This is a genomic window from Bacillus sp. SD075 (genome assembly GCF_017355165.1).
In the GTDB taxonomy this organism is placed as follows: domain Bacteria; phylum Bacillota; class Bacilli; order Bacillales; family DSM-1321; genus Peribacillus.
In genome coordinates, this window is sequence record NZ_JADILK010000033.1 from 1 (window position 1) to 52,602 (window position 52,602).

The 52,602-nt window shown below is 41.7% G+C and carries 54 protein-coding genes and 1 pseudogene; 43 read left to right on the forward strand and 12 right to left on the reverse strand.

Translation table 11 applies throughout. The features are described 5' to 3' along the window. Window positions 1–111: 111 nt before the first annotated feature. Window positions 112–1,194, forward strand: coding sequence for a tartrate dehydrogenase (locus IOC57_RS18460; RefSeq protein ID WP_207440059.1), 1,083 nt, complete (start codon window positions 112–114; stop codon window positions 1,192–1,194). Window positions 1,195–1,258: 64 nt separating this feature from the next. Continuing rightward, the gene (locus IOC57_RS18465; protein WP_048682016.1) at window positions 1,259–1,444 is read left to right on the forward strand and encodes a sporulation protein Cse60; all 186 of its coding nucleotides are present in this window, start codon (window positions 1,259–1,261) and stop codon (window positions 1,442–1,444) included. Between the two features lie 115 nt (window positions 1,445–1,559). Here IOC57_RS18465 and IOC57_RS18470 read toward each other — a convergent pair whose 3' ends face one another. After that, window positions 1,560–2,489, reverse strand: a complete 930-nt coding sequence (locus IOC57_RS18470; protein WP_207440060.1) for an SDR family oxidoreductase — start codon at window positions 2,487–2,489, stop codon at window positions 1,560–1,562. A 147-nt stretch (window positions 2,490–2,636) separates the two neighbouring features. Between IOC57_RS18470 and IOC57_RS18475 the strand changes: the two genes are divergently transcribed. The 3 genes from IOC57_RS18475 to IOC57_RS18485 all read left to right on the forward strand — a co-directional run bounded on the left by IOC57_RS18475 (window position 2,637) and on the right by IOC57_RS18485 (window position 3,930). Further along, window positions 2,637–2,807, forward strand: a complete 171-nt coding sequence (locus IOC57_RS18475; protein ID WP_207440061.1) for a hypothetical protein — start codon at window positions 2,637–2,639, stop codon at window positions 2,805–2,807. A 228-nt stretch (window positions 2,808–3,035) separates the two neighbouring features. Further along, a complete protein-coding gene (locus IOC57_RS18480) occupies window positions 3,036–3,596 on the forward strand; it encodes an MEDS domain-containing protein (protein WP_207440062.1) in 561 nt (186 codons plus the stop codon). Between the two features lie 19 nt (window positions 3,597–3,615). Next, window positions 3,616–3,930, forward strand: a complete 315-nt coding sequence (locus tag IOC57_RS18485) for an MGMT family protein (protein ID WP_207440063.1) — start codon at window positions 3,616–3,618, stop codon at window positions 3,928–3,930. Window positions 3,931–4,127: 197 nt separating this feature from the next. Here the strand turns inward: IOC57_RS18485 and IOC57_RS18490 are convergent, their stop codons facing one another. Next, on the reverse strand, window positions 4,128–5,393 hold the full coding sequence (locus IOC57_RS18490; RefSeq protein ID WP_207440064.1) for a BaiN/RdsA family NAD(P)/FAD-dependent oxidoreductase: 1,266 nt from the start codon (window positions 5,391–5,393) through the stop codon (window positions 4,128–4,130). 206 nt (window positions 5,394–5,599) lie between these two features. Between IOC57_RS18490 and IOC57_RS18495 the strand changes: the two genes are divergently transcribed. Together IOC57_RS18495 and IOC57_RS18500 are read left to right on the forward strand one after the other, a co-directional pair. Then, entirely contained in the window at window positions 5,600–7,201 is a 1,602-nt protein-coding gene (locus tag IOC57_RS18495) for a putative polysaccharide biosynthesis protein (protein WP_207440065.1), read from the forward strand. A 121-nt stretch (window positions 7,202–7,322) separates the two neighbouring features. Then, window positions 7,323–8,045 (forward strand): pseudouridine synthase, encoded by a 723-nt coding sequence (locus IOC57_RS18500; RefSeq protein ID WP_207440066.1) that lies wholly within the window; start codon window positions 7,323–7,325, stop codon window positions 8,043–8,045. Window positions 8,046–8,129: 84 nt separating this feature from the next. Here IOC57_RS18500 and IOC57_RS18505 read toward each other — a convergent pair whose 3' ends face one another. Beyond that, on the reverse strand, window positions 8,130–8,351 hold the full coding sequence (locus IOC57_RS18505) for a DeoR family transcriptional regulator (protein ID WP_034309346.1): 222 nt from the start codon (window positions 8,349–8,351) through the stop codon (window positions 8,130–8,132). A gap of 537 nt (window positions 8,352–8,888) precedes the next feature. Between IOC57_RS18505 and IOC57_RS18510 the strand changes: the two genes are divergently transcribed. The 9 genes from IOC57_RS18510 (at window position 8,889) to IOC57_RS18550 (ending at window position 19,169) form a co-directional block, all read left to right on the forward strand. After that, a complete protein-coding gene (locus IOC57_RS18510) occupies window positions 8,889–9,239 on the forward strand; it encodes a hypothetical protein (protein ID WP_207440067.1) in 351 nt (116 codons plus the stop codon). Between the two features lie 454 nt (window positions 9,240–9,693). Continuing rightward, window positions 9,694–11,283 carry an AraC family transcriptional regulator gene (locus tag IOC57_RS18515; protein ID WP_207440068.1) on the forward strand — a complete coding sequence of 530 codons (1,590 nt, stop codon included), beginning with the start codon at window positions 9,694–9,696 and terminating at the stop codon, window positions 11,281–11,283. A gap of 443 nt (window positions 11,284–11,726) precedes the next feature. After that, window positions 11,727–11,981, forward strand: coding sequence for an ABC transporter substrate-binding protein (locus tag IOC57_RS18520; protein WP_207440069.1), 255 nt, complete (start codon window positions 11,727–11,729; stop codon window positions 11,979–11,981). A 211-nt stretch (window positions 11,982–12,192) separates the two neighbouring features. Beyond that, complete coding sequence (locus tag IOC57_RS18525) at window positions 12,193–13,245, forward strand: FecCD family ABC transporter permease (protein ID WP_207440070.1); 1,053 nt, start codon at window positions 12,193–12,195, stop codon at window positions 13,243–13,245. 72 nt (window positions 13,246–13,317) lie between these two features. Next, window positions 13,318–14,280, forward strand: coding sequence for a FecCD family ABC transporter permease (locus IOC57_RS18530; protein ID WP_396020859.1), 963 nt, complete (start codon window positions 13,318–13,320; stop codon window positions 14,278–14,280). Window positions 14,281–14,310: 30 nt separating this feature from the next. Further along, a complete protein-coding gene (locus IOC57_RS18535) occupies window positions 14,311–16,026 on the forward strand; it encodes an ABC transporter ATP-binding protein (RefSeq protein ID WP_207440072.1) in 1,716 nt (571 codons plus the stop codon). Between the two features lie 93 nt (window positions 16,027–16,119). Beyond that, complete coding sequence (locus IOC57_RS18540; protein WP_207440106.1) at window positions 16,120–16,902, forward strand: ABC transporter ATP-binding protein; 783 nt, start codon at window positions 16,120–16,122, stop codon at window positions 16,900–16,902. A gap of 135 nt (window positions 16,903–17,037) precedes the next feature. Continuing rightward, the gene (locus IOC57_RS18545) at window positions 17,038–17,982 is read left to right on the forward strand and encodes an ABC transporter substrate-binding protein (RefSeq protein WP_286185002.1); all 945 of its coding nucleotides are present in this window, start codon (window positions 17,038–17,040) and stop codon (window positions 17,980–17,982) included. Between the two features lie 131 nt (window positions 17,983–18,113). After that, window positions 18,114–19,169, forward strand: coding sequence for an NAD(P)/FAD-dependent oxidoreductase (locus IOC57_RS18550; RefSeq protein ID WP_207440073.1), 1,056 nt, complete (start codon window positions 18,114–18,116; stop codon window positions 19,167–19,169). 236 nt (window positions 19,170–19,405) lie between these two features. Here the strand turns inward: IOC57_RS18550 and IOC57_RS18555 are convergent, their stop codons facing one another. After that, a complete protein-coding gene (locus IOC57_RS18555) occupies window positions 19,406–20,164 on the reverse strand; it encodes a DeoR/GlpR family DNA-binding transcription regulator (protein ID WP_207440074.1) in 759 nt (252 codons plus the stop codon). Between the two features lie 228 nt (window positions 20,165–20,392). Between IOC57_RS18555 and IOC57_RS18560 the strand changes: the two genes are divergently transcribed. From IOC57_RS18560 to IOC57_RS18585, 6 genes are all read left to right on the forward strand, one after another. Continuing rightward, window positions 20,393–21,145 (forward strand): ABC transporter ATP-binding protein, encoded by a 753-nt coding sequence (locus tag IOC57_RS18560; protein WP_207440075.1) that lies wholly within the window; start codon window positions 20,393–20,395, stop codon window positions 21,143–21,145. Further along, entirely contained in the window at window positions 21,138–22,754 is a 1,617-nt protein-coding gene (locus IOC57_RS18565) for an ABC transporter permease subunit (protein ID WP_207440076.1), read from the forward strand. Before IOC57_RS18560 ends, IOC57_RS18565 begins: the two co-directional genes overlap by 8 nt. 13 nt (window positions 22,755–22,767) lie before the next feature. Further along, entirely contained in the window at window positions 22,768–23,760 is a 993-nt protein-coding gene (locus IOC57_RS18570; RefSeq protein ID WP_207440077.1) for an ABC transporter substrate-binding protein, read from the forward strand. 25 nt (window positions 23,761–23,785) lie between these two features. Then, window positions 23,786–24,880, forward strand: coding sequence for a 2-aminoethylphosphonate--pyruvate transaminase (gene phnW, locus IOC57_RS18575; RefSeq protein ID WP_207440078.1), 1,095 nt, complete (start codon window positions 23,786–23,788; stop codon window positions 24,878–24,880). After that, the gene (gene phnX, locus IOC57_RS18580; protein ID WP_207440079.1) at window positions 24,877–25,692 is read left to right on the forward strand and encodes a phosphonoacetaldehyde hydrolase; all 816 of its coding nucleotides are present in this window, start codon (window positions 24,877–24,879) and stop codon (window positions 25,690–25,692) included. The genes phnW and phnX overlap by 4 nt, the downstream gene beginning before the upstream one ends. 254 nt (window positions 25,693–25,946) lie before the next feature. Continuing rightward, window positions 25,947–27,011: an NAD(P)/FAD-dependent oxidoreductase gene (locus tag IOC57_RS18585; RefSeq protein ID WP_207440080.1), complete on the forward strand. Its 1,065-nt coding sequence runs from the start codon at window positions 25,947–25,949 to the stop codon at window positions 27,009–27,011. A 199-nt stretch (window positions 27,012–27,210) separates the two neighbouring features. Here IOC57_RS18585 and IOC57_RS18590 read toward each other — a convergent pair whose 3' ends face one another. From IOC57_RS18590 to IOC57_RS18605, 4 genes are all read right to left on the reverse strand, one after another. Continuing rightward, window positions 27,211–29,157: an FtsX-like permease family protein gene (locus tag IOC57_RS18590; protein WP_207440081.1), complete on the reverse strand. Its 1,947-nt coding sequence runs from the start codon at window positions 29,155–29,157 to the stop codon at window positions 27,211–27,213. Next, window positions 29,147–29,908, reverse strand: coding sequence for an ABC transporter ATP-binding protein (locus IOC57_RS18595; protein ID WP_207440082.1), 762 nt, complete (start codon window positions 29,906–29,908; stop codon window positions 29,147–29,149). Before IOC57_RS18595 ends, IOC57_RS18590 begins: the two co-directional genes overlap by 11 nt. Before the next feature lie 100 nt (window positions 29,909–30,008). Then, window positions 30,009–31,013, reverse strand: coding sequence for a sensor histidine kinase (locus IOC57_RS18600; protein WP_207440083.1), 1,005 nt, complete (start codon window positions 31,011–31,013; stop codon window positions 30,009–30,011). Then, on the reverse strand, window positions 31,010–31,699 hold the full coding sequence (locus IOC57_RS18605) for a response regulator transcription factor (RefSeq protein WP_207440108.1): 690 nt from the start codon (window positions 31,697–31,699) through the stop codon (window positions 31,010–31,012). The genes IOC57_RS18600 and IOC57_RS18605 overlap by 4 nt, the downstream gene beginning before the upstream one ends. 156 nt (window positions 31,700–31,855) lie before the next feature. On the opposite strand from IOC57_RS18605, the gene IOC57_RS18610 reads away from it, so the two are divergent. Then, entirely contained in the window at window positions 31,856–32,197 is a 342-nt protein-coding gene (locus IOC57_RS18610) for a zinc ribbon domain-containing protein YjdM (RefSeq protein WP_207440084.1), read from the forward strand. A gap of 51 nt (window positions 32,198–32,248) precedes the next feature. Here the strand turns inward: IOC57_RS18610 and guaC are convergent, their stop codons facing one another. Then, window positions 32,249–33,232 (reverse strand): GMP reductase, encoded by a 984-nt coding sequence (gene guaC / locus IOC57_RS18615; protein WP_207440085.1) that lies wholly within the window; start codon window positions 33,230–33,232, stop codon window positions 32,249–32,251. 666 nt (window positions 33,233–33,898) lie between these two features. On the opposite strand from guaC, the gene IOC57_RS18620 reads away from it, so the two are divergent. From IOC57_RS18620 to IOC57_RS18680, 13 genes are all read left to right on the forward strand, one after another. Next, window positions 33,899–34,756, forward strand: coding sequence for a PHP domain-containing protein (locus tag IOC57_RS18620; RefSeq protein ID WP_207440086.1), 858 nt, complete (start codon window positions 33,899–33,901; stop codon window positions 34,754–34,756). A 248-nt stretch (window positions 34,757–35,004) separates the two neighbouring features. Further along, window positions 35,005–35,706 carry a GntR family transcriptional regulator gene (locus IOC57_RS18625; protein WP_207440087.1) on the forward strand — a complete coding sequence of 234 codons (702 nt, stop codon included), beginning with the start codon at window positions 35,005–35,007 and terminating at the stop codon, window positions 35,704–35,706. Window positions 35,707–35,984: 278 nt separating this feature from the next. Continuing rightward, window positions 35,985–36,410: a phosphonate C-P lyase system protein PhnG gene (phnG, locus tag IOC57_RS18630; protein WP_207440088.1), complete on the forward strand. Its 426-nt coding sequence runs from the start codon at window positions 35,985–35,987 to the stop codon at window positions 36,408–36,410. Between the two features lie 14 nt (window positions 36,411–36,424). After that, complete coding sequence (gene phnH / locus IOC57_RS18635) at window positions 36,425–37,042, forward strand: phosphonate C-P lyase system protein PhnH (RefSeq protein ID WP_207440089.1); 618 nt, start codon at window positions 36,425–36,427, stop codon at window positions 37,040–37,042. After that, window positions 37,024–38,160, forward strand: coding sequence for a carbon-phosphorus lyase complex subunit PhnI (locus IOC57_RS18640; protein ID WP_207440090.1), 1,137 nt, complete (start codon window positions 37,024–37,026; stop codon window positions 38,158–38,160). The genes phnH and IOC57_RS18640 overlap by 19 nt, the downstream gene beginning before the upstream one ends. Next, a complete protein-coding gene (locus tag IOC57_RS18645; RefSeq protein WP_207440091.1) occupies window positions 38,153–39,007 on the forward strand; it encodes an alpha-D-ribose 1-methylphosphonate 5-phosphate C-P-lyase PhnJ in 855 nt (284 codons plus the stop codon). The genes IOC57_RS18640 and IOC57_RS18645 overlap by 8 nt, the downstream gene beginning before the upstream one ends. Beyond that, window positions 39,008–39,853: an ATP-binding cassette domain-containing protein gene (locus tag IOC57_RS18650; RefSeq protein ID WP_207440092.1), complete on the forward strand. Its 846-nt coding sequence runs from the start codon at window positions 39,008–39,010 to the stop codon at window positions 39,851–39,853. 31 nt (window positions 39,854–39,884) lie between these two features. Continuing rightward, the gene (phnM, locus tag IOC57_RS18655; RefSeq protein ID WP_207440093.1) at window positions 39,885–41,063 is read left to right on the forward strand and encodes a phosphonate metabolism protein PhnM; all 1,179 of its coding nucleotides are present in this window, start codon (window positions 39,885–39,887) and stop codon (window positions 41,061–41,063) included. Window positions 41,064–41,085: 22 nt separating this feature from the next. Beyond that, window positions 41,086–41,799 carry a phosphonate C-P lyase system protein PhnL gene (locus tag IOC57_RS18660; RefSeq protein WP_207440094.1) on the forward strand — a complete coding sequence of 238 codons (714 nt, stop codon included), beginning with the start codon at window positions 41,086–41,088 and terminating at the stop codon, window positions 41,797–41,799. A 128-nt stretch (window positions 41,800–41,927) separates the two neighbouring features. Continuing rightward, window positions 41,928–42,962 (forward strand): PhnD/SsuA/transferrin family substrate-binding protein, encoded by a 1,035-nt coding sequence (locus IOC57_RS18665; RefSeq protein ID WP_207440095.1) that lies wholly within the window; start codon window positions 41,928–41,930, stop codon window positions 42,960–42,962. A 27-nt stretch (window positions 42,963–42,989) separates the two neighbouring features. Beyond that, the gene (gene phnC / locus IOC57_RS18670; RefSeq protein WP_207440096.1) at window positions 42,990–43,778 is read left to right on the forward strand and encodes a phosphonate ABC transporter ATP-binding protein; all 789 of its coding nucleotides are present in this window, start codon (window positions 42,990–42,992) and stop codon (window positions 43,776–43,778) included. Continuing rightward, window positions 43,768–44,553: a PhnE/PtxC family ABC transporter permease gene (locus tag IOC57_RS18675; RefSeq protein ID WP_207440097.1), complete on the forward strand. Its 786-nt coding sequence runs from the start codon at window positions 43,768–43,770 to the stop codon at window positions 44,551–44,553. The genes phnC and IOC57_RS18675 overlap by 11 nt, the downstream gene beginning before the upstream one ends. After that, window positions 44,553–45,425, forward strand: coding sequence for a PhnE/PtxC family ABC transporter permease (locus IOC57_RS18680; protein ID WP_207440098.1), 873 nt, complete (start codon window positions 44,553–44,555; stop codon window positions 45,423–45,425). Before IOC57_RS18675 ends, IOC57_RS18680 begins: the two co-directional genes overlap by 1 nt. A 112-nt stretch (window positions 45,426–45,537) precedes the next feature. Here IOC57_RS18680 and IOC57_RS18685 read toward each other — a convergent pair whose 3' ends face one another. After that, window positions 45,538–46,041: a DinB family protein gene (locus IOC57_RS18685; RefSeq protein WP_207440099.1), complete on the reverse strand. Its 504-nt coding sequence runs from the start codon at window positions 46,039–46,041 to the stop codon at window positions 45,538–45,540. A gap of 1,031 nt (window positions 46,042–47,072) precedes the next feature. Here IOC57_RS18685 and IOC57_RS26035 point away from each other — a divergent pair. From IOC57_RS26035 to IOC57_RS18700, 3 genes are all read left to right on the forward strand, one after another. Continuing rightward, window positions 47,073–47,204: a YdeI/OmpD-associated family protein gene (locus IOC57_RS26035; RefSeq protein ID WP_286185003.1), complete on the forward strand. Its 132-nt coding sequence runs from the start codon at window positions 47,073–47,075 to the stop codon at window positions 47,202–47,204. Between the two features lie 187 nt (window positions 47,205–47,391). Next, window positions 47,392–48,402, forward strand: coding sequence for a permease (locus tag IOC57_RS18695; RefSeq protein ID WP_207440100.1), 1,011 nt, complete (start codon window positions 47,392–47,394; stop codon window positions 48,400–48,402). Next, on the forward strand, window positions 48,402–49,169 hold the full coding sequence (locus tag IOC57_RS18700) for a TIGR03943 family putative permease subunit (RefSeq protein ID WP_207440101.1): 768 nt from the start codon (window positions 48,402–48,404) through the stop codon (window positions 49,167–49,169). Before IOC57_RS18695 ends, IOC57_RS18700 begins: the two co-directional genes overlap by 1 nt. Here IOC57_RS18700 and IOC57_RS26560 read toward each other — a convergent pair. Further along, a pseudogene (locus tag IOC57_RS26560) lies at window positions 49,137–49,291 on the reverse strand (hypothetical protein); the annotation flags it as partial. The gene IOC57_RS18700 and the pseudogene IOC57_RS26560 overlap by 33 nt on opposite strands. Window positions 49,292–49,395: 104 nt before the next feature. Between IOC57_RS26560 and IOC57_RS18705 the strand changes: the two are divergent. Beyond that, window positions 49,396–49,821: a ferritin-like domain-containing protein gene (locus IOC57_RS18705; protein WP_207440109.1), complete on the forward strand. Its 426-nt coding sequence runs from the start codon at window positions 49,396–49,398 to the stop codon at window positions 49,819–49,821. A 56-nt stretch (window positions 49,822–49,877) separates the two neighbouring features. Here IOC57_RS18705 and IOC57_RS18710 read toward each other — a convergent pair whose 3' ends face one another. After that, on the reverse strand, window positions 49,878–50,774 hold the full coding sequence (locus IOC57_RS18710; protein WP_207440102.1) for an EamA family transporter: 897 nt from the start codon (window positions 50,772–50,774) through the stop codon (window positions 49,878–49,880). Between the two features lie 135 nt (window positions 50,775–50,909). On the opposite strand from IOC57_RS18710, the gene IOC57_RS18715 reads away from it, so the two are divergent. The 3 genes from IOC57_RS18715 to IOC57_RS18725 all read left to right on the forward strand — a co-directional run bounded on the left by IOC57_RS18715 (window position 50,910) and on the right by IOC57_RS18725 (window position 52,574). After that, window positions 50,910–51,365: an RrF2 family transcriptional regulator gene (locus IOC57_RS18715; RefSeq protein WP_207440103.1), complete on the forward strand. Its 456-nt coding sequence runs from the start codon at window positions 50,910–50,912 to the stop codon at window positions 51,363–51,365. Between the two features lie 74 nt (window positions 51,366–51,439). Continuing rightward, entirely contained in the window at window positions 51,440–52,150 is a 711-nt protein-coding gene (locus tag IOC57_RS18720; protein ID WP_207440104.1) for a DsbA family oxidoreductase, read from the forward strand. Between the two features lie 133 nt (window positions 52,151–52,283). Continuing rightward, window positions 52,284–52,574 carry a hypothetical protein gene (locus tag IOC57_RS18725; protein WP_207440105.1) on the forward strand — a complete coding sequence of 97 codons (291 nt, stop codon included), beginning with the start codon at window positions 52,284–52,286 and terminating at the stop codon, window positions 52,572–52,574. Window positions 52,575–52,602: the final 28 nt, after the last annotated feature.

A 52,602-nucleotide genomic window follows, 5' to 3' on the forward strand; every position in this document is an offset into this window, starting at 1 on the left:
TCATGAAAGGGCTCTTTTTTCTGTATGAACCTTTTCTAAGGGGAATGCAAACGTTATATGTTAAAATTAGGGTGTTATAATCTGAAAATATAGAAAAAGGAGAGTTGAAGCATGAATGTACATAAAATAGCGGTCATTGCTGGTGATGGGATAGGCCCTGAGGTGATTGATGAGGGTGTAAAGGTACTTAAACAAGTGGCTGAAATTGCTGGGGATTTTTCTTTTCAGTTCACATATTTTCCATGGGGCTGTGAATATTATCTTGAGCATGGCAAAATGCTGCCCGACGGCGGACTGGAACAACTGATGAAGTTTGACGCCGTGTATCTTGGGGCAGTCGGTTATCCTGGTGTCCCGGACCATATTTCATTACGAGAACTTCTGCTGAAAATCAGAAAGGGATTTGACCAATATGTGAATGTTCGACCTGTTAAATTACTTCAAGGTGCACCCTGTCCATTAAAGGACGTGACTCGTGACCAAATCGATATGGTTGTCATCCGTGAAAACAGTGAAGGGGAATATTCCGGTGCCGGTGATTGGCTTTTTAAAGGCAAGCCGGAAGAAGTCGTCCTGCAGACGGGGGTCTTTTCACGTAAAGGAACGGAAAGGATCATCCGTTATGCGTATGAACTTGCCCGTAAGACGGGAAGGACGTTAACGAGCATAAGCAAGGCGAACGCATTGAATTATTCCATGGTTTTTTGGGATCAGGTTTTTGAAGAAGTTGGACAGGAGTATCCGGAAGTAGAAACGAATTCCTACCTGGTCGATGCGGCGAGCATGTATTTTGTCAAACAGCCCGAACGATTTCAAATCGTTGTCACCTCCAATTTGTTTGGTGACATCATCACGGATTTAGGTGCTGCCATTGCAGGCGGGATGGGACTGGCGGCCGGTGCCAATTTAAACCCGGAACGGATTTACCCTTCGATGTTCGAACCGATTCATGGTTCAGCCCCGGATATAGCACATCAAGGCATCGCCAATCCACTTGCGGCCATATGGTCCGCCAGTCAGATTCTCGATTTCTTTGGGCACGAGGATTGGGGTGCAAAAGTGTTGGACGTAATCGAGCAGTTGATGGTTGATAAAAAGGCCCTGACTCCTGATATGGGCGGTGCTGCTTCTACAGAAGAAGTCGGGGATGAAGTGGTTGCAATATTATCCGCTTTACAAACAAATCAAGTATAATCCTCATGAAAAATGGGCATCCTGCACAATAACTATCATTATAGTAAAAGGGCGGGGAGAGCCGATGATACAAGTCAAATTATTTGATTATGAGCATGAAAAGGATCTAGAGGATGAAATGAACTTTTTCCTGGAAGACATTCGTGATAATCAAATCGTCGATATCAAATACAATGTCGCCACTACAGGTGAAGAGGAAGAGGAACAGATCTACTGTTTCAGTGCGATGATCATCTATAAAAAAAAATAAAGGCCGGTTGGCCTATAATCAATATGAGACTACCTATTGCTGCAACGCGGGCAACCCAAGGTAGTCTTTTTGTTTGTCTTGGTTTCCTGGGAAGAGGGCATATACGATGTGGAAATTAGGATGATGTCGCTTCCCCGCCGTTGACATGAAGTGTTTGTCCTGTCACAAAACGGGAATCATCAGAAGCGAGATAGACAAAGGTGGGAGCCAGTTCAAATGGCTGGCCTTGACGTTCCATCGGGTTATCGACTTGCGTCACTTCGTCTGCCGAGAAACTTGCCGGGATGAGGGGTGTCCAAAACCTTCCGGGCGCAACGGCGTTCACCCGGATGCCTTGATCGACAAGACTGTTTGCCAAGGCACGGGTAAAACCAATATTGGCCCCCTTAGTCGCCGTGTAATCAATTAATTGCTTATTCCCATTAAACGTCACGACAGAAGATGTATTAATGATGGAGGACCCAGCTTTCAAATGGGGAAGGGCAGCACGGGTCGTGTAGAAGTGGGAATAGATATTCACTTTAAAGGTATCATCGAATTGCTCATCCGTAATATCAAGCAAGCTTAATTGCTGAAATTGAATACCGACATGATTACAAAGAATATCGAGCTTTCCAAATGATTCGATGGTGTCCTCCACGATATGGATACATTGCTGCTTATCCCTTAAGTCACCAGGCAGCAGTAAGCAACGTTGTCCAAGCTCTTCAATTCTCGTTTTAGTCCGATTCGCATCTTCATGTTCATCCAGATAAGCGATGGAAACATCTGCGCCTTCTTTAGCAAAAGCGATGGCAGCCGCAGCGCCAATCCCGCTGTCTCCGCCAGTTATCAAGGCGACCTTTCCTGTTAATTTCCCGCTGCCCCTATAATTGGGATTTTCAATGATGGGCCGGGGCACCATTAATTTTTCTACACCAGGCTGGCGGAATTGTCGTTGCTCCGGAACTGTGATGGGAACGTCTTGATAACGAGTGATCTTTCCATAATTCGGATGCATGGGATAGCCTTTATCGGATGATTTCTTTTTCTTATCTTCAGCCATGAGGAGTCCTCCTAAAAAAGAGTTTTGTCGGATTACTTTATGATGATCAGGTATATGCCGTGCATTAAGAAGATGTACGGGGACTGGCTCGTTGCCGTGCAGACCGAATATGCTGAAGGGTAGAAAAAAGTTTTTGGAGGTTTCGAAATGCCCTATTATTATAGCGAAGAAGTGAAGTTATTATTGGTCGGACAATCGAATGAAAAAGTGGAGTTGTTATATGATTCCAACCCAAATACCTTTGAATTGCCGCTCATAGGACCGAGACCGCCCTATTATTATAACCCGCGTTATGTGCCGTATTATCCTGTGATTTAAGGGTGAACATAAAAAGGGAAAATGAATCTGCTGAATGGGGCTGCCTTGGTCTTTCAATGAGCGGGACTGAAAGCAGCCTCCATTCGACTCAATAAATTCCAGATCATAACAGATGACATTAGTAAAAACTGACTATATTCTTATATGAATTTTACAAACACGGAGATAATGGGTAAAGTTATACATAATACATTGAGCGGACTGGTGTATTTAAAGGGGAGATCCATTTTGGATAACAATATGAAACAACTAATAGAAAATATACAGCAATCGGATGGCGGCCATATTTTATACTGTTTTAATGAATTGGAAGCCTACATTGAAAATGAGGCAACTTTCATCATTACCGGTGTTGAACAGGGAGACCATATCCTGGTCGTCGAAAATGACCGTATCTTTCCCTTGGTGTACAAGAAGTTGCAGCTGCATTTAAATGAGGAGCAATTGGAGAAAGTGCATCTTATGAATAATTTTGATTTTTATTGTTTTCATGGAGACTTCCATCCTTCGACGATGGTTAATTATTTCTTGGAAAATATCAATACATACACGGAACGTAAACAGCATGTGCGGACATGGGGCCATGTTGAATGGGGCCATGACGATCAAGTCAGTTTAGCGATAGGCGAATATGAAAAGGGAATCGACAAACTTATCAAGGAAAGAGGATTGATTTCCGTTTGTGCATACGATGACTGCAGAGTGCCTGCTGAGATTAAAAAGAACTTGATCAAGCATCATGGAGTCCTGATAACCGATGATAAAATTAGGATAATAGCAAACGGATAGAAAAAAAGGGGCGAGTTATTTGGACAGTTTTAGTGAACGGGTGATTAATATCATACAACATATACCTTCCGGTAAGGTGATGACATATGGTCAAATCGGACAGCTCGCCGGGAGTCCTCGCGGTGCACGGCAGGTCGTAAGGATCCTTCATTCAAGCAGCAAAAAGCATGATCTTCCTTGGCACCGGGTAATCAATGCCAAGGGAGAAATCGGCATAAAAGCGGAGGGCGCCGCAGAACACCAGAAGGCGATGCTGGAGAGTGAAGGCATCACATTCATGGAACGGAATACCATCGACCTGGAAGCTTTTCGCTATCATCCGGAAATATTTTAAACGGAAAGCCGGATATAAAAGGCAGAGCGGTTGCGGCGGAAAAAACTGCCCCGGATGCCAAAGAGCATGATGAAAGCCGAAATAACGGTTCCTACGCAGGAATTGATGCCTAACAAACACCGAATGGATGTATGGGCGCTTACAAGAAATCGCATCTAAAAGAGGCTGACCCTAGCGGATCAGCCTCTTTTTAGGAATTATGAACGGGCATACATGGCAGCATTCATTCCGGCGAGTCTTCCGGTTACTAATGCCGATGTGATATTATAGCCGCCTGTGTATCCGTGTATATCCAGAATTTCACCGCAGAAATACAATCCGTCCATTAGTTTGGATGCCATTTCTTTTGGATGTATTTCTTTGACGGATACGCCTCCTCCCGTGACGAAGGCTTTTTCCAGCGGCTGGGTGCCATGTACTCCGAATTGGAAGTCCTTGCATAATTCTGCAAAGCGGCGGATTTTTTCATTTGATATCGTCGCTCCCTGTTCTTGAAGGTCGATGCCGCTTCGCTCAAGCAGGAAGTGAAGATATCTTTCAGGAACTAAACCTTTTAAGGTATTTTTAATGGCTTTTTTCGGTTCGGCTTTGATTTCCTTCATGATGTCTTGAAAAACCTCTTCCTTGTTCCGGTCCGGCAGGGCATCGAGTTTCATGGCCACTTCAGATAGGTTCCATTTTTTCATCGCTTTCACGACGAATTGGCTGCATCTTAGAACAGCAGGACCGGAAACGCCAAAATGGGTGAAGAGCATGTCCATTCGGTGTGTAATCAGGGCCTTGCCTTTTGGGTTAAGGACACTCAAAGAAACATCGCGAAGTGCGAGTCCTTGAAGTGTACGATCTTTAATGAATGATTCATGGCTGAGTACGGGAACTTCAGTTGGGAACAGTTCGGTAATCGTGTGCCCCGCTTTTTTAGCCCATGCGTAACCGTCTCCGGTTGAACCGGTGTGAGGAACGGATTTCCCGCCGACTGCAATCACGACTGCATCTGTGTCAATGGTCTGTCCATCTTTTAAGCGGACACCGCTTGTTTTTCCATGTTCATAGAGAACTTCCGCAACTGGGGAGTTCTTATAAATCGTTACTTTTAAATTCGACAGGCGTGTCAGAAGAGCATCCACGACACTTTGCGCTTTATCGTTGACAGGGAACATCCGGCCATGGTCCTCTTCCTTAAGAGCCACGCCCAATTTTTCAAAGAATTGAATGATGTCCTCATTATTGAACTCTGAGAATGCACTGTATAGAAATCGCCCGTTTCCAGGGATATGCTGAATGATTTCATCGATTGAGAGCCTGTTCGTCACGTTGCAGCGTCCGCCGCCCGAGATGGCAAGTTTCCTGCCGAGCTTCTCGCCTTTATCCACTAACAAGACATGGGCACCTTTTTCCCCGGCTGCAATTGCTGCCATTAATCCGGAAGGACCGCCGCCAATTACCACTACATCATATTTCAAATTAATTCACCACTTTATCATTTTCAGTCCCTTCATTATATAGCAAGAGCCCGTCAAATTGCGAATGTAGAAAAAAAGGAATTATTTGTTTGTGTATTACCTTCGAAAACGATAAACTTGAGTGTAGTTTTCTATAGAAAAAATACTTTAATATGATAAGATAAAGAGCGTGTGAAACGTAACTGACAGAGGCAGGAAGGGATTAGATGTCATCTAAGTTTTTAAAAGGGGCTTTTATATTAACGCTGGGAGCGATCATTTCCAAGGTTCTTGGTTTATTTTACGTCATCCCATTTGAACATATGGTTGGGAATAAAGGGGCCTCACTCTATTCATATGGGTATATCCCCTATACCATTTTCATTAGCTTTGCAACGGCAGGCATGCCGCTTGCAGTTTCTAAATTCATCTCGAAGTATAATGCGCTCGAGGAATACGCCGTCGGCGAGAAGTTATTTAAATCGAGCCTGAAATTAATGGTTATCACCGGTTTTCTCGCCTTTTTGATTCTCTATACGATGGCCCCGCTGTTTACTGAAGTCTTTGGGGTCAATAAGGAAGATGTCAGGGATGTCACGGCGGTCATACGGGCAGTCAGCTTCGCCTTGATTTTTGTACCGTTCATGAGCATCATCCGCGGTTTCTTTCAAGGTCATGAAGCGATGGAACCAACGGCCATATCTCAGGTTGTTGAACAAATCGTCCGCATCGCGTTCCTTTTGGCCGGTGTGTATGTTGTTTTGAATGTCCTGGATGGAGAGTTAGTGAGAGCCATCCAAATAGCTACCTTCGCGGCGACGGTCGGGGCTGTCGGCGGTTTAGTGGTGTTATTTTGGTATTGGAAAAAACAAAAACCCCATTTGGACAGCTTGATGAAAAAAGACCGGGGGACGATGGAAATCTCCCTGCCGCAGATCTATAAAGAAATATTTCTTTCGTCGATTCCTTTCATATTTGTCGGAATCGCGATGCCATTGTTTCAGTTTGCGGACTTACTGTCTTTCAATAAAGCGATGGCATCCATCGGGTTGCAGCATGTCGCTGAAGATGCCCTTGGGGTGTTGAATGTATATGCCCAGAAGCTTGTCGTGATTCCGATGACGCTTGCAACCGGGTTTTCGATGGCGCTTCTCCCTTCGGTGACGAAGGCATATGTAAGCGAGGATGCGGAAGAGTTCAATCGCCAGCTGAACCAAGCCTTCCAAATTTTGTTGTTCATTACGATTCCAGCGGTCATTGGCATGTCGGTGCTAGCCGATCCAATCTATAGCGCCTTTTACAGCCATGATCCACTTGGAATCAGTGTTCTGAAGGCTTATGCGCCGGTTTCGGTCTTATTTGCGCTTTTTTCCATTTCGGCGGCCGTTTTACAAGGCATCAATCAGCAAAAATATACGGTTCTCAGCCTGCTTGTTGGCTTTTTAATCAAATTGAGCTTGAATATCCCATTGATCAAGTTGTTTGAAACGGAAGGATCCGTTTATGCCACGGCGTTCGGCTACTTGGCTGCTGTGCTGCTGAATTTGTATGTCATTACCTACTTTACTGGATATCGTTACAGCCTTACCATCAGAAGAACTGTTTTGATCACTGTTTTTTCCATGATAATGGGACTGGCTGCGTGGGGGATGTACTGTTTATTATCGCTGTGGCTTACAACGGAAGGGCGCTTCCAGGCGATTTTGATCGTGGCCGTTTGTGCAATTTTTGGAGCGCTCATTTATGCGGCGCTTTCCTTGAAAAGCAAACTTGCCCATCGTTTATTCGGTGCCCGGATCGATCGGTTAAAAGCAAAATTAGGATTATAAGCCGGAAGTTTGATGCGTGAAAAAAGGGGTATTGAATGGTGAATCCCAGATTAAAATATATTGGCCTTGCCTGTAATAAAGTAGGCAAGGCTTTTTACTGAAAAGGCTTTAGGAGGAAACGATGAGAATAGATAAGATTTTATCGAATATTGGTTATGGCAGCAGGAAAGAAGTGAAAAAGCTCCTGAAATCCGGCGCCGTCAAGGTCAATGACAGGCTGCTGAAGGACCCGAAAGAACAAGTGGATCCTGATGCGGAAATCGTGACGGTTCATGGTGAACGTGTTGAATACAGGGAATTCATCTATTTAATGATGAATAAACCGCCAGGCGTATTGTCGGCAACGGAAGACAAACATCAAGAAACGGTCATCGACATCCTGGAGCCGGAAGATTCAGTTTTCGAGCCATTTCCTGTAGGCCGTCTTGATAAGGACACAGAAGGTCTATTGCTGATCACGAATGACGGAAAGCTTGCCCACCAACTGCTTTCCCCCAAGAAACATGTCCCTAAGACATATTTTGCGGTCATTGATGGCGAAGTAACGGAACGGGATATCGAGGCATTCCGCAATGGCGTGACCTTGGATGATGGATACGAAACAAAACCAGGTGAATTGAACATTTTAAAATCAGGTCTGACATCGGATATCGAGCTGACGATCATGGAAGGAAAGTTCCATCAGGTGAAGCGGATGTTTGAGGCCGTTGGCAAACGTGTCGTTTACCTAAAGCGTCTTTCCATGGGGAGTTTACAGCTTGATGAGGAACTTGAGCTTGGTGAATACCGTGAGTTGACGGCGGAGGAGCTTGAACAGTTAAAGGCGGGCCAACCGACTGAATGATAGCCGAACACAAAAAATGAGGCGGACAATATTGTCCGCCTCAAAGTATTTTACATATCGATCTTGTTCGGGTGGTCGTTCTTTTTACGATGACATCTTCACCTTTTTGCTTGTTGTCGTCCAAAGGCCTCGGCTTGGGCTTTGAACAAGGTCATTGTATGCTAAGACATTTAAATCGCGCTGCACAGTTCGAGGAGTGATGCCAAATTCTTCTACAAGCTCTTGAGTAGAAACCGTACCGTTATTACTAATGAACATATAAACGGATTTAATACGGGTTAACATGCGATTTGTTGAAGGTTTCAAAAAATCACTCCTTATTCTTTTCATTGTTATTCTGAACAAATGAAAACAACCGATATGTCGGACAGCATTTCAGCTGTCACTATGTACTTGCTATACCCACCCTATAACTCCTCGGAAACATTTAGAAAAAATAAGATGTCATTAGCTTCATTTTACCCCTTTGCAAAAGCAAATTCTAGGAAAAGATGCTAATTTACTAAATATTACATTTATTATATCAAATTTTAACAAATTTATTCTCTTTACATATACAAAAATTAATAAAGAGTTGATCCATTCGTTCACGAACTTATTTTTCCAATAAAGGATGCTTAATATGCATCCGTAGATGTCACACAACACGAACGTTGACTATAAGGCATATACATGTTATTTTACTTAAAATGATCATAAATCGTAATTGTTTCGTTTTGTATACTGGTGGAGGAATTGCTTGCTGGCTTGCGGTTACGATGTCATAATGAGGTATCGAGCAGTATAGACTTTTCATACATAACTAAAAGGATTTAAATATAAACCAATTCGAGGTAGAGCCCTATGAACGAAAGATTAATGGAGTTTTTATTGCGCGACGAAGTGACCAGACTTTCTGGCGTGAAAAAACAAGTGTATGAATTCATCGTGAACGAAGAAGATTATCTTGCTTCGAAGTCGGACACGGTCGATCAATTCATGAGATTGCTGGTAAAGCATTCTCCGCCGCGGCTCGCAGCCCGTCATTTCAATATGCCCTATGGGGAAATCATTCGTTTCATGAATGAAATAGAAGATGAACTGAATGAGAGATTAGAGGAAAGATGCAAGAAAGTTAAGTGGATGGACTACACGGAAAAGGATCAGCAGGCATTTGTGAAATATCATCGAAAGTTATATCTATTCGTAAATTAATTAAATAAATCTCCGTTTAATTTGAACTAATGCCTTTGGAAGGTGTTTCAAATTATCGGAATAAAGAGTCCATTTCCAAAAAGGAATGGACTCTTTATTTTGAAAAAAAGGGATGATGGAATTCGGTTTTATTGTATAAAGATTGCGATAATCCCAAAAAGGAGATAAAGTTTATTGATAATGATAATCAATTACGGTGGTGGACAGGTTAAAACAAAAGGTAAATAGTCGAATTTCTTGGTGGAATGTCATATAAATAGGGATCAAATCACTTTGTTCCGTAGCTAATAGTAGGTTAGAGGTTGGAGAATAAGATTTATTGATTATCAATATCAATTAAAAATTGTCTAAATGAATAATCATTATATGCTTCCATAAGGTGAATACATTTTTTCCTGCAAAAGCGGTAGTGTTGTGGTTGAAGCTGGAATGAGGCAGATGAAGGGAGTATGGGATGTTACTACAAAAAAGATTGTACTGTTTTAAAGAAGGAATACATATTTGTACCGATCAAAGGCAGAAAGCTGAATATCAAACAGAACTGATGGTTCTTTTCATTATTTTATCTGGAACGGCAGAGGTTCAATTCGGAAGTCAAAAGTTCGACCTTGAAAACGGTTCGGTGTTGTTAATTACAACTCAGGATAAGATTGAAGTTCGAAATACAGGGGGAACTGAACTTATTTATGATTTGTTGTTTTTTTCTAGTTTCAAGTTGATTGGAGCGACGGAGGAAGAACTACGTTACCAGCAATCATCGGATTTTTTCCCTCGGCAAGGCTTGTTTTATAGTCATGCTTCAATAGAAGTGAAAAGTTTAGCAGCACAGTTGATTAGTATGTCCACTAAAGAAGCCGAAAATTCAAATGGAGCCTATTTGTTAAATGAATTAATAGCGAAAGTCGAGGCGGAATTCCTATCATTTCAACAGCGTACATTAAACTCGCCGTTTCATTCCGTGCTGGAATATATTCATGTGCACTCTCATCTGGCCTTATCGAGGGATACAGTAGCACAATACTTTGGCTATCATCCAAACTACTTTTCAGGAAGATTTAAAAAGGAAACAGGTTGGAGTTTTTCTGCCTATTTAGCGCATATTCGTATGGATAAGGCTAAGGTCTTTTTACTTGAACATACTCTGACAATTGGAGAGGTTGCACGCAAAGTCGGTTATCAGGATGGCCTATATTTAAGCAGGAAATTCCGTCAGAAGACTGGAATGTCGCCAAGTGAGTTCAGGAAAGAAAGAAAATTCGAGCGAATCATTACCCTTCAGTTTACAGGTGCATTGCTGGCGACAGGGATAAAACCTGCCGCTGTCCTCCCATCGTATTTCAATGTCCCTGAGTTTTTGGAGGAGGAAGTGAGTTCATCAATCCAATTATCTCCTGACACATTGCCTACTAGTGAGCAATGGCGTAAATTAAAGCCGGATTTAATTATTGCCCCTACTTATTTATATCAGAATCAAAAGGTGATAGAGGAGATGGAGTCAATAGCGCCGGTTATGATGCTTGATTGGGATACACATGACCGTTTGGAAGAAGTACAGCTGATCGGAAGAATCGTTGGAAGAGAGGCCCAAACGAATGAGTGGATTCGGAAATTTAAGGAAAAAGCGGAAAGTGCCAGGAAAATGTTGAAAGAAGTAGTGGAAGAGGGGGAGACATTCGGACTTTATGAGTTAAGGTGGGAAGGGAATGTAGGGATATGGAAAGCATCTGCAAGGGGAGCCTTCAACCTTTATACAATGTTGAAGCTGACTCCGGCGAAACGGATTCAAAAGGAGGTATTGGAGCCTAATAAGCATCTTATAATTTCTGAAAATGAACTCCCTGCCTATGCAGCAGACCATATGTTTGTCGTTGTGCATTCCATGGAGCAAGCGAAAAGAATCTGTGACCTTGAGATTTGGCGTCAGTTACCTGCCGCAAAAAATAGACAAATCTATCTGTTGCGCCTTGAAGACTTTTGGGCTAGTGAAGGTATGGCTTTAGAGAAGCAAATGGAAATTCAAGTGAAATATTTATTGGATAGGTAGTGAATCTGATATTTGTCCATGTTGAATTAGTTATCATTGTCTATGTCTTTTAAAGATTACTATTGTTACAATTGAAAATGGTTATCATTATCAATTATAAGTCATTAATCATGATTGGGAGAGTGAAGGAAATTAAGTATATACATAATAAACTATACGCATTATTGACGTTATCTTGCTTGTCCTATTGACTGCTTGCAGCAGTAATGAGGTTAGCCAAAGTTCAGAGAAAAAGTCAGGAGATAATAAGGCTGCTGCTGAAGAAACACGGGTAGTCGAAATGGTTAATGGGGAAGTGACAATTCCAACCAATCCTTAAGCGGATTGTTGCACATACAGGATTTTTAGCTACGCTTTTAGCTTTGGATGTGGAGCCAGTCGGAGCTTCTGATTGGGATCTTAATAATCCGCATATTCAAGATTTAATAAAGAATGTGGAGAATATGGGTGAGGGAACAGAGTATGAAAAGATTCCGGAACTTACCCTGGTCATAATCATTACTCAAAATAATGATCCAAGCAATTATGGGAAGCTTTCACAAATTGCGCCAACTATTGTATATCCATACTTAACGTTTAAAAACGTTAAAGAAGAAATGTATGAAGTAGGGAAGTCCGATACGGAAAGTCCGATTTGGACTAATCTTGAAGCAGTGAAAAATAACCAGGTGATGTTTCCAGATCCTAATCGTTTTTGACGGTATGATCCTGTTTCAGTGCCAAACCAAGCTGAGGAATTTGCCGATATGTTGGAAGCACTTATCCAAGGAAACTCATTGTATCTTTAAGGGAGAAATCGTATGTAAAAAAGATCACTAGCATATGAAATATAGTGGAGTTCACATTTAATTGATAGTGAGAATCAATCTCGTGTGATCATGGGTATTTTAAAGTAAAGGTAGATGGATGATGGGAATGACTGCAGTGAAAATAGATGAGATTGAAGCGTCGGAACCAAAGCTCCGTTCACATCCGGTAGCCGCTACGATCATTATGACAGGAGGAATAGTCGCACTTATATTCAGTATTGCTCTTTCCATTTCTTTTGGAGCTGCGGATATTAACTTGTCGATTGTATGGGAAGCCATTTTTCATTTTAATCCTAATATCAATGATCATCAGGTTATCAGGGAATTGCGGCTGCCAAGAGTATTAGGGGCAGTGATAGTAGGGGCAAGCTTTGCTGTGGCAGGGGCCATAATGCAGGGAATGACAAGAAATCCGCTTGCAGATTCGGGTCTGCTCGGTTTGAATTCCGGGGCCGTACTGGCGATGGCGCTCTGCTTTGCTTTTTTTCCAGAGCTGCCGTACTTGTACTTAATCATGTTCTCTTTTATTGGGGCAGCTGGAGGAGCAGGACTTGTGTTTGGAGTGGGTTCCATGACAAAAGGCGGTTTGACACCGTTGCGTCTCGTACTCGCCGGGGCCGCTGCCAGTGCTTTATTCGGTGCTCTAAGTGAAGGAGTTGCTTTATATTTCCGGATTGGTCAGGATCTTGCCTTTTGGTATGCAGGTGGGGTAGCAGGGACGAAGTGGAACCAGTTGGAAATCATGATTCCATGTGTTGGAGTCGCTGTCCTTGCTGCGATTATGCTTTCCCGATCTATCACCCTGCTTAGTCTAGGTGAGGAAATAGCCTCTGGTTTAGGGCAAAAGACGAAAATGGTGAAGCTTGCGGGAACGATTCTTGTGCTGATATTAGCCGGATCCGCTGTTTCAGTTGTTGGGGCGGTTGGGTTCGTTGGGCTTATTATTCCGCATTTAACCAGATATTTAGTCGGGGTTGATTACCGCTATATTATTCCATGTTCAGCGGTGCTTGGAAGCTTATTGCTTCTATGGGCTGATTTTATCGCCAGAATGATCAATCCTCCTTATGAAACACCAATTGGTGCTTTAATCGCTTTGGTGGGTGTACCGTTCTTCCTCTACCTTGCTCGTAAAGAAAGGAGAGGATTATGAGTGGAACTATATGATCTTTCACCTGTCGAATCCAAGAGAAGAAAACGTAGCATAACGACATTGGCTGTTTTTATGGTTTTAATTATTGTTGCTTTTTTTATTAGTGTCAATACAGGACATATCCGTTTAACGCCAATAGAATTAACCCGAACTTTATTTGGATCGGGTACGGAAAGGCAAGAGTTGATTCTGTTTGATTTCAGGCTTCCGCGCATTATCATTTCTGTACTTGTGGGGGCTGCACTAGCCGTTTCTGGATGCGTCATGCAGGGGATTTCCCGTAACGCACTGGCAGATCCAGGAATCTTAGGAATCAATGCAGGGGCAGGGCTCGTTGTGATGTTGTACGTTGCTTTTTTTTCAACACAAACTGTTGGTTCTGTCATGCTTCTGCCGGTTTTAGCCTGGTTGGGAGCCGGTTTGACCGCTGCATTAATTTATACCCTATCGCTTAAAAAAGGCGAAGGATTGTCACCTACCCGGCTCTTATTGACAGGAATAGCTGTTGCTGCAGGTATCAGTGCCATTACGATTGTGCTGACTTTGCGCCTTTCACCAGAAAAATATCAGTTTGTGGCAATGTGGATGGCCAGAAGCATTTGGGGTTCAAATTGGAAATTTGTTGCATCACTGCTTCCGTTTATTGTGATTTTATTGCCGTATGTATGTTATAAAGCCCGTGTGCTAAATGTATTAAACCTAGGCGACCAGATATCTATGGGACTGGGTACTTCTGTGGAAAAAGAACGATTGATCCTACTGGCTGCAGCTGTAGGGTTAGCAGGATCTGCAGTATCTGTAAGTGGAGGGATCGGATTTGTCGGATTGATTGCCCCGCATCTTGTTCGCCGCCTGATTGGTCCGCAGCATCAATTTCTGCTTCCGGGGTCTTCTCTGGCAGGAGCCCTGCTCGTTCTGGTAGCTGATACAATCGGACGCAGTATTATACAGCCTTCCGAGATTCCCGCAGGCATTGTCGCTGCAGTTATAGGAGCTCCATATTTTTTATATCTGCTTGCACGTTCAAAGACTTGATTTTCCAAACGAAGGGAGACCCTACTTAATATGCTAAGACAATTTTTTTCATATTACCAGCCATATAGATGGTTATTTATTGCAGATTTTTCTTGTGCCATTTTAGCTGCCTTATTGGAGCTCGCTTTTCCTTTGGCAGTTAATAAAGTGATGGATAACTTACTGCCGACGGGCAACTGGAATTTAATATTAGTGGCTTGTGTCGGCTTGCTTGGAATTTATGTGTTGAGTTCATTCCTCCATTATGTCGTTACATATTGGGGACATATGCTTGGCATAAATATTGAAACAGATATGCGAAAAAGATTATTCGATCATGTCCAGAAGCTGTCTTTTCGATTTTTTGATAATAACAAAACAGGTCACCTCGTTTCACGAATGACCAATGATTTAATGGATATTGGCGAAATCGCCCATCATGGTCCAGAAGATTTGTTTATTGCTTTAATGACCTTATTTGGGGCTTTTGGCTTAATGCTGTCGATTAATTGGAAGCTTGCTGTCCTGACATTCATTATTATTCCATTCTTAATTTGTCTATCCATCTATTTCGGCAGGAAGATGTCTCGGGCATTCAGCCAAATGTTTGCCGATATTGCAGATTTTAATGCGAGAGTTGAAAATAATGTGAGCGGTATTCGTGTAGTAAAAGCTTTTGCTAACGAAAATCATGAAATCGGGCAATTTGCCGTGAATAATGGTCGGTTCCGTACAACAAAGCTTGTTACTTACAAGGTGATGGCTTGGAACTCATCAATCAGCCATTTACTGATGAAAGTTGTTTCGCTATTCGTACTAGGATGCGGTACTTGGTTTGTTATCGAAGGTGAAATGACTTTTGGAGAATTTATGGCTTTTGTGCTTCTTTCCAATATATTCCTTACACCGATTCATCAAATCAATTCGGTCATTGAAACTTATCCAAAAGGAGTGGCAGGTTTCCGCCGCTATTTGGATTTGCTTAACACGGAACCTGATGAAGAAGATGTACCTGATGCTATTGAGGTTAAACATCTAAACGGAGATATCGAGTACAAAAATGTTACGTTTGGTTATGAAGGAAAAGACAAAGTGTTGAATAGTATTAATTTTACTGTCAGCAGAGGGGAAACAGTAGCACTTGTTGGTCCATCGGGAGCTGGAAAGACGACAATCTGCAGTTTGCTTCCAAGGTTTTACAACATTGACTCAGGCAGCATCATGATTGATGGCATCGATATTAAAGAGATGGCACTGCAATCTTTACGCCAGCAAATTGGGATCGTACAGCAGGATGTGTTTCTCTTTGATGGGACGATTCGAGAAAATATTGCCTACGGAAAACTTGATGCGACTGAAGGGGACATATTGGATGCTGCAAGGCGAGCGCAAATGGAAGACATAATCCTCGGCCTGCCAGAAGGGTTGGATACATTCATTGGTGAAAGAGGGGTCAAGTTATCAGGAGGACAGAAGCAACGGCTTTCCATTGCTCGTATGTTCCTGAAAAATCCGCCGATCCTCATTCTTGATGAAGCGACATCTGCTTTGGATACTGAAACGGAGGCAGCAATCCAGAAAGCCTTAAATGAACTGTCTCAAGGCAGAACGACTCTCGTAATTGCCCATCGGCTCGCTACGATTAAAAATGCCGATCGAATACTAGTCATTACTGAAGAAGGGATTAAAGAGCAAGGAACACATAAAGAATTGCTTGAAACGGGAGGGGTATACAGCAGGTTGCATCATGCACAGTTCCATATGTAATTTATTCCATGGGTTCACAAAAAATATATTAGTAGATGATTACATTAGGAGGAAAAGAATATGGCAGATCGTTTATCAACAAAAGACTGAACCATTGGCTATGGGGAAGATATTATCGTCGATAAGCTGAATTTGACTGTGCCGAATGGAAAAATTACTGCTTTAGTGGGAGCGAATGGTTCAGGAAAGTCAACCATTTTGAAAACGATGGCACGCTTGATGAATCCTATCACTGGGGGCGTGATGCTTGATGGGCAAATGATTCATACGAAGTCAACCAAAGCAGTGGCTAAGGATTTAGCCATTTTGCCACAGAATCCCACTGCACCAGATGGATTAACCGTATATGAGCTGGTTGGCTATGGCCGCTACCCCCATCAAAAAGGGTTGGGGACAATGACCAAGGAAGACCGAAAAATCATTCATTGGGCAATTGATGTAACTGGAATGATGGATTTTTATGATCGGGCTGTTGACCAGTTATCAGGCGGGCAGCGCCAGCGAGCATGGATCGCCATGGCGCTTGCACAGCAGACAGCCATTTTGTTTCTTGATGAGCCGACGACTTTTCTTGATATGGCCCATCAGCTTGAAGTACTGAAATTGCTGCAAAGGCTGAATGAAGAAGAGAAAAGAACGATCATAATGGTCGTTCACGATTTAAATCACGCCACAAGATATGCACATCATATGGTCGCAATCAAATCAGGGACAGTTGTGAAAGCAGGCACACCTGATGTGTTGCGTGAGGTATTTGCGATTGAAGCGGTTATTATTACTGATCCGCGTACAGGCGGTCCGCTTTGCCTGCCGTATGAACTAGCAGACAGGTTAGAAAAGGAACAAGCCAACAAAAAAATATCAGTGGTTATTTAATAGTAAGGGGTTAGTGGGGAGTTACTTGGCAAGAAAAACGTAAGATCTTTATGTGAAACTTTGCCGCAAGTAAAAAAAGGAAAGGGATGGTTAAAGGGTACGAAACAGAATGTGAAGAGAGTAGGGCCGTGGCTATTGATTATATGCGTAATGTTCATTATTTCGGCTTGTTCGAGTGAAGGAGCCAGTCATAATGAAGGCAAAAGTGAAAAGGAAGTACAAAAGTCCACAGAAAAAGATACGAATGAGACACGTACCATTTCCACAGTAACTGGCGATGTGGAAGTACCTTCCCATCCTGAGCGTGTTATCGTCGATTGGGATCTTGGTCATTTACTAGCACTTGGGGTCGAACCTGTAGGCGCTTCCACAACGATCCTGGGTTATGGGCAATTTCTTAAGCCCTATGTAACAGATCGTACAAAAGATATTGGGCAGGATGGACAAGTGTCGGTAGAAAAAATGCTTGAATTGAATCCGGATTTAATTATCACTTGGGACCGTAAAAGCGTTGAACAATTTAGTAAAATTGCCCCGACGGTCGTGTTTGAAACAGGAAATTATAAAAATATTCATGAGCAAATTACGGAAATGGGTGAAATTTTGAATAAACACAAAGCAGCAGAGGAATGGCTTGTTTCCTTTGATCAACGAGTGGAGGCTGCCCAGGAAAAAATAAAATCAGTGATTCCTGAAGGTGCAACTTTCTCTATTATTGACGTAGGTACCACTAAGTCGGCTATTGTTGTCGGCCAAACGGGAGAACGAGGTGGAGATGCCCTTTATGAAATTTTGGGAGTTACGCCGCAGCCGTTGGTAAAAAGCGAAATCATTGATAAAGATGAGAGCAGACTTGATGTATCATGGGAAAAAGTGGAGGACTATGCAGGTGATTATATTTTTATGATTACACCAGGTGAAGATAGTAAAGTGGAATTGCCAAGCGTTTGGAATACTCTCGAAGCTGTGAAGAATAATCACGTATATGAACTGAATATTAAAAAATATTTTACCAGTGACCCATTATCAGCACTATTACAAGCTGAGGAAATGGCTGAAATCTTAACAGAGGAAAAGTAATGTCTTTCTACCTTGTTCCCGGTACCAAAGGGGATTGTTAAGACCTTTTGCCTAAGTTTTTCGGATGATTATTACAGGTTGCATCATGCTCAATATTGTGTCAAAAGTAAAAATAGTATAGGGGCATTGAGATGGCGGCGGAAGCAGAACTATATGACGTAACTATTGTTGGCGGAGGACCTGCAGGGTTGTATACAGCCTTTTATAGTGGAATGCGAGATTTGAAAACAAAAATTATTGAGTATGGACCCAAGCTAGGGGGGAGAGTGCTCATTTATCCAGAAAAAATGATTTGGGATATTGGTGGTGTCACGCCTATTCTAGGAGAACAATTAATTGCTCAGTTAGAAGAGCAAGCTAGAACCTTCGACCCGACGATTGTGTTGAATCAACAAGTCGTGGAATTAGAGAAATGGAAAGATGGAACATTTATTTTAACGACTGCTACAGGTGCGAAGCATTATTCAAAAACGGTTATCTTAGCGGTGGGGTACGGTGTATTAAAAATGCAAAAGCTAGAAATTGAAGGAGCAGACCGTTATGAGGTAACAAATTTACACTATACGGTACAAGAACGTGAGATATTTCTTAACAAGCATGTGCTGATTTCTGGTGGAGGAAATTCAGCGGTCGACTGGGCAAATGAATTGGAATCAATTGCTGCAAGTGTAACAGTCGTGCATAGACGCGATGACTTTGGCGGTCATGAGAAGAATGTCATTAAGATGAAAGAGTCTTCTGTGAATGTCCGTACACCGTATGAAGTCGTGCAGCTGCATGGAAATGGAGATACCATAGATCAGGTATCCATTTCTCATATGGAAACAGGCGAAGTTGAGAGAATGGATGTGGATGCAGTCATTGTCAATCATGGATTGAAATGTGATTACGGTTCATTAACTGAATGGGGATTGGAAATGAAAGATGATGTAGCGGTTGTGAATGCAGAAAGGGAAACAAATATCCCTGGGGTTTATGGCGCAGGAGACTTCATTGATCACGAGAGCAAGGTCAGGCTGATCGCTGGCGCATTCACAGATGGGGTGCTTGCCTTGAATAGTGCTAAGTTACATATCGAGCCGGATGCACCGAAAGTGGCGTACGTTTCTTCCCATAATATACGGTTTAAGGAAAAAAACAAAAAGCTTGGGTTAGATGATGAAAATTATAGGGAGGTGAGTGGCTAATAAGAATGGAAACGGAAGTAGATAATATCTCCTATTCTCGCAAAGGTGGTCCTTGCTATTTAAGCTGGCAGTTGGACCAAAAAGGCATATATATCAATACGGCAGTATGTGGTCGGCATGGATGGGTTTCTGGAGAAAAGAATCACACTCTATGAACGACATCCAATGTAAGCAGTTACATGACAAAAAAGACGGAAATGATACTAAAGGTATGATTTCCGTCTTTTTTTATGCTCTTAAGCAAGAATCAAATTTGTTTTTGTTTCGTTATACATATGGATGAAATCCTTGTGTAAAAGGTGGTCTGTGATAATGCAATCAATTTTTTCAAGTGGTGCAATCCCGATGGTCACGTCTTTCCCGAACTTTGTGCTGTCAGCGGCAACATAGACTTTTTGGGATAATTCAATGATTTTTTTTCGTGTGTTCGCTTCTTCCAAATTATAGTCGGATATGCCTTTTTCTATGGTTATGCCACTCGCACAAATGAATGCTTTCGTAATATTCAATTCACTAAGCTTGAATAAGTAATCAAATGCAACAATGGATTGTTCATTTCTCCTTACTTTCCCCCCAATGATCAATATCTCGATATCGCTTTGAATGAGCTCATTTATAACAGGGATTGAACTGGTTATCACGGTCAGTTTCTTTTTCTGTTTTATGTATTTAGCGATTTGATAGGTTGTCGAACCACTATCGATATAAATGCAATCACCATCGGCGATAAACTCACTGCATTTTTGGGCGATGGTTTCCTTTTCTTCTAATTGACTGAACATCCGTTCATCTATCGTCGATTCTCCAAAATTCGATTGAACCAGCTTAACGCCACCATAGATCTTTTCTATTTTTCCTTGCCTTGAAAGCAGGTTAATATCCCTCCTGATGGTTTCGATGGAAACCCGCAGTTCTTCAGTGAGCTCGGGAATCTTCATAACTTTTCTAATCGTTAATAACTCGATGATCTTCTTTTGCCTTTCAAGTGGAAACATGGTTTCACCCGCCTATTCTTCGATCTCTTTCTTCCGGAAATTCAGTTTAAGTGTACTGTGTACCGCGAATATATTCAACAAGTAGATGATAAATATATCGGTAATTAGTCAAAAGTTAGTAATGAGTTAGTAATGAAATGTTCAATATTTACAGAGTATTTACAAAAATCTCAACTTCGTTTTACAAATGGCTTTTATACTAAGGGTGTATTAAAGGAGGTGAACGGTTTGCTAAAATTACAAAACATTAGCAAGCAATTCGATGGAAAATCAGTTTTGGATAATATAAATCTTGAAATTAAAACGGGGGAGATCGTTTCACTATTAGGACCAAGTGGAAGCGGAAAAACTACTTTATTACATATAATTTTGGGATTGACGGGTATCAATCATGGAAAAATCAGTTTCAATGATGCCGATTTGAGAAACGTGTCCATGAAAGACCGGGGATTTAATATCGTTTTTCAGGATTACGCTCTTTTCCCTCATTTAAATGCCTATGAAAATATCGTTTATGGATTGAGGAACAGGAAGGGATCCGTTTCCAAGGAAGAGCTGCAGGAATACATCGATTTCCTGGAACTAGCACCGCATTTGAAAAAAAGGATCAGCGAATTATCCGGGGGTCAGAAACAAAGGGTCTCGATCGCAAGGACTCTTGTAATGAAACCGAAGATCCTCTTGCTTGATGAGCCACTGAGTGCCTTGGATGGTGTAATCAAGGAATCGATAAAGGAACGCATCAAATCCATTGCCCGAGAATATAAGCTGACGACAATCATAGTGACACATGATCCGGAAGAGGCCTTGACGATGTCCGATAAAATTTTGATCATTAATCAAGGAAATATTTCTCAATTTGGATCACCTCAAGAAATCATCAATCAGCCAGCCAATGATTTTGTTAAGGCATTCATTCTTAAACAACTGGAGATCAAGCGAGAAAATATTTATAACTTATTCGGTGAAAGGTATGCCTGATGTAAAACCGGCAATGAGAGTCATTTATATACCTATCTTACTGCTGTTTGCCGCTTTTCTTTTCTTGCCGCTTGGCATATTGTTCGTCCGTTCTTTTGAAACGGCTGATGGAATTAACCTCTCGAATTATCTAACGGTCCTTTCCAATGCAGAGCTGATGCATTCATTTGGAAACAGCGTGAAAATCTCAGGGCTCACAGCCGTCATTACAACCGTTTTGGCCTTTTTCCTGGCCTATTCCATCCATTGCACCCGATTATACAGGCCGTTAAAAGGTGTAATTAAAACAGGGATCCTTATTCCGATGCTGCTTCCGACAATCACTTTCGGGTTTGCGATCATCTACTCTTTCGGCAATCAGGGTATCATCACCAAGATTTTTGGAAGGAATCTATTCGATATATACGGATTTAATGGATTATTGGTAGGTTATGTGATTTATACATTGCCATCAGCTTTTCTTCTCATCAATAATTCCTTCAAGTACATGGATAAAAAGTTCATCATCGTTTCGAAATTAATGGGGGACGGAATGATAAGAAGTTTCATGAATACGATCATACGGCCATTGTCGGGAACTTTGGGAGGAGCCTTTATACTTTCCTTCATCTTGAGCTTCACCGATTTTGGGATACCGGCTTCAGTCGGCGGGACCTATTCCGTTGTTGCGACGCAACTGTATCAAGTCATGCTGGGTTCAATCCCTGATTTCAATAATGGTGCAGTGATTGCCATTCTCATGCTCATTCCGGTAGTATTCAGTGTTTTCCTATTAAACTATCTGGAGAAACTTAACTTTCATTATGAGAAGTTCAGCGATATCGAAATGGCTCAGCACAAAGGGAGGGATATATGTTTTGGGGGTATCTCGATGCTGGTCTTAATGGGGATGTTTTCTGTATTTGCGGTCATGTTCATTGCACCATTTTTAACTAGTTTCCCATATGATCTCTCGTTCACCTTTAAGTACTTTATCGACACATTCCAATCGAGCGATTTAACGGCAGTCTATAAAAACTCCTTATTTGTTGCCTTAATGACGGCTGTACTTGGAACGCTCATTGCCTTTAGCGCAGCAGTTTTGAATGTCCGAACGCCCCTTAGGGGGAAATCGTCAATGGATATCATTTCGATGTTGACGAATACAGTACCGGGAATGGTGTTGGGTTTATCGTATTTGCTGCTTTTCAACGGCAGCAGCTGGAAAGGGTCCTTTGCCATCATCATTTTATGTAACATGGTCCACTTCTTTACGACACCCTATTTAATGGCGAAAAACTCTTTATCCAAAATGAACCCGGCATGGGAAACCACCGGAAATCTATTGGGGGATAGCTGGATCAGGACAATCTATCGGGTCATCCTGCCTAACTCGGCATCTACGGTGATCGAGATGTTCAGTTATTATTTCATCAATAGTATGGTGACGATCAGCGGTATCATCTTTTTGGTCACGGCCCAAACCACATTGGTGGCAAGTAAAATAAAAGAGCTTCAGCATTTTGCCAAATTCAATGAAATATTCATCCTGTCTTTACTTATCTTTTTTACAAATCTAGTCGTGAAGCTGCTTTGTGATCATTATCAAAAAAGGCAATTCAAACATTAATGAGGGGGATATTATGTTTAAGACGATGAAGTTAGCCTTACTGTCTCTAGTTGCTTTAAGTGTGGTATTTGTATTGGTGGGCCGTAACAGCGGCAAAGCGGATGAAGAAAAGGTGGTCATTTATACGAATGGCGATGAAGAAGCCACAGCAGCAATGGAGACTTCCCTGAAAGATGCCGGATACGAAGGGAAATATATCCTCCAATCATTAGGCACGTCTGAATTAGGGGGGAAACTGCTGGCAGAAGGCGGTGAAATTGAGGCTGGTGTCGTGACGATGAGTTCCTATTTCATCGGAAGTGCACAGGATCGGCACTCGATGTTCAAGGACCTGACATTCAGTACAAACGGATTGGAACAACACCCAGCCTATTATACGCCGATTTTGGCAAATACCGGTGCCGTTTTTGTGAATACGGAAGTGCTCAAACAAAAAGGACTGCCGATGCCGGCCTCGATTAAGGACTTAACAAAGCCGGAATTTAAAGGGTTCGTTTCAATTCCTAATATTCTGGACTCTTCAACAGGGTGGCTGTTAGTTCAAGCGATTATCAGTCAATACGGTGACGCGGAAGGGAAAAAGGTTCTCCATGATTTAATAGCAAATAGCGGTCCGCACCTTGAGAGCTCAGGTTCAGGTCCAATCAATAAAGTGCAAGCAGGGGAAGTGGCTGCCGGTTTTGGTTTACGCTATCAAGCCGTGATGGCTAAAGAGTCGGGCTTACCGATAAAGTTTGTCGATCCGACTGAAGGGAATTTCTCCTACACGGAATCTGTCGCTGTCGTGAAAAAAGATAATGAAGCTAAAACAAGTTTAGCGATGAAAATGGCAGAAGTGATCAGTAAAGATGCTAGAGAAGAACTGTTGGAACATTATCCGGTCGCACTTTATGAAGGTGAAAAGGTAAAGGAAAAGAACAAACCGGCCCACCCTATGAAATTCAAGCAGCCATTAACGGTCGAATTATTAAAACAGCATCAAGAGTTCTTTAAATCAGCACAATGATAAATACAGTGAGGAGTGAAGGAAAATGAATACCTATAAACTTTTAACGCCAGGACCGCTGACCACTACAAGTACGGTGAAACAGGAAATGCTTGTCGACCGCTGTACGTGGGAAAATGATTATAAGGAAATCACCCAGAAAATCAGATCCCAGCTACTTGAATTGGCATATGCTGCAAACGGTGAGTATACAGCTGTACTTATGCAGGGAAGCGGTTCGTTTGTTGTAGAATCTGTGCTGACGACAGCACTTTCAAAATCCGATAAAGTGCTGATCATAACGAATGGCGCATATGGGAAACGGATTGTGAAAATGGCGGAGTGCATCGGATTGAGTCATGTGGAATATGGCGTTGAGTACAATGAAATTCCACAGGAAGCTGAAATCCGGAATATTTTACTGGATGATAGTGACATCACACATATTGCAATGGTTCATTGTGAAACGACGACAGGGATTTTAAATCCGATAGAAATAGTTTCGAAGATATCAAAGGAACAAGGGAAAACCTTGATCATTGATGCGATGAGCAGCTTTGGCGGAGTTGAAATGAATGTGCCTGAACTCGGAATCGATTATTTGATCAGCAGTGCAAATAAATGCATTCAAGGAATCCCTGGTTTTGGTTTTGTTCTTGCAAAGATTGAGAAATTATTGGCTTGTGAAGGCAATGCCCGCAGTTTGTCACTGGATTTATATGATCAGTGGAAAGAGATGGACAAGGATGGGAAATGGCGATTCACATCTCCAACACATGTAGTGGCCGCGTTTGCTAAAGCGTTGGAAGAATTAACGGAAGAAGGCGGCATTCCAGCCAGATCCGCCCGCTATAAAAATAATAATGATAGGCTGAGGGAGCTGATGGGTAAATTGGGCATTCGTACATATATCTCACCTGATAAACAATCGCCTATCATTACTACATTCCTTTTTCCTACTGAAACCTTTGATTTTGTGGAATTCTACAATTTTATCAAAGAGAGGGGTTACGTCATATACCCCGGAAAGCTTACAGACATAGATACATTCCGTATCGGAAATATTGGCGAAATCCATGAAGAGGATATCGAGGAACTTGGTAAGATCGCAGAAAAATATATGAAAGTGGTGACAGTATGAATAAGGTAGAGGGAATCATTTTGGATTGGGCTGGAACGGCTGTGGATTTTGGATGTTTTGCGCCAGTGAATGTTTTTGTGGATATTTTTAAGAATGCTGGAGTGGAAGTGACGATGGAAGAAGCCAGGGCTCCGATGGGCATGCTGAAAATCGACCATATTCGTGCGATGCTGACCATGCCAAGGATATCTTCAATATGGGAAGAACAATACGGAAGGCCATTCAATGAGGGAGACGTTGAAAAACTATATGCTGAATTCGAACCGGCACTAATGATGTCATTGGCGGATTATACAGATCCCATTCCAGGGGTTATCGAGACGGTGAAAGCATTAAGAAATCGCGGCCTGAAGATTGGGTCGACAACGGGATATACGGATACAATGATGGGGGTCGTCGTGGCAAATGCTTTGAAAAAAGGGTATCGGCCGGATTTCCATGTAACCCCGGATGCAACCAACTCGTTTGGAAGACCTTATCCATACATGATATATCGGAATATGGAAGAATTGAAGTTGACCGCAGCATGGAAGGTAGTGAAGGTAGGAGATACCATTTCCGATATGCAAGAGGGAGTGAATGCTGGGGTATGGTCGGTCGGAATCATTGTCGGAAGCTCCGAGATGGGATTGAGTTTGGATGAGTATACAAGTTTACCAGAACGAGATAAACAAAATCTCATCACTAAAACGGCAGAAACCTTTATGGAAAACGGAGCAGACTTTACCATCAGAACGATGGAGGATTTACCTGAACTCATAGACCGCATCAACCTTCTTATAGCAGAAGGGAAAAGACCTCGTTCAAGCTAACATTCAGTGTGAAAAAAAGTGCAGCAACTTTTGTCCTTGAGTGGGGATGAAGGATTGCTGCACTTTTTTCGTTTGCCACTTCTCTGAACAACCTTACATTCGCTTTTCCAACTCATTCATACTGCATAATAAATCGTATTTTTTGAAAAAAACTGAGTTATTTAACGGCTGCTTATTGTAAAAAATGAAAAAAGAGTGTACCATTAAATGAGAATGATAATCAATCACACTTGATTACCGGGGAGTGGACGTAAATGGAGCAGCAAGATTTATTTGATGTAACGGTTATTGGGGGAGGGCCAGCAGGCCTTTACTCCACTTTTTATAGCGGACTTAGAGAAATGAAAGTGAAACTGATTGAATACCAGCCACGGCTAGGCGGGAAAATTCATGTCTATCCAGAGAAAATGATTTGGGATGTAGGAGGGCTGACACCCACTACCGGGGAAAAATTAATTGAGCAGCTAGTGGAGCAAGGTTTAACATTCAATCCAACAGTCGTCCTGAATGAAAAAGTGGAATCAATCACACGTAATGAAGAAGGTATCTTCGTTTTACATACCGCTTCAGGGCAAATGCACTTTTCCAAAACGATCATTGTCGCGGTTGGCGGCGGAATTCTGAATCCGCAAAAGTTGGAAATTGACGGGGCTGAAAGGTTTGAAGTCTCCAATTTAAACTATACTGTTAAGTCTTTCAATCGTTTCAAGGATAAGACGGTGATCATTTCAGGCGGCGGGAATTCTGCCATAGACTGGGCAAATGAATTGGAGCCCATCGCCAAAAAGGTGTATCTGACTTACAGGAAAGATAGTTTGGCAGGTCATGAATCACAAGCAAGGCAATTGATGGAAAGCTCTGCTGTTTGTTTCTTGAATACGACGATTACAAAACTGATCGCCTGCGCTGATCATGAATCAATCGAACATGTTGAACTGACGAATCATGCAACGGGAGAGGTTTCGTACTTGCCGATCGATGAAGTCATCATCAATCATGGTTATGAGCGTGATACTTCGCTGCTTCGAAATAGTAAAGTGGATATTGCCATAGCCGACAATTATTATATTGAAGGTACTCCTTCAAGTGAATCCTCGATGGATGGAATATACGCTGCCGGCGATATCTTAAAGCATGAAGGTAAATTGAACCTGATAGCAGGTACTTTTCAAGATGCAGCAAATGCCGTAAACAAGGCAAAGCAATATATCCAGCCTGACGCTCACGGAGTCGGAATGGTTTCTTCCCATAATGAAATCTTTAAAAAGCGCAACAGGGAATTGATCAAGGAAATGATGAAACCGGCTGGGGTACTTTAATGGAAACGGAAAGCAGGTTCGAAATGTCTCACCCTGAACCATGTTGAATCCCATTGGATTAAAGAAATTTGCGACGATTCTGCCGTCTTAATCAACTGGAATGTTTTTTAGAAAAAACGCTAGGCAAACTGACTCTTCTCAGGATTTTGCTACATTGTAAAAGCTCCAGGTCCTCATGGGCCCTGGAGCTTTTAGCAATTTATAGAGATTCTTTAATGACCTTCTTGTAATGGAATACGGAGAGGATTCCGAAGATCGAATACAATGCCGTGTATAATGCCATAACGATGATCATCGGGGTCCAAACTTCGGTCCCGAATAAGAACCATCCCGATTGGACTGCGAAATAACTGTGAAGCAGCCCGACGACTAAAGGGATGCCGAAATTGAAAACTTGTTTTGCTTGGATCCCTCTTAGTAAGTCACCGCGCGTGAATCCCAGTTTTCTTAAGATGGTATAATTGGGTTTTTCACTTTCACTTTCATCCATTTGTTTGAAATACAGGATACAACCGGATGTGATGAGGAAGGTTAATCCCAAGAATCCTACGATGAACATGATAAGACCCATATTCTTCTTCTGGGTGTTGAACATTTCAAATTGGGAATCATTCACATGTTCTTCTTTAAAACTCATTTTATTGAATAGATCATTCGCTTTTTCTAGTTCAGCTTCCTCCTTCACATCAATGCCGATATTTACAGATGAAACTTTCTGGATTTTCGGGTCGACATCCTTTTTCAGACGGTCGAATATCGTTTGGTCTACAATGGCAACGGGCAGTCCGCCATTCGTGAAGTAATAGGACAAGATGCTATCATCATTCAATCCCATGAAAGTTTGCGGAATCACTTCATGTTTGCCCTTCAGTTCAATATTTCCGGTATCCTTCAAGGACATGACCTTCTCCATCATATTACTGTATCCGCTGAAAAGGGTCTCATCTTCAGCGAGGTTGATTCCATTAACGGATTCATCACTGATGACGGGAACGGTCATGATGTCCGGGTCGAAGTTCACTCCTTCCAGGCTTGTTTCCATTATTTCCTTTACATTAATATCTGCTTGAATGACATCGATCACCTTTTCGTCATAATCGATTTTACTGTCTGATAAAGCTTCTTTGAATGCATCTGCATCTTCCATATCTGTCATGGAAAAATCGGTAGGGATATAGCTTTGTGCCATTTTCTCCGCTGAGTAGTAGGAGATATAGCTTAATGATAATAATCCGATCGCCAGAGCGGAAACGGTCGTGATGATCGTCAATAATATCGCATTCGATTTCATCCGGAACATGATGGATGAAAGGGACAATACTTCATTGATGTTCAAATATCCATTTTTCTTTTTACGGATGATATTAAAGATGAAGCTTACGGATCCTTTATAGAATAGGTAGGTACCGATGATGACGGATGCCAAAATGAAGATCATGGCCATAAAAAGCTCGGTCATCTCTGAAAAAGCTCCATCGAATAATTTGGATGAGATGACATAGCCGGCAATGATCAGGATGATTCCGAATATCCCGATGATCATTTCGAACATCGAAACCTTTTTCACTTTTCCCTCCGTCATTGAAGTCACTCTAAATAATGATAAGATGGTCTGCCTTTTAATGAAGGCATAATTCATCAACATGATGAAAAGATAAATGGCGCTAAAAACGAGAATGGTTTGAACAAGCGGCTGAAAAGAAAATGTAAGGGTCGCAATCGCCTGGACACCCATTATTTTAAATAGTATCATGATGATCAATTTTGAAGCGGCAAACCCTACAAAGATTCCCAGGAATACGGAACAGAAATACAGGATCAGGTTTTCCACACTCAGGATACGGAATATCCTGTTCTTGGTCATGCCTATCAATTGGAATAAGCCAATCTCTTTACTACGTCTTTTAATGAAAATGCTGTTGGCATATAAAAGGAATATGGAGACAATCGCAACAAGCAGGATCGATGCAGCCTTGATGGATGCGGCTCCTTTCACCGTACCCTCCGCTTCATCCAGCGATGGGTCATATTGCAAGGTGACAAAGGCAAAGTAAAGGGAAGCGCTAAAGACAAGGGCAAAAACATAGAGATAATAGTTCTTCAGATTCTTCTTCAGATTTCGAAAAATGAGTTGATTAATGCTCATTTTGAACCCCTCCCAATACACCTTGTGTTTTCATGATGTCCTTGAAGAAGGTTTGTCTGGATTCTTCACCTTTATTCAATTGCGTATATATTTGTCCATCTTTAATGAAAATGACTCGGCTGCAATAACTGGCCGCAACTGGATCATGGGTTACCATGATGATGGTCGCTTTGCGCTTTTGATTCATTTCACTCAGTTTGTTCAGTAAATCGGAAGCTGATTTGGAGTCTAGCGCCCCAGTCGGTTCATCCGCAAAAATGATACTTGGATCATGGATGAAAGCCCGTGCTGCAGACGTACGCTGTTTTTGGCCACCGGAAATTTCATTGGGGTATTTATCCTTCACTTCATATATGCCCAGTTCTTTCGCCACGGTATCAAACTTTTGTGCCGCTTCAATATTGGGCGTTTTGGTAATGGATAAGGGCAGAAGGATATTTTCTTTGACAGTCAATGTATCCAATAAGTTATATTCCTGGAAGATGAATCCCAGATGGTTCTTCCGAAATTCGGCCAACTTCTTTTCCTTCATCCCTGAAATCACCTTTCCATCAATCGTAATGGTGCCGTTGCTGATTTTATCGATCGAGGAAAGGACATTAAGCAAAGTCGTTTTTCCTGAACCGGATGCACCCATGATACTTACGAATTCACCTTCTTGTATGCTTATATCGAGACCCTTTAATACTTCTTGTTTATTGAATTTATTACCATAGATTTTATGGATTTTTTTCGCTTCTAATATATTCACTTGGATACACTCCTTTTTTTCTATATCCTTATTATAAAAGGCCATGTATTTCTTTTCCTTCGTTTGGACGAACAAAGAATAAAAGCATGTGACACTTTTGTCACATGCTTGTGATATTCACGAAATCATTTCTTTTTGGGAAGGTCAAGGTAACGGTCGTTCCGATTCCAAGCTCTGATTTCACGTCTATGGAGATGAATAGCGACTCGGCTGCATTCTTGGTTAAATATAAACCCATGCCAGTTGCCGCATTGTCACGATGATTCGTCGTGGAAGTAAATCCTTTATCAAATACCCGGGATAAATCTTTTGGGTCGATGCCCCGTCCGGAATCCTTCACTTCAAGAACCGTTTGTTCAGCTTGTTCATGGCTATATATCGTGATATCCGAGTTTTCACTGTATTTAATGGAGTTGGTCAAGAGCTGCCTCATGATGAAGGACAGCCATTTGGCATCAGTGAGCACTTCGGTTACATCCAATTGTAAGTCGAAGCCGATTCCTTTTTGAATGCACCATGATTGCAGCGTTTTAATCTCATCAAAGATTATTGTTTCCAAATCGGTTTTCTCTATATACAAATCATTTTCGATGAAAGGCATGCGCCTTTGATGGAGCTGCTGATCAAGAAGCAGGTGAATGCGCAGCCACTCATAAGTCAAATGGGATTTCAGCAATTCATTATCCAAGCGATCAATCATTAAATGCATCGTCGTCAAGGGTGTCTTCACTTCATGAATCCAAGATAATAATTCATCCTTTTCCTGCTCTAAAGTCATTTGACCAATTGCTGCGGATTGCTTCAATATTTCGGTTTGGTTAATGATGCTGTTTTCTATGATTTTTTCGAAAGGGCTTTCCGGTTCGGCTATCTTCGTAATATCCAGGTTGTCTTCCCGCGCTTCTAAACTTTTATAAAAATATGTTTCTTTTTTATAGCGGAATATCAAAAACATACTGAATATGAGCAATGATAAAAAAACAATATACAGTATGGGCTTTAACGGAATAGCCGAATCAAGATAAGCGACAAAGATAATGAATAGATGAAGTAGTATATAGAAAATGATCCAGCTGAACCTTTCCATGAGATATTTTCTGATCATGCATTTGCCTCTTCCACGGCGATGTAGCCCTGTCCAACCTTCGTTTCGATAAAATGCCCTAACCCCAGTTCATCCAACCTCTTTCGTAAACGGTTCACATTCACTGTAAGGGTGTTATCACTTATGAAACGTTTGTCATCCCATAAGCTGTTGATCAATTCTTCGCGGCTTACGATCTTGTTTTTCCGTTCAATGAGCTTTTTCAAGATGAAAATTTCATTCTTCGTCAATTCGATTGTGCCAGTCTCGGCCGATACCGTGTTCTTCTCGTAATCCACAGTTGCACCGCACCAGGTTTTCAATTCCACCTTTTCGGTATTGTAATTATAGACACGGCGAAGGGTGGCCTGTATCTTTGCGATGAGTACATCAAAATGAAAAGGCTTTTGGATAAAATCATCAGCTCCCAGCTGCATGGACATCACCATGTCGGTAGGATGATCACGTGAAGATAAAAAGATGATGGGAACATTGGAATGGGTCCGGATCATTCTGCACCAATGAAACCCATCAAACTTCGGTAATTGTATATCAATGATGACCAAATCAGGTTTGATGTCCGTGAATTCCTGAATCACTTTACTAAAATCGCCGATTCCGTAAATATCATATGACCATTGCGCCAATCTATCTTTAATTTCATTGGATAATGTCGTATCATCTTCTATCAATAGTATTTTAAACAATGGGTTCACCGCACTTTCCAGCTTTTCTTAAAAGTATATAGTAAATCCTTTATAGGTTCTAGAAGAAGGGAGGAACTAGAGCTGTAATCGTCTACCGGTTGTATGTAAACCAATATTATATTAAAATTGAGGATAACGAATGGAGGAAGTGAATTTATGTCTGATTTTCCAAATTGCCCAGCATGTGATTCAGAATATACATACGAAGACGGGAGTCTTTTTGTTTGCCCGGAATGCGCCCATGAGTGGCCGGTGGAAGCGGAAACGGAAAATGATGATCAAAAGAAGACGATCAAAGATGCTAATGGAAATGCCTTGAACGATGGTGATACTGTTACGGTAATCAAGGATCTTAAGGTGAAAGGAAGCTCATCCGTCTTAAAAATGGGCACTAAAGTCAAAAGTATCCGTCTAGTCGATGGTGATCATGATATTGATTGCAAGATTGATGGTTTTGGGGCAATGAAATTAAAATCCCAATTTGTTAAAAAGGTATAATTAAAAAAACGGCCTAATCCATGGATTAGGCCGTTTTTTTTGCGTTAAGGATTAATAAACTTTGTCACCGTTAAAGATTGAATTCTTGACGACAACATAATCCACATTACGGATGGCTTCCAACTTGGTTCCACCGGCATATGAAATGGAAGACTGAAGATCTTGTTCCATTTCCTTTAACGTATCATCCAAAGATCCTTTGTGCTCGACAAACATCTTTTTGCCTTCAACGTTTTTCTTTTCACCTTTTTGGAATTCAGAAGCTGAACCAAAGTATTCTTTAAAGGCCTTTCCATCTTTCTCGATCGTTTGACCTGGAGATTCCTCATGTCCGGCAAATAATGAACCGATCATGACCATCGAAGCGCCAAATCTAACTGATTTAGCAATATCCCCGTTCGTGCGAATGCCGCCGTCAGCTATGATTGGCTTGCTTGCCGCTTTTGCACACCAGCGAAGTGCAGCTAGCTGCCAGCCGCCCGTTCCAAATCCAGTCTTGATTTTAGTGATGCATACTTTCCCAGGTCCAATACCCACCTTTGTAGCATCAGCACCGGCATGTTCCAATTCCCGTACCGCTTCAGGAGTACCGACATTTCCAGCAATGACAAAACTTTCAGGTAAATGCTTTTTAATATGCTGTATCATCTTTATCACGGCATTGGAATGGCCGTGTGCAATATCTATCGTAATGTATTCAGGGACAATGTTGTCTTCCGATAATTGCTCAATGAATCCGTATTCTTCTTCTTTTACGCCTACACTGATGGATGCGATCAATTCTCTTGAATGCATGTCCTTAATGAAAGTCAGTCGTTTCTCTGGCTCAAAACGATGCATTACATAAAAGTAACCGTTTTCAGCCAAGTAAATGGCAATCTTTTCATCAATGATCGTTTGCATATTGGCAGGTACTACAGGTAACTTGAATGTATGTTTACCTAAAGTAACGGATGTATCACACTCAGAACGGCTATTTACTACACATTTTGCAGGAATTAATTGAATATCTTCATAATCAAACACGTTTTCCATGTTACGCACCTCTATATACGAATATTTTTGTCTTTATACATAAAAATTGTTCGCCCACTAGGTAATGTACATCATTTTTGACAGTAAGTCAAAATTTTTAATGATTTTATTTTGATTTTATTTCAGCAGATGGGAAATCCGTAACAGGGTAATAGGCTGAAAAGGCGAACGAACATGAATTTCCTCTCCCTGGACGCACTTTTCCCATAGGAGTCTCCGACACCCGATCCAATCAACTTTTATTTTACATTTTATCGACAGAAGTAGGTTCGGAATGACCTCATTCCGAAGCATGATTTTAAACCCCTTCATGTATTTTTCCTGTAATCCTTAATGGATTAAAGAAACTTGAGAGACTCCTGCCGAATACCTGACTAGCCAAGACCCCTGATGCGCTTGCTTTGATGGGGCTTGGCAGACAGTTGGCGGAAAGGGAGCGGATTACTGAAATCAACTGGAATGTTCTTTTTAGATAAAACGGCAGGCTGGTCATCCTGAACCATATTCCTTAACGTTTTTATTTATCTACAGCCTAAAATACTTAAGTATTTTCACCAAACTATATGACTTTTACACATTTACGTTTTTTTACATCATCTTAACGTTGATCGACATGACACTAAGTTAAAATGAAAATGGTTAACGAATAAGAATGGGGGGATTGGCATGAAGGTTGAATTGCATTGTCATACGAACATTTCAGATGGTTCCAGTTCTTTTGAAGAACTATTGGAGGTTGCAAAAAGGGAAAGCATTGGCCATTTAGCGATTACGAATCATGATACAACGATGAGATTGAAAGAGATGGTGGAAAGGGGAAAGGAAATAGGAATTGAAATCATCCCTGGTATAGAAGTTTCTGGTTATGATTTTGCAAGGGGCAGGCGTGTACATATTTTGGGATATTTTATTGATCCTGGTCATAAGGCACTCGAGGACCTATGTAATCCATTGATTGAAAAGAGGAATGAAGCTTCTGAAAAAATGGTGGAGCGGCTAATTGAGGCAGGATATCGAATAACTTGGGAACAAGTTTCTAAATTCAGGGGAGGAACCGGTGTTTATAAACAGCATATTATGCTAGCGCTGCGGGAATCTGGTTATACGGATTCTATCTATGGAGATTTGTATAAGAAAATCTTCAGTCGCGGCCAAAATGGAGAAGAGCCAGGCATTGCCTTTATTCCTATAGAGTATGTGGATGCTATTCTGGCTGTGAAGGCGATTCGTGCAGCCGGAGGCGTTCCGGTCCTTGCTCATCCTGGACAATACGGAAGTTTCGAAATGATTCCTGATCTTGTTGAAGCAGGGCTTGAAGGGATAGAAGTTCTTCACCCGCATCATGGGCATGCAGAAGAGGAAAGAGCGATTTCATATGCAGATCGATTTAATCTCATTAAGACAGGAGGTTCGGATTTTCATGGGGATTATGTGGAGAAGCCGATTCGTCTTGGCAGTATGAGCCCAGGAAAGGAATGTGTGAATGCTTTGAAATTAAGGAAAAAAAGCATGGCCATTAAATGATGAAAAATATCGATTCGAAAACAGGATTTTGCTGTAAAAGCGACCTGCCCATATGTTGGATGAGCCATTTGAAAGACTGAACCATGCAGGATGGCGTTTTGAAAAGATTGATAAAATATGTATTTCCTTCGTCCTGGTATTTGACCAGGACTTTTTTTTACAAGAAAGTCATGGTAGCTTCATATTTTCTCATTACACTGACTTTAAAATAGGTATGGGCAGACCGAATATTTAAAGGGGGATTTCTGTTGGGGGAAAAGAACTTTTTAGTGGATCATTTGATATCGGAAATTAAGAGCGGGACCTTTCAATTGGATAAAAAGTTACCTTCAGAGCATATACTCGCTGACCAATTTAATGTTCCAAGAATGGTTGTCAGGAAGGCATATGAGCAGCTTCAAGATTTAGGATTTATCTATTCAAAACAAGGTAAGGGAAGTTATGTCCAGGAAACCAAGAAGCAAATTCCGTTAATACTATCCGGAGATGTTAGTTTCACCGAGAAAATGAAAGAATTCCAGTTTTCCTTTCAAACGAGTACTATTGTTTGCGAAGAAATTCCTTATGATCAAAAGGTTTTTCAAAGCCTCGAGGCGGAAAGCGATGACAAGGTCTTTAAAATTGGCAGGCTTAGGTTAATGGACGGTTTCCCGATTGCCCTTCATACATCTTTTGTAGCAAAATCAACATTTCCTGAAATAGAAAAGGACGGTCCTGATATTACCTCTATGTTTCAATATTATAGGCAGCATGGTTATGTAGAGTTCGGATCCAGCAGCAGTACGCTGAATGTGATTTTTCCCACTTTATTCGAACGGGATATTTTGCAGTGTTCAAGTTTGATTCCACTGTTGCAAGTGGAATCATTATGCCGGGATAAGCGGAGCAATCAAGTACTTGAGCACACGGTCATAATCTACCGAAGTGATTGTTTTACATATGTTATATAAAAACTTCCATTCCAGATATCGCTCGAACTCACTCGTGAATGCTCCGAATTCACGAGTGAAAGTACGAAACTCACGAGTGAATGCTCCGAATCCACGAGAAAAAGTACGAAACTCACGAGTGAAGCTCCGAATACACACATAAAGCATGCAATTTGAATTATGTGGCTGGCTTTAACAAATTTCATACAAAGATTTACTCTTTCTTAACGGACGTACACTTGGCAACAAGATACATTGAAGATGTTAGCTTGAAACTAAAACATTTGGAGGCCAATGGAATGAGAAGAAGGGAAAGAACCGAGATTTTGATTCAAGGCTCTGAGGGCATTGCGAAGGAATTTGCCAAGGAAATAGCAATGAAATATAAAGTTACCGTCATTCAAAAGCCAGAGAGTGCCCTTGTGCAGCTAAAGACAAGGGAAACGGCAAAAAAGAGCTTGTTTTATCTAGGGGAAATGCTGGTGACTGAATGCACGGTCCAAATCCAGGATTCAATCGGGATTGGTATCGTTAAGGGACATCGGGAAGAGCTGGCACAAAGTTTAGCTATCATTGATGCTGCTTATCAGGCTGATCTTGGTGAAACAAGACTATGGTCACATGTTTTAGAAAATGAGAAGAAGAATATACAGAAAAATCTTCAAGAGCTGAATCGATCTATCTTAAGGACCAAGGTGAACTTTGAAACGATGGATGTTCAATAAGAGGGGGGAAAGCAATGAATTTGGATGTAGTTCATGATATACAAACCGTATATAGAAAGCTTGTAACGGCGACTTCAAGACCTGGAACTTTAATGGTTTTGGAGAGGGAAGCAAAGACTTTGGATGTTCAAATGGAATGCTTATCTTCTACTATCCTGCTTGCACTTACTGTACTTGACCCTGAAGTGACTTTTAAGGTCATTGCAAAGGAGGAGGAGGCGGTGTCAATGATGATTAATCAGCTTACTTATTCAAAGCCTGTCGATTTGCCGGAAGCGGATTTTATCTTTATTTTACATGATGCCTCCGTCGAGCAAATGAAAGAAGCCTTGAATAAAGCAAAGGTAGGAAATCTGTTGAACCCTCATGAATCGGCAATGGTCATTCTGGAAGTACCGGATGTAACGAAAGGGGACTCCATGATCCTTTCAGGACCAGGAATTCAACAGCCATCATTCATAAGCCTTCCGAATGTATCAGCCTGGCTGGGTGCAAGGAACGAAAAAAACATAGAATTCCCGTTAGGAATCGATATGTATTTTGTGGATCAACAGGATCGTTTAATCGCTTTACCGAGAACGACTCAAATCAAAGAAAATGGTGGTGAGATTATATGGGATATGTTGCAGTAAAGGGCGGAACAAAGGCGATTGAGGAATCCATCAAACGCTTAAAGTATGAACGGGTCAAAAATGGGACGGCTATAGAGCTGCATAAGATAGAAGCTGGGATGAGGGGGTTGATTGATCAGGTTATGTCAGAAAGCAGTTTGTATGATCAATCACTGGCTGCACTTGCCATCAAACAGGCTGAAGGCAATCCGGAAGAAGCTGTTTTCCTCTTGAGAGCCTATCGATCCACTTTGCCGCGAAAACATGTTTCACGAGTGATCAGTTCTGAAAATATGAAAGTGGAACGGCGGATTTCAGCTAGTTTTAAGGATGTACCGGGCGGACAGATTTTAGGTGCTACGACTGATTATACACATCGGTTACTAGATTCGGAGTTGGAAAATGAATCGGATATAAGCCTTCAAGATTGGTTACGTGCTTTTCAAGAAGAAAATCGTTCAACAGAATATCAGAGCCATATGTCTGATTTAAACTCTCTACCTAAAGTTTTGGATTACTTAAGAAGTGAAGGCTTATTAGCAAGCTGTGAAAATAATGATTTGCAGCCTGGGGATGTCACAAGGAAAAGCCTGGAGTTTCCTTCAATGCGGAGTGAACGCCTGCAAATTTTAACAAGAGGCCAAACCGGTGCAGTGACTTCACTTGCTTATGCAGTCATTCGTGGATATGGTGCACTGCACCCGACAGTAGGAGAGCTACGCGTAGGTCAGCTGCCCGTCCATCTCGATCACCCGCTGCTGGACGAAGGGCAAGAGGAAGATAGCTATTATATGGGGGACTTCACAGCGACGGAGGTAGAGATGCTCATTCCGCTTACGGTAGAGAAAGAACAAGGCAATAAAGAAATAGAGTTTGAAGTTGGTTTTGGCATGTGCATGGGACAAAATGAAACAAAGGCAATCGCAATGGGCATCTTGGATAATTGCCTGGAAAAACCCAACAAGGAGTTTCCAAGTCACGACGAGGAATTCGTTCTTTATCATATAGATTCAGTGGAATCAACGGGTTTCATCTCCCATTTGAAGATGCCTCATTATGTTACGTTCCAATCCAAGCTTGATAGCATTCGGAAGTCGAAAGATAAGAACACAGAGCAGGAGGTTGGGTTGCATGAATAAAACCTATAATTTTGCATTCTTTGATGAAGGGTCGAAACGGGAAATTAGAAGGGCAACACTGAAGGCAATTGCCATTCCCGGTTATCAAGTCCCATTCGCTTCAAGGGAAATGCCGATTGGGCGCGGTTGGGGTACAGGCGGCCTGCAGTTGACATTGTCATTGATCGGAAAGGATGACGTCCTTAAGGTGATCGACCAAGGTTCGGATGAATCCGTTAATGCCGTTAACATAAAAAAACTCGTATCTGACACCACTGGGGTAAGGATAACGGATAGCACAAAAGATGCCTCTTTAATCCAGTCAAGACACAGGGTGCCTGAAGTGCCGTTACAACGAGACCAGATTTTAATCCTTCAAGTTCCATTACCGGAACCTTTAAGGAATTTTGAGCCGAGCGAACATGAAACGAAAAAGCTTCATGCTGAGAGAGAGTATGGCGGAGCATGGCTAATGTTATTTGAACAAATAATGAAGTACGGAATAATGGCGACGGATGCAGATCACCCGGTAATGGTTCACGACAGGTATGTCATGGCACCAAGTCCCATACCAAGATTCGATAATGCCAAGCTGGACGATAGTGAGGCGCTCATTTTGTTAGGTGCAGGTAGGGAGAAAAAGGTATATGCAGTGCCTCCATATACAAATGTATCATCTTTGGCATTTGATGATTATGAATTTGAAATCGAGTCCTTTACAAATCATGCTTGCATTCTCTGCGGTTCCAATGATGTGTTTTTGGACGAACTTGTCGATGAGGAATCAGGGGAAACATATTTCCAATGCAATGATACAAGCAATTGCCTTGAAATGGTCAATCAAAAACAACCATTGGGAGTGAAATAAATGTCTGTGCATGAGGTACCAGTATTATCAGTTAAACAAATGAACAAACAGTATGGTAACGGATGTTCGACATGCAAACATATGAAATTAGGAAAAGTGACGAAAAACTTTTGTCACGAATGCGGGACGGTATATGCCTGTAGAGATGTGACATTCGATTTGTATCACGGTGAAGTTCTCGGAATTGTAGGGGAAAGCGGCAGCGGCAAGTCCACTTTAATGAAAAGTTTATATTTTGACGAAGAAGTAACCGATGGAGAACTGTATGTGGCTGGCTTTGAGGATGGAAAAAAGAATTTATTCATGGAGTCTGCCCAGAAAAAAAGATTCGTTCGAAACCACCTGATGGGGAAGGTTTATCAAAACCCGATTCTAGGGTTGAAAATGGATTTCTCCTCGATAGGCAATATTGCTGAGAAGTTAATTTCAGCTGGGAACAGACATGTTGGCAGCATGGAAACAAGAGGGGCCGAGCTCCTTAAAGCAGTCAATATTCCCATTCATCGAATGAAGGAAGAACCAAGGAATTTCTCAGGCGGAATGCAGCAAAGGGTCCAGATAGCCAAAGCATTGTCCAACAATCCCCCCATACTGCTTTTGGATGAGGTCACCACAGGTTTAGATTTATCAGTTCAAGCAAGTGTATTGGATTTAATTAAAGGTCTTCAAAGAGATTTGAATATTAGCATAGTATTGGTATCCCATGATTTGGGCGTAATCCGAATGCTTGCGGACCGTACGCTCGTTATGCTGGAGGGGAAACTGATTGAGCAGGGTTTGACAGATCAAATACTCGAAGATCCACAGCATCCTTATACCCAGCAATTAGTACACTCGCTGCTGTAAAAGAAACTAAAGGAAAATGGGGGAAGAGACATTGCTGCTGATTAAAAATGGGAAAATAATAACGGAAGACTCGATCCTGATGGACCATGATCTCTTAATCAAGGATGATAGAATTTGCCGCATTGCACCTGTGGGAGAAATCGAATCGATTCCTGAGATGGAAGTGCTGGACGCTTTAGGTGGATATGTTTCACCTGGTTTTATTGATCTCCATTCGGATTATATTGAACATATGACTGCGCCGCGTCCGACTTCTTTAATGAATTTTCATTTGAGCTTAAGAGAAACGGAAAAGGAACTGATTACGCACGGGATTACGACCATGTTTCACTCCCTATCACTCTATAAATCCACTGAATACGCATATAAGCCAATTCGGGAGCCTGAGAATGTAAGGAAGCTTATTGACTTAATTGATCAAACACATAAGATGAAGCACCTGGTACGCCATCGGTTTCATGCCCGTTATGAAATCGATAATTTGGAGGATATCGATCGTTTAAAAGAATATGTTTCGGAAAAGAAAGTGCATCTGGTCTCATTCATGGACCACACTCCAGGACAAGGGCAGTATCGGCATTTAGAGATCTATCGAAACACTTTAAGGGGGTATAACGATTATAGCGATGAAGCCATTGATGTGATGATCCGGACTCATCAAGTGAAAGAAAAGCTGACGATTGAAAGAATGAAGGAAATTGCACTGCTAGCAAGAGAAAATAATATTGCCGTAGCCTCGCATGATGATGATTCAATAGAGAAGCTTGAATTGGTTGACAGCTTTGGAACGAGTATAAGTGAATTTCCTATCACCCTCGAGATTGCCCGTAAGGCCCATGATATGGGGATGTATACCATAGCGGGTGCACCAAATGTGCTTTTGGGAGGTTCCCACAGCGGGAACTTAAGTGCCTCTGAAGCCATTCAGGATGGAAGCATAGACATATTATGCAGTGATTATTACCCTGCAGCTCTTCTGCATTCCATGTTTGAATTAGTCGAGACCCATGGAATGGATCTTATCGATATGTTTAAGCTGGTTACGATTAATCCCGCAAAGGCAGTCAAGATGGAGGAAGAAATTGGATCGATTCACGAAGGGAAAAAGGCAGACATCCTTATTATTGAAAAAATTTCTGGTGATTTCCCTGTCATAACGACTGTGATTGTTGATGGAAAGTTGATTCAAAAAACGAATTACAGGATATGAATTTTAGAGAGCAGGTGGCAAAATGGGGAACTTATTGAAAATCAATGATTTATCCAAGTCTTTTATTTTACATAATCAACGCAAGAATATCCATGCGGTCAGCAACATTACGATCTCAGTGAAAGAAGGTGAATTTATTGGCATTACAGGCAAGAGCGGCAGCGGAAAATCAACGATCCTAAAATCGATTTATGGTACCTATCGGATTCAAGAAGGAGACATCTGGTATGAGTCTTCCCACTATGGTGCGATTAATCTAGCGAAAGCTACAGAAAGGGAAATGATTTACTTACGTAAGCATGAGATAGGCTATGTATCCCAATTTTTAAATGTCATGCCAAGAACTACAGCAAGGCAGCTCGTAACCGGGGCCATTCTTGAAATGGGACAAACCAAGGAAATGGCCAATATCGAAACAGAAAAAATCCTCGACCACTTTGAGATAGGAAAAGAGCTATGGGATAGTTACCCTGTTACTTTTTCAGGAGGAGAGAAGCTAAGGTTAAATATAGCAAGAGCAATGGTGAAAAGGCCGCGGCTCCTCCTTTTGGATGAACCGACAGCAAGTTTGGATCACCAATCTAAAGTGAAGGTGAAGACCCTGCTTGAACAGCTTATGAACGAGGGAACGACAATGCTGGGCATTTTTCATGACTTGGATTTCATGAATCGGTTAGTAAATAAAGAATATAGCATTCAGAATGGGTGTTTTACTCAAGCTATTCAAAAAATTTAACAATGGATTCACATGAATTTCACTGAATATTCAGCTTCCTTAACGGCAGGTTAGTATTGGACCGGTATTGTTATAGGGAAAGTGACTGAAATGAGAAAGACCTTTTAAATCGGAGGGGAGATTAAAACGTGAAAAAATCGCTGCTGTCCATATTGATGTTAGTTATTTTGCTGGTGTTTACAGGTTGTTCTTCTAATAGTTCAACAGGTGCAAATGAAGATGATACATTAACCATAGCATGGCTGCCAAATGAATCCGGGGAAGATTTAGGGGAAGCACGCGATGAAATCGGGAAAATCATAGGGGATGCCACAGGAAAGGAAGTCGAACATAAGACAACTACGGATTATAACATTGCAATCGAGGCAATGGCTAATGGAAACGCAGATTTAGCATTCCTGGGGGCACAAGGGTATATTGAAGCAAACAACAAAAACGATAGTGTTCAACCTCTGGTTGTTCCTAGCGGTGAATCAGGTACGTTGGATGATGCAGTCTATAATAGCTGGCTGGCTGTTCAAAATGCAGATGACTATAAAATTAACGGCGAATATAAGATAGACGGTATCCAAGGGAAAAAGTTCTCTTTCGTATCAAATAGCTCTACATCTGGCTTCAAAGTTCCTTCCACAGGAATCGTTGACTATTTTTCGCAGCAAGATAAGTATAAGGAATTAAAGGCAGATGATCTATTGGAAGGCGGGAAAGGCAAATTCTTCAGTGAAGTGCTTTACGGAGGCTCACACCAGGGATCCGCTGTAAATCTATTAACCGGGAAAGCGGAAGTGGCAGCTTTTTGTGACACATGTGTCAATAATTATGTGGAACTGGCTGATGGGGAAGAGAATAAAGCAGGTGCCGTGTATAAGGTCAAGAAGGATGCAGCTGAACCCTTCAACACAGTTGTAGATGAGACATTCTCACTCATTTCAGTGACTCCAGTTTTGAATGCACCTTTCGTTATTAACACCGAATTAGTCAGTGAGGGCACACGTGAAAAAATTCTTGAAACGCTGATGTCTGATGAAATAGCAAATAACGAGAAAGTATTTGTACCAGAAGACTCTAAGTTATCTGGTCTATTTAAACGGGTGAGCGGAAAAGAAAGATTGGTCAAAGTTGAGGATGACTGGTTCAATCCAATTCGGGAATTATCTAAATAAAGGCAGTTAATTGTAGGGGGATCATACATGAAAACATTATTGGAAGTGAAAAATGTCTCAAAACATTTTGGAAATGGTACAAAGGCGTTATCCAATATTGACTTCACGGTGAAAGAAGGAGAGTTCGTTTCTATAATAGGGCCATCTGGAGCAGGGAAATCAACTCTTCTTCGATGCATCAATAGGATGATCGATGCTTCTAGCGGAGAAATCATTTTTGATAATGATCATGTATACAAGGTGAATAAAAGGGAGTTAAAGAAGATACGCAGAAAAATAGGGATGGTGTTTCAACATTACAATCTTGTAAATCGAATAAGTGTAATTGAAAATACCCTGCATGGACGATTAGGCTATAAATCCACAATGGCTGGAATCCTTGGCCTTTATAGTGAAGAGGAGAAGCTTCAGGCTGCTAAAGTTCTCCAAATTCTCGGTCTGGAAGATCAAATCTATAAAAGGTCCGATCAGTTGAGCGGAGGCCAGAAACAGCGGGTTGGCATTGCGCGTGCTCTTATCCAAAATCCTAAATTGCTATTGTGCGATGAACCGATTGCCTCTCTTGATCCGAATTCTTCGAAAGTGATCATGGATCATTTAAGGAATATCTGCACTTCCATGGGAATCACAGTAGTAGTCAACCTGCATCAAGTCGATGTTGCCCTGAAATATTCGGATCGAATCATCGGTGTGAATGGTGGCAAGGTTGTTTTCAATGGCACAACTCAAAATATAACCTCAAAGGATATGCATCAGATTTATGGATCAGATGATGGAAAGTTGATTTTTGATTTAGGAGGTTCCCATGTCGGCTGATGTTTTTGCAAAAAAGAGAAGAAACTCACTTGTATTGTTCTTGCTTATTGGGGCTGCGACGGCTGTTTCCATTATCATTACAGAATTCAGCATCGCAAAAGGGGTTACCTCTGTTCCTAAGGCCATACAATGGTCGTTATCGAATTTTTATCCAACAAAGGAATCGCTTACCAAACTTCCAGACATTTTGACAAAACTGAAAGAAACACTATTAATATCCGTGGCTGCAACGACATTCGCGGGAATATTGGCCTTTGTATTTGCAATATTGGGCTCCAATACAACCAGAGTCCATGCAGGTTTCGGAGGCTTTAGCCGTGGGATAGCCGTTTTATTTAGGAATATTGATGTCTCGATATGGGCATTGGTTCTGTTATTTTCATTTGGACAAAGTTCCTTGACCGGTTATTTTGCCTTGTTTTTCGGATCTTTCGGTTTTTTAACAAGAGCTTTTATGGAAACGATCGATGAAGTGAGCTGCAGTTCCGTAGAAGCTTTGCAGACGACCGGCGCAAGTTATCTAACCGTCATTTCTCAGTCTGTTATTCCTTCAACCATTCCGCAAATGATCAGCTGGGTACTTTTCATGATTGAAACGAATATCAGGAATGCTACATTGGTCGGACTGCTTACAGGATCGGGAATAGGTTTTACGTTTAACCTGTATTATAAAAACTTGAGTTATGACATTGCCAGTCTTGTCGTCATTACGATCATCATTTCGATAGTAAGTATTGAATGGATCTCAAATTATGTGAGGAGGGTGATTTTATAATGCAGTCAGAGGGTCCAATCAAACCATTTCCTTCCCCTACTGGCCAGGAGTTAGATAAAATGCTACTTGAACGACTATCTAAAAAGCCCTTCTCGAAATCTTCAATTGCGATTAGGTTGAGTGTGCTGATACTTGCAGTTTTGACCATTTATGCATTTTCCGGTTTTGACTATAAGGATGTTAAACTGTGGGACGCGCTATTATTGACCGTCGACAATTTGAAGACCATGTTTTTTGAGCCGCATCTGAAGCACTTTACCTTTACTCAAGCGCTTTATCAGGTTTCGATAACATTAGGTTTAGCTTTCTTAACGACCATATTTGGTGCAATCATTGCGCTGATGTTGGGTCTTTTGGCAGCTGGAAATATCTCGTCCAAGCCATTATCGGTTATCATAAAGGGATCGGTTGCCCTGATTAGAGCCGTTCCTACCGTGTTATGGGTCCTCATTTTTGCAGTCGCAGCGGGGTTGGGCAGTGTAGCGGCAGTTATAGGGATGACATTCCACTCAATAAGTTACCTTGTAAAGGCTTACTCGGAATCTTTCGAGGAAATTGATAAAGGTGCTATAGAAGCCCTGCAAGCAAGTGGGGCGAATTGGTGGCAGATCGTGTTCCAAGTCATCATTCCATCTTCGATCACTTATATCATTTCATGGACTTTCATGCGCTTTGAAATCAATTTTGCAGTGGCGGTCGCAATGGGCGCAGCGGCAGGTGCAGGTGGAATCGGCTTCGATATGTTCATGGCAAGTGGATTTTACTTTGACCTAAGTGAAATTGGCACAATCACTTATTTAATCCTGATAATTGCAATCTGTCTTGAAATCTTCGCAACACAGATCAAAAGGAAACTAAAAGTATCATCTTGATAGGCAAAGAAAAAAGACCACAAAATGAATGAAGTGGTCTCTTTATTTGTTTGAAAATCGATTTCAATTTTGTCTCCGGCAGCTCACTACTGGTGTCGATATCATGAAAAGCTTATATAAGGGCGGACTTTATTTCATGTATCTGTTTGATATGCCTCTGTTCATGTAACGATAATAATTCAATCCATTGATCCAATGAAAGATCCCCGAACAGGGGATGCTTGGCTTTCTTTCTACTTAACAAGATATCTGAATCCATATCATAAAGAACTTGTAATAATCGATCCCTTGATTCTGCCAGAAGATCCATAAGGCCCGATAATTGAAAGGGGGTTGAAGAGGGTGAAACGATGTCAGGGGATACGAATTTCTTTGTTCTATTTGTAACCAGGTAAATATTCTTTTGAATGATATTATTAAAATCCCTTTCCCGAATCCCATTTGCTATAGCTTCTGTAAAAACCTGTTCCGTAAGATATAAATGATGGCAAATTTGGGCAATGCTCCATAATTCGGGTGCAGCCCTATGGTGAAGCATTTTTTCATCCAACTCCGTAATTTCCCCAATTAACTGGTTTCTTGATTCGAAAAGCAAATCATACTCGATATAATTCATGAGAACTCCCCCTTTTGTGACACCTCCATTTGAAAGCATCATGGAATTTTTGATATAGGAAAAAAGGGATATCGACTGCATGACAAATGAAAAAAACTAAGTTGATACGATGTGGCACGTATTGATTTCAAAAGGATTATGTTTTTTCATTGATGGAATATGAATGTCTAATGATTGCAGGGGTGTGAGATTATGCATTAAGAAGGTTTCTATTTGGGAAAGATCGTGATAGATAGGCTTGCATTGTATAAACAAGCATGTTTCATGTGTAAGGCCTTGCTTCAAAGTGATTGGCTTTTATGTTGTCTTGAGGAAGAAATGCAGAGCTGATGTCAGGCCTTCACTTCCGGGGACCCCATTTTCTGGACCTTTGATACCCTATCATGCCTATGCAAAAAAGTTAAGTTTATGCCAATTTAGTATGTTGCGTTCAATACAAGAATATGATGCATGTCCAGGGCTTCCTCTGATGAACCGGAAAAGGTAAACAGGCATTCAAAAGGAATAAGAAACTAAGAGAATCGGGACAGTGGAATTGTATATATTTGAATTATAGCATAGTTAATATTTTCCTAGAAATGATTATATGAAAAAAGACGGAGGGTTTGTACATCATCTTTTTGCTTTTTATAGTGGATAGACCATCAAGAGAAAAGTTGCGGACCGAATAGGGAGCTTTAAAACTGAAGATAGACAAAAACAGGATGGTGAATGCGATGGCTAAACAATAGTCGGAAAACTGTATTTACATAAATATGAACGGGTTGCAGTCTTGAATCTGCCAGCTGGGGCGGATTATTTAACAGAGCTTCCGTATTACGATACAGAGCTTAATGAAAGTGCCTATGATCTCATATTTGCCTTTGGATTCGATATGGATTCTTAAAAGGAATCGTGGAGCTCGAGTGACCTGAAGTTTGCACGTATGGTTGGAATGGATGATGTCTTTACGGTAGTCGGACTAAAAGAAGATTCGAAATATAGTAACCGTCCATCTACCAAAGCAAGCCAATCAGTCGATGATTATAGAAATGATTTCTGAAATTGAGAAAGATTTGCAGCATTTTCCTGATGTACTTGCGTTCTATCAATCACTTACCCCAGGGTATCGCAAGGATTGGGCTCGTTACGTGTATAGGGCAGAACAAGAGGCACCCAAGTGAAACGGCGTCAGGAAATGAAAACGATTTTAGGAGAAGGGCCCAAGGACAGGGATTTATATCGAAGAAATAAATAAGGGGGGATGTCTTCCATTCTCTTTTTTCTTGTTCTGTCCATCCTATCAAAAGCATATACTAGACCGAATCTAAACTTAAATCGTAATAATTATGATTTGTGAGGTGTGTGAATATGCTTTTGAAACGCTACATGGGAAATTTACTGTTATTGATTCTGCTGTTTTTCCTGCTGGCATTCTTTTTTCTAGGTGATGTATTCATTCCAAAAGCGATTGATTTCTCGAGCTACCCGATGCTTCACTCTGTGTTCGTCGTGTTTTTGGGATTGTTTTTAGAATCGATTCCTTTCTTGTTCCTGGGGGCCATTGCTTCATCGTTCATCCAGTTGTTCATCAGTGAAGAAATCATTCAGCGAATGATACCAAAAAGACCCCTGACGGCCATCTTTGCTGCGATAATGGCGGCGCTGATCATTCCGGTTTGCGAATGTGCAATCATCCCGGTCGTCCGAAGATTGATTCAAAAGGGTATTCCGGTCCATGCAGGTGTTGTCTTGCTCGTAACAGCCCCAATTTTGAATGTCATTGTGTTCGGGTCAACTTATTATGCGTTCCAAAATAATCCGGCCATTCTATATGGAAGAATCATTCTATGTGTCCTGACAGCCATAATCGTAGGTTTATTCATTCATATATTCAGCACGAAAGATGTGGTGAAAGAGGAGAAGGTGGAATGGGTACACGGACATGAACATGATATTCAGTCCAGTAAATGGACAAGCTTCATTGAACATACTTCACAGGAATTTTTTATGGTCGGCAGATACTTTATCATCGGGGCCTTGTTTGCCAGTGTATTTCAAGTGTTTATGGATCGGACCGTAATGGCCGATATTGGCCAGGCGCCAATAAAAGGCACGGCATTGATGATGGGAATTGCCTTTGTGCTTTCACTCTGTTCATCAGCTGATGCATTCGTTGCCGCCTCCTTTTCCCATAGTTTTCTGCCAGGCTCCATACTTGGTTTCCTTGTATTTGGTCCTATGCTGGATTTGAAAAATGTCCTGATCATGATGTCATGTTTTAAACGGAGCTTCGTCGTCACGTATGTCCTGCTTGTTTTCGCGGTCGTCTTCAGCCTATGCCTGATTGCAGGCGGATTGATCAGTAAGGGGGGCTTCTGATGAAACGTTTTTTTATCCAAAGGCTTGAAGGATTGCTGCTGCTTGGACTGGGACTCATGATATTTAAATTGTATGTTTCGGGATATTTAACGAAATTGATTGCACCCAAAATGGTTCCATATGCATTGGCGGCTCTTTTTGCTTTTTTAGTGATCAGTCTTCTCCGAATGAAAAAACAAAAACAGGGTGTACAACATTGTGATTGCGGATCGAGTGGGGAGTCTTCCCCGTCCGCACTGGTCCTGAAATATAGTTTGTTCTTCCTTCCGATCCTACTGGGCTTCACCTTGACCGATTTTACATTAAGCGGGGAAGTTTTGGCGAAAAGGGGGATGGCGAAGCAGCAGGCACAGATGATAAGTCCATATGATTCAGGGAAACATCTGAATGGGGAGAAAATCTCCGTAACCGATGATAATTATTTTGAAGTACTGGATGATTTACTGAACAACCTTGATACGATCGAGGGGAAGGAAATAGAGATTTCGGGGTTCATATACCGTGAGGATACATTTACGAAAAGACAAATGGCCATCTCCCGCCTCTCCATGTCCTGCTGTGTGGTCGATGCGACGTTATACGGATATATGGTCAACGGGAATGTGGAAGGAATGAAGACAAATGATTGGTATACCATCACAGGGACATTAAAAAAGGGAAGTTATAAAGGGGAACCCGTACCGGTGATCGATTTAAAAGAGGCGAAAAAAATAAAGGCACCGGAAGAAGCGTATTTATATGAGAATGTTCAAATCATTCAGCAGTAGTGGAAAACCCGCAAAAGGATGCCTTTGCCTGTCGAAGACACCCTTTTCATGTAAAAAGGCCTTAAAGCCATTAATCCATCATAAGATCCCATTCCACTTGTATTTATACCGCCGAATGGCAGAAAACGTGGGCGGCGAGAATTCATTTGGTGGGCACCTTGTTCTCCGTTATTCATACAATATGGGATAAAGAACGGGGAGGGGTTATGCCGTGTATGAGCATGATATGTATGAAGGTGATTGGAACAGGCAGCAGGATATGTTGATTCAACTTGAAAAGGCGATAAATGGCGAGTACAGTGCTATCCAATGTTATGAGAAATTGGCAGCATTAGCGCCGGATGAAAAGCAGAGGAAACAAATCATTGAAATAAGGGAAGATGAAATAAAACATTTTCAAGTATTCACCCGGATATACAGCAGCTTGACCGGGGTGCAGCCACAGCCTAAATTGACGGAACCTTGCCCGGACTCCTATGCAGCTGGCTTGGAATTTGCCGTTCAAGATGAACAGGAAACAGTGGATTTTTATTTGGATGTCGCAGATGGTGCCGCTGATAGAACCATCAGAAAGGCGTTCCGGCGTGCTGCCGCCGATGAACAAAATCATGCCGTCTGGTTTTTGTTTTACTTAGTAAAACTTAAAGGCTGATTCATTAGTAAGGAAAGTTGAAAAAAAGCCAGGGAATTATCCTGGCTTTTTTTATTTTAAGACAGCTCCTGGTTCATCAATGTTGGATTTTTTCGCAGCCCTGGTGAAATCGTCAAAGAGATGATTCCGCATAAGAGCAATCCCACCCCGATCCATGACATGGGGGACAAGCTCTCGCCAACAAGGAAGACACCGAGAAGAGCGGCTGTCAGCGGTTCGGCGAGTGATAACGAGACCGCTGTTGATGAAGGAACGGATATTAGCCCTTTATTAAAAAATAAGTAGGCGGCTGCTGTAGCAAGAAGTCCAAGGTGAAGGCTGACGGCCAGCCCATTCGTTGTGCCGATCCAGCTGATATCCAGTATGAATAATGCGGGTGCCAACAGCAGGGCGCTAAAACTGAAGATGACAGCTGCAGTTGCTTCTGGTGGTTGTTTATCCAAGATCCTCTTACTAACCAATGTGTATACCGTAAAGGAAGCTCCGGCCCCCAGCGCAAGCAGTGCACCTATTGGATCGATGGCAACTGATCCTTGATTGGAAAAAAGCAGTAAGCACCCGGCAATCGATAAACCTGTGGCGATCCACCAGCTTGATGATGGCCGTTTTTTACTGAACAGCCATTCAAGGAATCCAGCAATGATGGGGGCGCTGCTAAGAGTGATTATGGTGCCGATGGCAATTCCGGTCATGCTGACAGCCATGAAAAATAGCGGCTGGTAGCAGGCCATGCCTAACGTGGCTAAGATGGTTTCTTTCATTGGCCAGTTGTACCGCGTTAATTTTTTTTTCCAGATTGCAATGAGCAATAAAGCGGCCCCGCCGACTGCCAAGCGGACGGCACCTATTGCAATGGGATGGGCTCCATCAGGGGCGAATGACTGGGCCGTTCCGGTCGTTCCCCACAGCATTGCCCCAAGGATGACGAGTAAATAAGGGTATTTTTCCTTCATGGAAGTTCTCCTGTGATAAAGATTTACTATTCAGATTATATGATTGTGCCGATTAAGTCAAAGGGGCCATTTGTTCGGGAGAACGTAACATAGTATAATGGCCATACTATGGATAGGGGTGTAAGGGGGATAATCATGTCTTCAGGTAATCGAAACAATCAAATTGGACCGCCGCGGTTCGCTATTGCCATTCATTCTCTGGTTTGGCTTGCACAAAGCGAAAAGCTCCTGACAAGTTCGGCAATCGCTTTAAAGGTGAAGTCACATGCCACTTTTTTAAGAAGGGTGATGGCACAGCTCGCAGCTGCGGGGATCGTCGAAACAAAGGAAGGGCGGGAAGGAGGATATAGCTTGAAGGTGCCTGCCTCTCAGCTGACTTTGGCCGATGTGTATCAAGCGGTACGGCCGGAATGTCTTGTTTGTATGGAAACGAGCGAATGCGGTGAAGTCGGGAAGCAGCTGGATACGGCATTGGAGGAAATCATGAACGAAGCCGAAAAGGAAACATTGCGCCTGCTAAAGGGGTATACATTGGAAGAATTCATGAAAAAAGTTGACTTCACCCATTTTGAAAATGAGTGTCTAGGGTAATATCCTTGCAAGAGGATACCCAGGATTATATAATGTGCTTAATGCGATTGCATTTGAAATGAGGAGGTATTTACATGAAGGTGGAAATTTGGTCCGATTATCAATGTCCGTTCTGCTATATTGGAAAGCGTCGGTTCGAAGAGGCCTTAAATCAGTTTGAAAATAAAAATCAGGTAGAGGTTTCATTTCGCAGTTTCGAGTTGAACCCAGAGGCTGAGCGGGATATCAATATGACTCAAAATGAAATGCTGGCCAAGAAATACGGCATGTCTCAAGCACAGGTGGAAGCGAACAGCCAAAACCTGACTCAACAGGCCAAAGAATTGGGACTGGATTATCATTTGGACAAAGTGGTCTTAACGAATTCGTTCGATGCTCACCGCTTGATGCATTTTGCTGAATCAAAAGGTAAAGAGAAAGAAATGAATGAACGCCTATTTAAAGCATACTTTACGGAAGGCAAACATATTGGCGATCACGCTACATTGGCTAGTTTGGCTGAAGAGGCCGGTCTTGAAAGGTCCGAGGCGGAAGCCATGCTGGCAGGAACGGCATTCACGGCAGAGGTTAGGGGAAATGAGCAAGAAGGAAGCCTGCTTGGTATTACAGGTGTGCCATTCTTTGTCATTAACCGCAAGTATGGAATCTCCGGTGCCCAGCCGACAGAAGCGTTCCTGGATACGCTTAAAAAAGTATGGGCTGAGGAAAACCCGCTTACAATGGGGAATGATCCAGCAACAGGTGACGCTTGTACGGACGGTTCTTGTAACGTGCCGGAAAAATAATGAAGATTTGAAGAAGGAGACCCGAACATGGGGTCTCCTTTTTTTTACTAAAAAAGGAAATGTTGTGTATGGCAAAGAATATAGTGTACAGGATGGCTTTTCGAAAAAGTCCGATATGAAAGGAAGCTAAAGGGTGTATATAATAATTGGAATTCTTGTTTTCGTGTTTGCATGTGTAGTAACGGCCAAACTAATTTCCTATAAATATTGGACATGTATTTATACGGCATTCGGAAATGAAAATTATTTTAAGGTGATTGCGAAATTGGAAAGGGAAGGGATACAATTCAAAACGAAGATGCCTATGAATTTAGGCTCCGAAAGCTTTCAAAATCGCCATGAAACTACTCAGTATGATGTTTTTGTGAAAAAAGAACAGAAGCAAATTGCCGAAAGTGCACTAAACAAGAATGAAAAAAGATAAATAGAAATGGCTGTCCTGCTGACAGCTC

What these genes read in the sequence shown, in the direction of transcription:
- IOC57_RS18460 (WP_207440059.1), top strand. Translation starts at nt 112, where the DNA reads ATGAATGTACATAAAATAGCGGTCATTGCTGGTGATGGGATAGGCCCT.
- IOC57_RS18465 (WP_048682016.1), top strand. Translation starts at nt 1,259, where the DNA reads ATGATACAAGTCAAATTATTTGATTATGAGCATGAAAAGGATCTAGAG.
- IOC57_RS18470 (WP_207440060.1), bottom strand. Translation starts at nt 2,489, where the DNA reads ATGGCTGAAGATAAGAAAAAGAAATCATCCGATAAAGGCTATCCCATG.
- IOC57_RS18475 (WP_207440061.1), top strand. Translation starts at nt 2,637, where the DNA reads ATGCCCTATTATTATAGCGAAGAAGTGAAGTTATTATTGGTCGGACAA.
- IOC57_RS18495 (WP_207440065.1), top strand. Translation starts at nt 5,600, where the DNA reads ATGTCATCTAAGTTTTTAAAAGGGGCTTTTATATTAACGCTGGGAGCG.
- IOC57_RS18500 (WP_207440066.1), top strand. Translation starts at nt 7,323, where the DNA reads ATGAGAATAGATAAGATTTTATCGAATATTGGTTATGGCAGCAGGAAA.
- IOC57_RS18510 (WP_207440067.1), top strand. Translation starts at nt 8,889, where the DNA reads ATGAACGAAAGATTAATGGAGTTTTTATTGCGCGACGAAGTGACCAGA.
- IOC57_RS18515 (WP_207440068.1), top strand. Translation starts at nt 9,694, where the DNA reads ATGTTACTACAAAAAAGATTGTACTGTTTTAAAGAAGGAATACATATT.
- IOC57_RS18520 (WP_207440069.1), top strand. Translation starts at nt 11,727, where the DNA reads ATGGGTGAGGGAACAGAGTATGAAAAGATTCCGGAACTTACCCTGGTC.
- IOC57_RS18525 (WP_207440070.1), top strand. Translation starts at nt 12,193, where the DNA reads ATGGGAATGACTGCAGTGAAAATAGATGAGATTGAAGCGTCGGAACCA.
- IOC57_RS18530 (WP_396020859.1), top strand. Translation starts at nt 13,318, where the DNA reads ATGGTTTTAATTATTGTTGCTTTTTTTATTAGTGTCAATACAGGACAT.
- IOC57_RS18535 (WP_207440072.1), top strand. Translation starts at nt 14,311, where the DNA reads ATGCTAAGACAATTTTTTTCATATTACCAGCCATATAGATGGTTATTT.
- IOC57_RS18550 (WP_207440073.1), top strand. Translation starts at nt 18,114, where the DNA reads ATGGCGGCGGAAGCAGAACTATATGACGTAACTATTGTTGGCGGAGGA.
- IOC57_RS18555 (WP_207440074.1), bottom strand. Translation starts at nt 20,164, where the DNA reads ATGTTTCCACTTGAAAGGCAAAAGAAGATCATCGAGTTATTAACGATT.
- IOC57_RS18565 (WP_207440076.1), top strand. Translation starts at nt 21,138, where the DNA reads ATGCCTGATGTAAAACCGGCAATGAGAGTCATTTATATACCTATCTTA.
- IOC57_RS18570 (WP_207440077.1), top strand. Translation starts at nt 22,768, where the DNA reads ATGTTTAAGACGATGAAGTTAGCCTTACTGTCTCTAGTTGCTTTAAGT.
- phnW (WP_207440078.1), top strand. Translation starts at nt 23,786, where the DNA reads ATGAATACCTATAAACTTTTAACGCCAGGACCGCTGACCACTACAAGT.
- phnX (WP_207440079.1), top strand. Translation starts at nt 24,877, where the DNA reads ATGAATAAGGTAGAGGGAATCATTTTGGATTGGGCTGGAACGGCTGTG.
- IOC57_RS18585 (WP_207440080.1), top strand. Translation starts at nt 25,947, where the DNA reads ATGGAGCAGCAAGATTTATTTGATGTAACGGTTATTGGGGGAGGGCCA.
- IOC57_RS18590 (WP_207440081.1), bottom strand. Translation starts at nt 29,157, where the DNA reads ATGAGCATTAATCAACTCATTTTTCGAAATCTGAAGAAGAATCTGAAG.
- IOC57_RS18600 (WP_207440083.1), bottom strand. Translation starts at nt 31,013, where the DNA reads ATGATCAGAAAATATCTCATGGAAAGGTTCAGCTGGATCATTTTCTAT.
- IOC57_RS18610 (WP_207440084.1), top strand. Translation starts at nt 31,856, where the DNA reads ATGTCTGATTTTCCAAATTGCCCAGCATGTGATTCAGAATATACATAC.
- guaC (WP_207440085.1), bottom strand. Translation starts at nt 33,232, where the DNA reads ATGGAAAACGTGTTTGATTATGAAGATATTCAATTAATTCCTGCAAAA.
- IOC57_RS18620 (WP_207440086.1), top strand. Translation starts at nt 33,899, where the DNA reads ATGAAGGTTGAATTGCATTGTCATACGAACATTTCAGATGGTTCCAGT.
- phnG (WP_207440088.1), top strand. Translation starts at nt 35,985, where the DNA reads ATGAGAAGAAGGGAAAGAACCGAGATTTTGATTCAAGGCTCTGAGGGC.
- phnH (WP_207440089.1), top strand. Translation starts at nt 36,425, where the DNA reads ATGAATTTGGATGTAGTTCATGATATACAAACCGTATATAGAAAGCTT.
- IOC57_RS18640 (WP_207440090.1), top strand. Translation starts at nt 37,024, where the DNA reads ATGGGATATGTTGCAGTAAAGGGCGGAACAAAGGCGATTGAGGAATCC.
- IOC57_RS18645 (WP_207440091.1), top strand. Translation starts at nt 38,153, where the DNA reads ATGAATAAAACCTATAATTTTGCATTCTTTGATGAAGGGTCGAAACGG.
- IOC57_RS18650 (WP_207440092.1), top strand. Translation starts at nt 39,008, where the DNA reads ATGTCTGTGCATGAGGTACCAGTATTATCAGTTAAACAAATGAACAAA.
- IOC57_RS18660 (WP_207440094.1), top strand. Translation starts at nt 41,086, where the DNA reads ATGGGGAACTTATTGAAAATCAATGATTTATCCAAGTCTTTTATTTTA.
- phnC (WP_207440096.1), top strand. Translation starts at nt 42,990, where the DNA reads ATGAAAACATTATTGGAAGTGAAAAATGTCTCAAAACATTTTGGAAAT.
- IOC57_RS18675 (WP_207440097.1), top strand. Translation starts at nt 43,768, where the DNA reads ATGTCGGCTGATGTTTTTGCAAAAAAGAGAAGAAACTCACTTGTATTG.
- IOC57_RS18680 (WP_207440098.1), top strand. Translation starts at nt 44,553, where the DNA reads ATGCAGTCAGAGGGTCCAATCAAACCATTTCCTTCCCCTACTGGCCAG.
- IOC57_RS18685 (WP_207440099.1), bottom strand. Translation starts at nt 46,041, where the DNA reads ATGAATTATATCGAGTATGATTTGCTTTTCGAATCAAGAAACCAGTTA.
- IOC57_RS26035 (WP_286185003.1), top strand. Translation starts at nt 47,073, where the DNA reads ATGATTTCTGAAATTGAGAAAGATTTGCAGCATTTTCCTGATGTACTT.
- IOC57_RS18695 (WP_207440100.1), top strand. Translation starts at nt 47,392, where the DNA reads ATGCTTTTGAAACGCTACATGGGAAATTTACTGTTATTGATTCTGCTG.
- IOC57_RS18700 (WP_207440101.1), top strand. Translation starts at nt 48,402, where the DNA reads ATGAAACGTTTTTTTATCCAAAGGCTTGAAGGATTGCTGCTGCTTGGA.
- IOC57_RS18705 (WP_207440109.1), top strand. Translation starts at nt 49,396, where the DNA reads ATGTATGAAGGTGATTGGAACAGGCAGCAGGATATGTTGATTCAACTT.
- IOC57_RS18710 (WP_207440102.1), bottom strand. Translation starts at nt 50,774, where the DNA reads ATGAAGGAAAAATACCCTTATTTACTCGTCATCCTTGGGGCAATGCTG.
- IOC57_RS18715 (WP_207440103.1), top strand. Translation starts at nt 50,910, where the DNA reads ATGTCTTCAGGTAATCGAAACAATCAAATTGGACCGCCGCGGTTCGCT.
- IOC57_RS18720 (WP_207440104.1), top strand. Translation starts at nt 51,440, where the DNA reads ATGAAGGTGGAAATTTGGTCCGATTATCAATGTCCGTTCTGCTATATT.